The sequence below is a fragment of the Ensifer sp. ENS10 genome, assembly GCF_014852025.1.
GTDB lineage: Bacteria > Pseudomonadota > Alphaproteobacteria > Rhizobiales > Rhizobiaceae > Ensifer.
The window spans coordinates 225,814-283,294 of sequence record NZ_JACVAS010000010.1; the positions used below are offsets into that span (position 1 = coordinate 225,814).

52 protein-coding genes (2 of these 52 running past the window's edge) are annotated in these 57,481 nt (G+C 62.4%); 39 read left to right on the plus strand and 13 right to left on the minus strand.

From position 1 onward, the window contains the following. The 3 genes from IB265_RS28730 to IB265_RS28740 all read right to left on the minus strand — a co-directional run. Window positions 1-70: the 5' end (the start) of a cupredoxin family copper-binding protein gene (locus IB265_RS28730; RefSeq protein WP_057255377.1), read on the minus strand. Its footprint begins 245 nt before the window's first position; only the first 70 of its 315 coding nucleotides appear in the window; it begins with the start codon at window positions 68-70; its stop codon lies beyond the left edge, outside the window. 8 nt (window positions 71-78) lie between these two features. Next, window positions 79-600 (minus strand): DUF4142 domain-containing protein, encoded by a 522-nt coding sequence (locus IB265_RS28735; RefSeq protein WP_057255378.1) that lies wholly within the window; start codon window positions 598-600, stop codon window positions 79-81. Window positions 601-689: 89 nt separating this feature from the next. Beyond that, on the minus strand, window positions 690-1,391 hold the full coding sequence (locus IB265_RS28740; protein WP_112996437.1) for an RNA polymerase sigma factor: 702 nt from the start codon (window positions 1,389-1,391) through the stop codon (window positions 690-692). 340 nt (window positions 1,392-1,731) lie between these two features. Between IB265_RS28740 and IB265_RS28745 the strand changes: the two genes are divergently transcribed. The 11 genes from IB265_RS28745 (at window position 1,732) to IB265_RS28795 (ending at window position 14,068) form a co-directional block, all read left to right on the plus strand. After that, complete coding sequence (locus IB265_RS28745) at window positions 1,732-2,142, plus strand: hypothetical protein (RefSeq protein ID WP_057255380.1); 411 nt, start codon at window positions 1,732-1,734, stop codon at window positions 2,140-2,142. Between the two features lie 233 nt (window positions 2,143-2,375). Further along, on the plus strand, window positions 2,376-3,848 hold the full coding sequence (locus IB265_RS28750; protein WP_162728142.1) for a ComEC/Rec2 family competence protein: 1,473 nt from the start codon (window positions 2,376-2,378) through the stop codon (window positions 3,846-3,848). 118 nt (window positions 3,849-3,966) lie between these two features. Next, window positions 3,967-4,734 carry a DUF899 family protein gene (locus IB265_RS28755; RefSeq protein WP_057255382.1) on the plus strand — a complete coding sequence of 256 codons (768 nt, stop codon included), beginning with the start codon at window positions 3,967-3,969 and terminating at the stop codon, window positions 4,732-4,734. A 108-nt stretch (window positions 4,735-4,842) separates the two neighbouring features. Beyond that, entirely contained in the window at window positions 4,843-6,546 is a 1,704-nt protein-coding gene (locus IB265_RS28760; protein WP_112996435.1) for an amidohydrolase, read from the plus strand. A gap of 473 nt (window positions 6,547-7,019) precedes the next feature. Continuing rightward, a complete protein-coding gene (locus tag IB265_RS28765; RefSeq protein ID WP_058329973.1) occupies window positions 7,020-8,120 on the plus strand; it encodes an ABC transporter ATP-binding protein in 1,101 nt (366 codons plus the stop codon). 5 nt (window positions 8,121-8,125) lie between these two features. Then, complete coding sequence (locus tag IB265_RS28770) at window positions 8,126-9,046, plus strand: ABC transporter permease (protein WP_057255385.1); 921 nt, start codon at window positions 8,126-8,128, stop codon at window positions 9,044-9,046. Further along, the gene (locus tag IB265_RS28775; RefSeq protein ID WP_058330137.1) at window positions 9,039-9,839 is read left to right on the plus strand and encodes an ABC transporter permease; all 801 of its coding nucleotides are present in this window, start codon (window positions 9,039-9,041) and stop codon (window positions 9,837-9,839) included. Before IB265_RS28770 ends, IB265_RS28775 begins: the two co-directional genes overlap by 8 nt. A 19-nt stretch (window positions 9,840-9,858) precedes the next feature. Next, window positions 9,859-10,893, plus strand: coding sequence for an extracellular solute-binding protein (locus IB265_RS28780; protein WP_057255386.1), 1,035 nt, complete (start codon window positions 9,859-9,861; stop codon window positions 10,891-10,893). 139 nt (window positions 10,894-11,032) lie between these two features. Beyond that, a complete protein-coding gene (locus IB265_RS28785; protein ID WP_112996434.1) occupies window positions 11,033-12,205 on the plus strand; it encodes a serine hydrolase in 1,173 nt (390 codons plus the stop codon). A 107-nt stretch (window positions 12,206-12,312) separates the two neighbouring features. After that, window positions 12,313-13,029, plus strand: a complete 717-nt coding sequence (locus IB265_RS28790; protein WP_057255550.1) for a GntR family transcriptional regulator — start codon at window positions 12,313-12,315, stop codon at window positions 13,027-13,029. A 100-nt stretch (window positions 13,030-13,129) separates the two neighbouring features. Continuing rightward, entirely contained in the window at window positions 13,130-14,068 is a 939-nt protein-coding gene (locus tag IB265_RS28795; RefSeq protein ID WP_057255388.1) for a LysR family transcriptional regulator, read from the plus strand. A gap of 105 nt (window positions 14,069-14,173) precedes the next feature. On the opposite strand, the gene IB265_RS28800 is transcribed toward IB265_RS28795, so the two are convergent. After that, a complete protein-coding gene (locus IB265_RS28800) occupies window positions 14,174-15,568 on the minus strand; it encodes an FAD-binding oxidoreductase (RefSeq protein WP_057255389.1) in 1,395 nt (464 codons plus the stop codon). A 14-nt stretch (window positions 15,569-15,582) separates the two neighbouring features. After that, a complete protein-coding gene (locus IB265_RS28805; RefSeq protein WP_057255390.1) occupies window positions 15,583-15,960 on the minus strand; it encodes a cupin domain-containing protein in 378 nt (125 codons plus the stop codon). Window positions 15,961-16,345: 385 nt separating this feature from the next. Here IB265_RS28805 and IB265_RS28810 point away from each other — a divergent pair, with 385 nt between their 5' ends. Beyond that, window positions 16,346-17,230 (plus strand): helix-turn-helix transcriptional regulator, encoded by an 885-nt coding sequence (locus tag IB265_RS28810; RefSeq protein ID WP_057255391.1) that lies wholly within the window; start codon window positions 16,346-16,348, stop codon window positions 17,228-17,230. A gap of 60 nt (window positions 17,231-17,290) precedes the next feature. Here the strand turns inward: IB265_RS28810 and IB265_RS28815 are convergent, their stop codons facing one another. Genes IB265_RS28815 through IB265_RS28830 form a run of 4 tightly spaced genes read right to left on the minus strand, consistent with a single transcriptional unit; the run spans window position 17,291 to window position 21,212 of the window. Continuing rightward, window positions 17,291-18,085 carry an ABC transporter permease gene (locus IB265_RS28815; RefSeq protein WP_057255392.1) on the minus strand — a complete coding sequence of 265 codons (795 nt, stop codon included), beginning with the start codon at window positions 18,083-18,085 and terminating at the stop codon, window positions 17,291-17,293. A gap of 10 nt (window positions 18,086-18,095) precedes the next feature. Next, window positions 18,096-18,998: an ABC transporter permease subunit gene (locus IB265_RS28820; protein ID WP_057255393.1), complete on the minus strand. Its 903-nt coding sequence runs from the start codon at window positions 18,996-18,998 to the stop codon at window positions 18,096-18,098. A 9-nt stretch (window positions 18,999-19,007) separates the two neighbouring features. Beyond that, window positions 19,008-20,075, minus strand: a complete 1,068-nt coding sequence (locus IB265_RS28825; protein WP_057255394.1) for an ABC transporter ATP-binding protein — start codon at window positions 20,073-20,075, stop codon at window positions 19,008-19,010. Between the two features lie 30 nt (window positions 20,076-20,105). After that, complete coding sequence (locus tag IB265_RS28830; protein ID WP_192495519.1) at window positions 20,106-21,212, minus strand: extracellular solute-binding protein; 1,107 nt, start codon at window positions 21,210-21,212, stop codon at window positions 20,106-20,108. Window positions 21,213-21,453: 241 nt separating this feature from the next. On the opposite strand from IB265_RS28830, the gene speB reads away from it, so the two are divergent. After that, window positions 21,454-22,407, plus strand: coding sequence for an agmatinase (gene speB, locus IB265_RS28835; protein WP_192495520.1), 954 nt, complete (start codon window positions 21,454-21,456; stop codon window positions 22,405-22,407). 76 nt (window positions 22,408-22,483) lie between these two features. Here the strand turns inward: speB and IB265_RS28840 are convergent, their stop codons facing one another. Next, complete coding sequence (locus tag IB265_RS28840) at window positions 22,484-23,452, minus strand: DUF808 domain-containing protein (protein WP_192495521.1); 969 nt, start codon at window positions 23,450-23,452, stop codon at window positions 22,484-22,486. A 242-nt stretch (window positions 23,453-23,694) separates the two neighbouring features. On the opposite strand from IB265_RS28840, the gene IB265_RS28845 reads away from it, so the two are divergent. From IB265_RS28845 to IB265_RS28855, 3 genes are read left to right on the plus strand one after another with little or no spacing between them, the layout of a single operon-like run. Then, a complete protein-coding gene (locus IB265_RS28845) occupies window positions 23,695-24,303 on the plus strand; it encodes a TetR family transcriptional regulator (protein ID WP_057255397.1) in 609 nt (202 codons plus the stop codon). Between the two features lie 54 nt (window positions 24,304-24,357). Beyond that, window positions 24,358-25,503, plus strand: coding sequence for an efflux RND transporter periplasmic adaptor subunit (locus IB265_RS28850; RefSeq protein WP_375293090.1), 1,146 nt, complete (start codon window positions 24,358-24,360; stop codon window positions 25,501-25,503). 30 nt (window positions 25,504-25,533) lie between these two features. Beyond that, window positions 25,534-28,692, plus strand: a complete 3,159-nt coding sequence (locus tag IB265_RS28855) for an efflux RND transporter permease subunit (RefSeq protein ID WP_112996522.1) — start codon at window positions 25,534-25,536, stop codon at window positions 28,690-28,692. Between the two features lie 45 nt (window positions 28,693-28,737). Here the strand turns inward: IB265_RS28855 and IB265_RS28860 are convergent, their stop codons facing one another. Then, window positions 28,738-29,535, minus strand: a complete 798-nt coding sequence (locus IB265_RS28860) for a C1 family peptidase (RefSeq protein ID WP_112996432.1) — start codon at window positions 29,533-29,535, stop codon at window positions 28,738-28,740. A gap of 191 nt (window positions 29,536-29,726) precedes the next feature. On the opposite strand from IB265_RS28860, the gene IB265_RS37840 reads away from it, so the two are divergent. The 20 genes from IB265_RS37840 to IB265_RS28960 all read left to right on the plus strand — a co-directional run bounded on the left by IB265_RS37840 (window position 29,727) and on the right by IB265_RS28960 (window position 52,569). Continuing rightward, on the plus strand, window positions 29,727-29,951 hold the full coding sequence (locus tag IB265_RS37840) for a DMT family transporter (RefSeq protein ID WP_375293092.1): 225 nt from the start codon (window positions 29,727-29,729) through the stop codon (window positions 29,949-29,951). 289 nt (window positions 29,952-30,240) lie between these two features. Further along, window positions 30,241-31,854, plus strand: a complete 1,614-nt coding sequence (locus IB265_RS28870) for an ABC transporter substrate-binding protein (protein ID WP_112996521.1) — start codon at window positions 30,241-30,243, stop codon at window positions 31,852-31,854. A 19-nt stretch (window positions 31,855-31,873) separates the two neighbouring features. Continuing rightward, the gene (locus tag IB265_RS28875; RefSeq protein ID WP_192495522.1) at window positions 31,874-32,857 is read left to right on the plus strand and encodes an ABC transporter permease; all 984 of its coding nucleotides are present in this window, start codon (window positions 31,874-31,876) and stop codon (window positions 32,855-32,857) included. Beyond that, window positions 32,854-33,756: an ABC transporter permease gene (locus IB265_RS28880; protein WP_112996429.1), complete on the plus strand. Its 903-nt coding sequence runs from the start codon at window positions 32,854-32,856 to the stop codon at window positions 33,754-33,756. Before IB265_RS28875 ends, IB265_RS28880 begins: the two co-directional genes overlap by 4 nt. After that, the gene (locus tag IB265_RS28885; RefSeq protein ID WP_112996428.1) at window positions 33,753-34,568 is read left to right on the plus strand and encodes an ABC transporter ATP-binding protein; all 816 of its coding nucleotides are present in this window, start codon (window positions 33,753-33,755) and stop codon (window positions 34,566-34,568) included. The genes IB265_RS28880 and IB265_RS28885 overlap by 4 nt, the downstream gene beginning before the upstream one ends. Continuing rightward, on the plus strand, window positions 34,565-35,506 hold the full coding sequence (locus tag IB265_RS28890; protein ID WP_192495523.1) for an ABC transporter ATP-binding protein: 942 nt from the start codon (window positions 34,565-34,567) through the stop codon (window positions 35,504-35,506). Before IB265_RS28885 ends, IB265_RS28890 begins: the two co-directional genes overlap by 4 nt. 82 nt (window positions 35,507-35,588) lie before the next feature. Beyond that, window positions 35,589-37,613, plus strand: coding sequence for a beta-N-acetylhexosaminidase (locus IB265_RS28895; RefSeq protein WP_057255405.1), 2,025 nt, complete (start codon window positions 35,589-35,591; stop codon window positions 37,611-37,613). Window positions 37,614-37,878: 265 nt separating this feature from the next. Then, window positions 37,879-38,757 (plus strand): LysR substrate-binding domain-containing protein, encoded by an 879-nt coding sequence (locus tag IB265_RS28900; RefSeq protein ID WP_112996426.1) that lies wholly within the window; start codon window positions 37,879-37,881, stop codon window positions 38,755-38,757. A 194-nt stretch (window positions 38,758-38,951) separates the two neighbouring features. Then, the gene (gene aldA / locus IB265_RS28905; protein WP_192495524.1) at window positions 38,952-40,376 is read left to right on the plus strand and encodes an aldehyde dehydrogenase; all 1,425 of its coding nucleotides are present in this window, start codon (window positions 38,952-38,954) and stop codon (window positions 40,374-40,376) included. A 109-nt stretch (window positions 40,377-40,485) separates the two neighbouring features. Further along, complete coding sequence (locus tag IB265_RS28910; RefSeq protein ID WP_192495525.1) at window positions 40,486-41,763, plus strand: nitrate/nitrite transporter; 1,278 nt, start codon at window positions 40,486-40,488, stop codon at window positions 41,761-41,763. Window positions 41,764-41,768: 5 nt separating this feature from the next. Then, on the plus strand, window positions 41,769-42,986 hold the full coding sequence (locus IB265_RS28915) for a mandelate racemase/muconate lactonizing enzyme family protein (protein WP_113132595.1): 1,218 nt from the start codon (window positions 41,769-41,771) through the stop codon (window positions 42,984-42,986). Between the two features lie 22 nt (window positions 42,987-43,008). Beyond that, window positions 43,009-44,622, plus strand: a complete 1,614-nt coding sequence (locus IB265_RS28920; protein ID WP_112996520.1) for a GMC family oxidoreductase — start codon at window positions 43,009-43,011, stop codon at window positions 44,620-44,622. A 259-nt stretch (window positions 44,623-44,881) separates the two neighbouring features. Next, window positions 44,882-46,624, plus strand: a complete 1,743-nt coding sequence (gene ggt, locus IB265_RS28925) for a gamma-glutamyltransferase (protein WP_192495526.1) — start codon at window positions 44,882-44,884, stop codon at window positions 46,622-46,624. Window positions 46,625-46,934: 310 nt separating this feature from the next. Continuing rightward, window positions 46,935-47,291 carry an SPW repeat protein gene (locus tag IB265_RS28930; protein WP_058323092.1) on the plus strand — a complete coding sequence of 119 codons (357 nt, stop codon included), beginning with the start codon at window positions 46,935-46,937 and terminating at the stop codon, window positions 47,289-47,291. A gap of 235 nt (window positions 47,292-47,526) precedes the next feature. Then, window positions 47,527-48,498, plus strand: a complete 972-nt coding sequence (locus IB265_RS28935; RefSeq protein ID WP_112996519.1) for a HAMP domain-containing sensor histidine kinase — start codon at window positions 47,527-47,529, stop codon at window positions 48,496-48,498. A 384-nt stretch (window positions 48,499-48,882) separates the two neighbouring features. Further along, window positions 48,883-50,019 carry a YdcF family protein gene (locus IB265_RS28940; RefSeq protein ID WP_112996422.1) on the plus strand — a complete coding sequence of 379 codons (1,137 nt, stop codon included), beginning with the start codon at window positions 48,883-48,885 and terminating at the stop codon, window positions 50,017-50,019. Window positions 50,020-50,319: 300 nt separating this feature from the next. Beyond that, entirely contained in the window at window positions 50,320-51,030 is a 711-nt protein-coding gene (gene queC / locus IB265_RS28945; RefSeq protein WP_057255414.1) for a 7-cyano-7-deazaguanine synthase QueC, read from the plus strand. Next, window positions 51,030-51,386: a 6-carboxytetrahydropterin synthase QueD gene (gene queD / locus IB265_RS28950; protein ID WP_058329947.1), complete on the plus strand. Its 357-nt coding sequence runs from the start codon at window positions 51,030-51,032 to the stop codon at window positions 51,384-51,386. Before queC ends, queD begins: the two co-directional genes overlap by 1 nt. Then, on the plus strand, window positions 51,383-52,120 hold the full coding sequence (gene queE, locus IB265_RS28955) for a 7-carboxy-7-deazaguanine synthase QueE (protein ID WP_192495527.1): 738 nt from the start codon (window positions 51,383-51,385) through the stop codon (window positions 52,118-52,120). Before queD ends, queE begins: the two co-directional genes overlap by 4 nt. 98 nt (window positions 52,121-52,218) lie before the next feature. Then, window positions 52,219-52,569, plus strand: a complete 351-nt coding sequence (locus IB265_RS28960) for a DUF488 domain-containing protein (RefSeq protein WP_112996420.1) — start codon at window positions 52,219-52,221, stop codon at window positions 52,567-52,569. 20 nt (window positions 52,570-52,589) lie between these two features. On the opposite strand, the gene IB265_RS28965 is transcribed toward IB265_RS28960, so the two are convergent. Next, window positions 52,590-53,435 carry an arylamine N-acetyltransferase gene (locus IB265_RS28965; RefSeq protein WP_113132599.1) on the minus strand — a complete coding sequence of 282 codons (846 nt, stop codon included), beginning with the start codon at window positions 53,433-53,435 and terminating at the stop codon, window positions 52,590-52,592. A gap of 2 nt (window positions 53,436-53,437) precedes the next feature. Next, window positions 53,438-54,604 (minus strand): serine hydrolase, encoded by a 1,167-nt coding sequence (locus IB265_RS28970; RefSeq protein WP_192495528.1) that lies wholly within the window; start codon window positions 54,602-54,604, stop codon window positions 53,438-53,440. A 198-nt stretch (window positions 54,605-54,802) separates the two neighbouring features. Between IB265_RS28970 and IB265_RS28975 the strand changes: the two genes are divergently transcribed. The 3 genes from IB265_RS28975 to IB265_RS28985 form a co-directional block, all read left to right on the plus strand. After that, complete coding sequence (locus IB265_RS28975; RefSeq protein WP_192495529.1) at window positions 54,803-55,618, plus strand: SDR family NAD(P)-dependent oxidoreductase; 816 nt, start codon at window positions 54,803-54,805, stop codon at window positions 55,616-55,618. A gap of 7 nt (window positions 55,619-55,625) precedes the next feature. Then, window positions 55,626-56,513, plus strand: coding sequence for a LysR family transcriptional regulator (locus IB265_RS28980; protein WP_192495530.1), 888 nt, complete (start codon window positions 55,626-55,628; stop codon window positions 56,511-56,513). A 152-nt stretch (window positions 56,514-56,665) separates the two neighbouring features. After that, window positions 56,666-57,481: the 5' portion of an alpha/beta fold hydrolase gene (locus tag IB265_RS28985; protein WP_112996415.1), read on the plus strand. 48 nt of this gene lie beyond the right edge of the window; the window shows 816 of its 864 coding nt (coding positions 1-816); it begins with the start codon at window positions 56,666-56,668; its stop codon lies beyond the right edge, outside the window.

Below are 57,481 nucleotides of genomic sequence, written 5' to 3' on the forward strand. Positions count from 1 at the left end.
CCCGCACCGGCGGTCCGGCCAGAATCAGGACCAGACCGCAAAGAGCACCAAGGCTCAGTTTCGAGATCACGGCGCAACCTACTTCATCATGGCAGCGACATGCTCGGCATGTTGCTGGTGGCCCTGAAACAGCTTGAGGCCGGTCTCCAGCAGATCCTTGAGTTCGGCGTTCTTCGCTGACGGGATCAGCAGGGTTTCGAGCGCGCCGTTGACCTGCTTGTGGTAGGCAACCTCGTTGGCAACATAGGCCTTGTCGAAGTCGGTGCCGCTCAGTTTCGCCAGCTTTTCGCGCTCTTGCGTGGCGGCCTTCGTCAGCGCGCGGCTGGTGTCGTTGTCCTCGGGCTTCACGTTGAGCTTCTTGACGAGATCGAGGGCCTGTTTGTTCACAGCCTCGTGGTCACGCAGCATGTCGTTGGCGAAGGCGATGACGTCCTTGTCCTTGGAAATCTTGAGAGCCTGCTTGGCCGCCTCGATGTCGATGACGCCGGCGGTGTAGGCAATATGGGCGATCTGGGGATCGGTGATCCCGCTGCCCGCCGCAAGGCTGGCGCCACTGATGAGGCAGGCGAGGGCGAGGGCGGAGGTCAGACGGGCATACATCGGGAACTCCTCTCCGGCGGAGCGTTGCCGCCGGTCTCTGTGGATGACACCCATTGGATGCGCGCCACGGACGAAGGTTCCCGAAAATTTCACCCGACGAACCCGAGCCGGCTCATGACGGCCGCCGTCAGCCGTTCGCAGCGGCGACCGGCAAAGGGGAACGCATTCATCAGAACGGGTCCGATCTTGCGGTCGATATGCTGGCGCAGGAGCTGGCGGGCGCGGTGCAGGCGGCTTCTGACCGTCTCCGGCTTGATGCCAAGCAGGGCGGCGGTTTCCTCGACGCTCATGGCTTCAATGACGCGCGCGGTGAAGACCAGGCGAAACGCTTCCGGCAAAGCGTCCGTCGCCTCTTCCACCAGGCGCAGAATCTGCCGTTGGGCAAGGGCTCGCTCCGGATCCTCCGAGCTTGCCGCATTGGGAAAAGGCACGATGTCGGCGCTCGCCTGCTCGGTTGCCAGCGGAACTTCTCGTCGGGTGGACGACTTTCGCAGACGTCCGAGCGCCTCATTGAGCACCACGCGATGAAGCCAGGTGGCGAGGCTGGCGTCGCCGCGAAACGTTTCCAAGTGTTCGAAGGCGCGAAGATAGGCCTCCTGCACCACATCCTCGGCGACGCTGTCGTTGCGCACCACGGCGCGTGCGATGCGGAAGAGCCGCTGATTATACCGGCGCATGATGGTGCGGAACGCTTCGGGATCATTGGCGAGCGCACCCTGGGCGAGATCGTGGTCCGTCAAATGATCGGGGTCGAGCGCGAGCGGTGTTGTTTGCAAGAGAACATCCTTCATCATCCACCTCCAAACCACCGTTTGATGCGGATCCGGCAAAATCGTTCCCGATCGGTTGAAGGAAAGAATACCCGCTGCTGAGGGGGACGGATATTGAAAACGAGCGCCCGCTGTTTTCGGCACCTGCCGCGCGTAGTTTCGCCGGGTGAGGGCGAAGAATTCGGGCGCTTTTGCCAGCGAAAGTTGGGGGCAAAGCCGCGCTTCGCGCGGAGGTACGCGTCGACGATATTTTTTTTATTGGCAAGGGAACTGTGGTTCCCGCTGGCGAGTTGGTGAAGCGGCGACCTGCGTGTGGAGGGGCGCACACCGAGGTCGCATCTTCGGACCAGGAGAGACGACTATGAAGCATCAATCGATTGAACAATTGCAAGCGCTCGCCGAAATCCGTCCCGCTCCCGTCATGACGAGAACGGAACGGCTCCAACGTTGGGCCGAACTCTTGGAAAGCAATCCCGATCGCCGGCTGGGCACGCTTTCCGGTACCGAACGTGCGACCGCTGCCGTTCGGCAAGCCATGCAGGTCAACGGTTCCCCCATGACCGTCGCATTCGAGGATCCGCAATTGCGGCTCGTGGGCCTTGCCGATGACAGCTACGGCGAAGCAAAACGGTTCTTTGAAATATCGGACCACCAACTGCACGACATCGTCTGCGATTGCAATTTCGGCAGCTCGGTACGTGCTGCCTATGCCGCCCGGCGGGTTCGCTCGGCCATCGGCCTCTGGCCGCGACTGAAGGCGCTCTTTAGCTGAGCTAGATCGGCCTCACCCAGGGAAGCCAGGGCGCCAGCCGGAAGCTTCCCTCACCTCCCGTCTTTAATGCCGGCGACAGGACATGATCGTCGGAGGGGGTCGGTTGCGGTGAAATCGGGCAGCCAGTTATGGCGACCTTCGACCACCGGATTTGGCGCGAAACCGATCGAGTTGTCGATTGAATATGACAAAATGCTACCATAAGCTGTCCCTGTCCAATGACGGGGGCGCTCATGCGATATCTTGATGATGACGTCGTAAATCTCCGCCGTGCCGATGGCAGTCAAGGGCAGTATTACTGGGGCGACCGCTGCAACGTGCTCTCGACCGAAGGCAGTCGTATGCGTGTCGAAATCCTCGGCGCACGCGGAAAAATCGACGAAGGCTTCATCCGGGCCGAGACCAGGCTGCGCGACACGGGCTTGCTGCGGCTGTCGATGGTGGACGTGCAACAGGGCGATGGTCTCATTCTGGAGACCCCTGAAGGCAAGGTGATTTTCATCGATGGCGGTGACAACCAGCTCTTTGCCCGTCACGCCAACGCCCGCTTCCCGAATACGAGCGACACCGATCCACTGGTGGTCGATCTGATCCTGATCACCCATGGGGATGCCGACCATTTCGAGGGGTTGGTGGAACTGCGTAAGTCGGAGGCCGACAGCCGCCCGAGCAAGCGGATCTTCATCGCGCCGAGGCGGGTTTATCACAACGGTATCGTCAAACGGCCGAGCGAAGACGGCAATCAGAAACGGCGCAAGGATACTGAGCTGCTCGGGCAGACCGTAGCGGTGGACGAGCGTGTATTCATCGTCGGCCTCGTCGACGACCAGGCGGCCGTGCCGCGCGAAGAGAGGAATCGTCCCTTCAACAAATGGGTCGACACGCTTGCCGCCTGGGAGGGGCGGGTTCAGACGGTTACCGGCAACGGCATCGAGCGTCGACGGATCGACCACCTTTCCGCCGGCGCCTTCGACTTTCTTCAGGATGAGTCGATCGCCGTCGATATTCTCGGGCCAATCGTCGAGACTGTCGGCGGCCAGCCTGCGTTGCGCTTTCTGCGGTCGCCGCCCGACGACGCCAACTTGATGCTCGGCACTGTGGCGGCGAGCGGCCAGGGCGCCTATTCTGCGTCGCACACGATCAACGGCCACTCCATCAATTTTCGGCTGCGGTTCGGCAATGTGCGGTTCATGTTCACCGGGGACATGAACCAGGAAGCAAGCCAGCGCTTGCGCGAGGCCTTGCCGTCGGCCGCCCTGCGATCGGAAATCCTCAAGGCGCCTCATCATGGCTCTGCCGATTTCGACATGGAATTTCTCAAGGAAATCGGCGCCGTCGTTTCGCTGATTTCATCGGGAGATGAGAGTGAAGCCAAGGAATACATCCACCCTCGCGCAACGCTGATGGCGGCGCTTGGGAAAGCTGCGCGCACCACGCCGGCGATCATTTTCTGCACGGAGCTGGCCGCATTCTTCAAAACGCTGGGTTACGTGCAGGATCCGACTGACGCCAGCAAGAAAGTCTTCGCGTTCGAGCGCACGAATTTCGGGATTTCGCATGTGCGGACCGACGGCGAGCGGGTTCTCGCCTTTACCCATTCCGGCAAGAGGTTCATGAACGAGGCCTATCGCTTCAACGTATCGCCCACGGGCGATGTCGTTTTCGAAAAGAGCGTGGTCAAACGATCGGCGCCTGCAGCGCCGTAGGAGCGATCGTGTGCCTCTTCGCAAGGTGCGCTCGGAGTGGGTGACTCACGTCAGGTGCGACCCGGCGCGCAACGGACTATGTTATGATGCCTGCGCATCCGCTTTGATGGAGGTATCCATGAGCGTGACCTTTCCGAACGAAAGCCCCAGCTACCGCGATGCGCGCAACAGGTTGTTGCAACGGGAGGCAGCACTCAGGCGCGAAATGGAAAGCGTCGCCGCGGAAATCCGTGCACTCCCGCCGGGCGGGCATGTCCTTGAGGATTATGAATTCGACCATATTGATGAGACGGGCTCTGCGGCCAAGGTTCGGCTCTCCGAGCTGTTTCGACCGGGCACCAACACCCTGATCCTCTATCACTACATGTTTCCGCGCCATCGCTCCGATAGGCGCGCCGGACCGCGGAGCGGCCCGATCGCAGGTTGTGCTCTGGAGGATGGGCCGTGCCCCTCCTGTACCGCCCTGCTCGACAATTGGGAGGGCGCTGTGCGGCATGTCGAAGGCTTCGGCGTCAACATCGCCGCCGTCGCGAAGGCGCCGATCGAAAGGGTTTCCGCCTTCGCTGCCGACCGCGGCTGGCGGGATTTGAAGCTGCTTTCGGCCGCCAACAACAGCTTCAAGCGCGACTATCACGGTGAGAGCGAGGATGGGCAGCAGGTGCCGATCCTGACCATATTCCACAAGGATGACGACGGGCTGATCAGTCTGAGTTGGGCTTCCGAACTGTTGTTCGAGCCAGCCGATCCCGGGCAGGATCCGCGGCATCTCGGCACTGTCGAACCGATGTGGACCCTGCTCGACCTGACACCAGGCGGTCGGCCCGACGTCAACGAACAATTCGATGCCGAAACCTATCGGGCGGAGATGGACGAACGGCAAACCTAGCCCGAGGGAGTATATCGCTGCCTTCCCGACTTGCAGCATCATCCATTCAACGCCGGTGTCGCGCGGCTCGCCGGGGGTGGAGGGATGCAGTCGCGGGAGGAGAATTTCATGACATTGGCAGCAGTAACCCGGGCGCTGAGCGCGACCTCGGTCCTGGCGATCATGGTTTGCGCAGCGCAGCCGGTTTGGGCGGCGCCGGATCTGATCGTGCTGAACGGCGACGTGCGCACGGTCGATCAGAGTACGCCCAAGGCTCAGGCCTTCGCGGTCGAGAACGGCAAGTTCACTGCGATCGGCAGCAATGACGAGATCAAGGGGCTGGCCGACGCCGAAACAAAGGTGATTGACGCCGGCGGCAAGACCGTCACCCCGGGCTTCATCGACGGCCATACGCATCTCACGTCCGGCATGGACATGGTGACCGGTGTCGATCTCTCCTACATTCCGGACAAGAAGACCTGGCTCGAAAAGATCAAGGAAGCCGATGCGCGCCTGCCCAAGGGCGTCTGGCTGATGGGCGGCGGTTGGGATTACACGCTCGGCGAAGGCAAGCTACCGACCAAGGAGGATCTCGATGCCGTGGTGCCGGATCGCGTCGTCATCCTGCGCGACATCGATTTCCATTCCTACTGGGTCAATTCCAAGGCGCTCGAAGTGGGCGGCGTGACCGCGACGTCCAAGGTCGAGGAGGGCGGCGAAGTCGTGCTCAACGACAAGGGCGAGCCGAGCGGCATTCTGCTCGAGAGCGCTGGCGACCTCGTCGAGAAACATCGGCCGGCGGTCGCCGATGCGGAACGGCGCGGGGCCCTGCTGCAGACGATGAAATTTGCCAACAGCCTCGGCATCACCGGCGTCAACGACATGTCCGATCTCGCCGCCGTGCACGACTATGCCGCGATCCTCGCCGAAAAGAAGATGCCGCTTCGCGTCTGGTACGGCTTCTTCGAGGGTGACCCGAAGAAGATCGCCGCCGCCGTGAAGGATCGCGACGAGGTCGACAAGGTCGCCGCGGATTCCGGCGAGCAGGAGAAGAAGGGGCCGATGCTCAAGCTCGGTTACACCAAGTCGGTGATCGACGGCGTGCTCTCGACGCGTACCGCCTACATGCATGAGGACTATTCCGACCAGCACGGCTGGAAGGGCAAGCCGTTCGAAACCAAGGAGCAGCTTGCAGCCGCGATCAAGGCCTCCAACGAAAACGGCTTCCCGACGGCGGTGCATGCGATCGGCGACGGTGGCGTCAGCCTCGTGCTCGATGCCTTTGCCGAAGCCTCCGTGCCGCGACCGCAGCCGAACCGCATCGAACATATCGAGGTCGTCGAGACCAAGGACATCCAGCGCTTCAAGGAGCTGGGCGTCGTTGCCTCGATGCAGCCGAACCATGCGACCGGCACGATCGGCAAATACATCACCGAGCGCATCGGTACCGAACGCGAGCCGCGGGCCTATGTCTGGCATTCGATGCTCGACGCCGGTGTGCCGCTGGTGTTCGGCTCGGACTGGCCGACCTCGCCCTTGAGCCCTCTGACCCAGATCAACGACGCCGTCTTCCGCGAGAGCCCGTTCGGGCTCGGTGATGGTCCGTGGCACCCGGAACAGGCTGTCAGCTTCGACCAGGCGCTGCACGGCCTCACGCAAGCCGGTGCCGACATGACGCCCTGGGGCGCTCAGATCGGCTCGATCAGTGTCGGCAAATGGGCGGATTTCGTGGTGATCGACGGCACGCTACCGGATCCGCTCGATCGTTCCATCCGGGAGCGCAAGGTTGAGGCGACCTATCTCGCCGGAAGCGAGGTCTATCGCCAGCCGTAAGTCTCGAGCGGAGGAACCCATTGCCATTGTCGATCGCCTACGGGAAGCGACAACTGCCTGTCTTCCGGTAATCTAGATCACTATCGGCCGGTGCCTGTGGCGCCGGCCGATTTGGCATGAACGGTGCCGGTCCATGCCGTGTTTTGAGGGAGCCTGCCCTTCCTTCCGGCCACGCCGCCTCCCTTTTCTGATCCGATTACCGGCTCCCACGAAAACGAGTTTTCGGGGCCTTTCGGTGTCGATTACGGATCTTTTCACGCAGTCGCGTGCTTATGGCGTGTTGCTCCATAATATTGATTTTAAATCATAAATCGTCTCTTGTTTCGCTTCGCAACCAAAATTCAGCACTCGCAAATATAATTCCTATTGCGTGATCTGAGATCACACTATACGTTCCAAAAAAATGTCGGAGGACGGACGTGGTTGCGGCATCGCCATGCTGCGGCGAGCGCTCGACTTCGTCGGGAGGAAACATGAAAAACACCACGATATCCGATGACTGTGCGGTCGATATCCGCGCCGTACGCAAAGCCTACGGGGCGGGGGAGAGCGCCTTCGTCGCGCTCGACAACGCAACCGTCTCGGTTCGGGAAAACGAGTTCTTCACGCTTCTCGGTCCATCCGGCTGCGGCAAGACGACGCTGCTGCGCATGATCGCCGGTTTCGACTATCCGACGAGCGGCGAAATCCTGCTCAATGGTTCGGATATCACCAGCCTGCCGCCATTCCAGCGGCCGGTAAACACCGTCTTCCAGAACTATGCGCTGTTTCCGCATATGACGGTGGCCGAGAACGTGGCTTTCGGCCTGGAAGCGCTCGGCAAGCCCCGCACCGAGGTCAAGGCGCGGGTGGCGGAAATGCTGCGGCTCGTGCAACTGGAGCATCTGGCCGGGCGCCGCACAAACCAGATGTCGGGCGGCCAGCAGCAGCGTGTCGCGCTGGCAAGGGCGCTGGCGCCGCAGCCGAAGGTGCTGCTGCTCGACGAGCCGCTATCGGCGCTGGACTACAAGCTGCGCAAGGAGATGCAGTCCGAGTTGAAGCGGTTGCAGTACGAGACCGGCATCACCTTCATCTTTGTCACCCACGACCAGGAGGAGGCGCTGACCATGTCCGATCGCATCGCGGTGATGTCGGCCGGTCGCATCCTGCAGATCGGCACCCCGCGCGAGATCTACAACAGGCCGGCGGATCGCTTCGTCGCAAGCTTCATCGGCGAGACGAACTTCCTCACCGGAGCGCTTCACGGTGTCGCCAACGGTAAGGCAAAGGTTACGTTGAAATCCGGCCAATCGGTCGTCGTCAACGCTGCGTCGGACGCGCCGGCATCCGGCGACGTGACCTTCATCGTCCGGCCCGAGCACGCCAGCGTCGTCGAAGGCTCAGGTGATCTTAGGGGCATAGTCGAGAAGGTCGTTTATTTCGGCACCGATACGCATCTCCATCTGCGCCTGAGTGGTGGAGAAGCCTTTACGGTGCGGCAACAGAACGGTTCCGTTTCAGGCAGCGCTGTCGAGGCGGGCCAAGCGGTGGCCGTGGCGATTGCCGAGGGAGCAGCACAGGTCGTGAGGGCTTGAGACCCATGACCAGCGCCAACGATCTCACGACGAAACTGGAAGCCGTCGACGCGCGCAGACGCTGGCTTCTTGCCTCGCCCGCATTGCTGACGATCTTTCTCGCGGCCATCGGCCCGCTGTTCATCGTGCTCGCCTATTCGTTCCTGACGCCGGGCGATTACGGCGACGTCAAATGGCAGTTCTCACCCGACGCCTGGATCGGCGTGTTCTTCGAGCGCGACATCTTCGATGACACGTTGTCGCTCGCGACCGCCCATGTCGATATCTTCTGGCGCTCGGTGAAGCTCGCCTTGATCACGACGGTGGCAACGCTCTTCTTCGGCTTTCCGACCGCCTATTTCATGGCGACGCGCAACGAGCGAAGCCGCGATCTCTGGCAGTTCCTGATCACCATTCCGTTCTGGACCAACCTTCTGATCCGGACGCTCGCGATCCTGCAGATCATCCGCAACGAAGGCATCCTGAATACGGCTCTGATCAAGCTCGGCATGATCCAGGAACCCATCCAGATCCTCTTCACCGACACGGCCATCCTGATCGGCATGGTCTATGTCTACCTGCCGCTGATGGTGCTGCCGATCTATGCCAGCCTCGAGCGGCTCGATTTCCGCCTGGTCGAAGCGGGCTACGATCTCTACGCCACACGCTGGCGCGTGTTGCGCAAGATCATCCTGCCGCTCGCCAAGCCGGGCATCATCGCCGGCTCGATCCTCGTCTTCATCCCGGCGATCGGCGCCTTCGTTTCGCCGAGCGTTCTCGGCGGCGGCAAGAACATGATGTTCTCCAACCTGATCGAACTGCAGTTCGGCCAGGGGCGGAACTGGCCGCTCGGCTCGGCGCTTTCGATTACCGTGATGATCATCGTGATGGCGGCGCTGCTCGTCTACGTGCGCAATAACTCGGCGAAGGATGAACGCCATGCGTAAGGGCTTTTCCGTCCGCCATCAGCCCGGCTTCACGGCCATTGCAATCGCCTGCTTTGCGCTGCTCTACCTGCCGGTCGTCACCTTGGTGGTCTACGCCTTCAACAGCGCGCCTTCGGTGGCGGCCTGGGGTGGCTTCTCGCTGCACTGGTTTGAGGTCGCCCTGACGAACAGCGACGTCATCGACGCGTCGGTCCGCTCCTTCCAGATCGCGACTGTCGCGGCGACTTTGGCCACCGTCTTCGCCACCATGGCGGCGCTGGCGACGACGCGGACGCGGCGCTACCGGGGTCAGACCTTCATCTATGCCTTCATCAACCAGCCTCTGATGGTTCCGGAAATCGTCACGGCGGTTGCGTTGCTCATCATCGTCGCGCAACTGAAGGCCGTCACCGGCTATTCCGGGCTCGGCTACCTGATCGCCGCACATACGGCGTTCTGCATCCCCTTTGCCTATCTGCCGATCCGTGCCCGGCTCGAGAACATGGATCTGAGCCTCGAGCGGGCGGCGGCCGATCTCTACGCCAAGCCGCTCTACACGTTCCGCCGGGTGACGCTGCCCCTGCTCTGGCCGGGCATCCTCGGCGCCTTCATGCTCGCCTTCGTGCTCTCGCTCGACGACGTCGTCATCACCGAATTCGTGAAGTCCGGCGGCCAGGACACGCTGCCCACCTACATGCTCGGCCAGATCCGCCGCGGCATCACGCCTGAAATGAATGCGATTTCGACGGCCTTCCTGCTGCTGTCGGTCGTCATCGTCACGCTGTTTTTCGTCGTCAGCCGAAAACGCACCTGATCAAAATGGGAGGAACCAAATGATACGTGCAAACCGCATGACCCTTCTGCTTGCCGCACTCATCGCCTCGACGGGCATTGCGCATGCCGAAGGCGAACTGAACATCTACAACTGGGGCAACTACACCAGCCCGGAGATGGTCAAGAAGTTCGAGCAGGCGTTCGACGTCAAGGTCACCGTCACCGACTATGACTCGAGTGACACCGCGCTTGCCAAGGCAAGGCAGGGCGGCTCCGGCTATGACGTCGTCGTCGTCAACCAGGTCTATGTGCCGATCTGGGTGAAGGAAGGGCTCTTGATGGAGCTCGACCCAGGCCAGATGGAGAACTTCAAGAACGTTGCGCCCGAATGGGTGAATGCCGACTTCGACCCCGGCCGTAAATATACGGTTCCGTGGGCCGTCGGCACCACCGGCGTCGTGGTCAATGGTGACGCCTACAAGGGCGATGCCGACAGCTGGAGCATCGTCTTCAATCCGCCGGAAGAACTGAAGGGCAAGGTCAATGTCGTGCCGGAGCTGAACGACGTGATGGCTGCCGCCATCCAGTATGTCGGCGGCGAACAGTGCACGGCCGACAAGGCGGTGCTGAAGAAGGTCCGCGATGTGCTTGTCAATGCCAAGGCGGACTGGATCGCCATGGAATACAACACCATCGAGAAAATGGCGGCCGGCGACTTCAAGGCCACCCTTGCCTGGAACGGCGCCGGCTTCCGCGCGCGGATGAAAAACCCGGCGATCAGCTTCCACTACCCCAGGGAAGGCTACGGTGTCTGGAGTGACAACGCGGCGGTGCTGAAGGACGCCAAAAACGTCGACAACGCCAAGCTGTTCATCAACTTCGTCATGGATCCCGAGAACGCCGCGATGAACTCGGCCTTCCATGGCTATGCCAACGGCATCGCAGGCTCCGAAAAGTTCATGCCCGACACCATGAAGAACGCGCCGGAAATCGTGATCCCGGCGGAGCGCCGGGAAGGTGGGCAATTGCAGCGCCTCTGCTCGCCGGAGGCGCAAGACCTCTACAAGCGGATCTGGACCGATCTTCGCAAGTAGGCGCGCTTCAGCCTCTGATTTCAGTGCCGGCGGCCCTGTCGCCGGCGCTGCTCGCCAGCGCCGCCATCGCTCCCGCCTGACGGTTCGTCCGGTGCAGGTGCCGTGCGCTGCGTCGATCCATTCAAGAAAGGACATATCCATGACCGGCAAGACCGCGTTCAGCGAAAGATACGGCTTCCGCCGCGACCAGGTAACGCTCGCCAATTGGCGCACGGCGCCCTTCAGCCGTTGGGCGTTCCAGAACGTCGGCGAGCTGGTGCCGAGCGCCCCGGTCGTGGCCGCCTCTACCGCTCCCACGGAAGAGCTGCGTGATTTGTCGTGGCTGCTTTCGGAGACGGTGTCGCTGCCAAGTGGCGAGAAGCGGATCGGCGACTTTCTTGACGGCTCCTATGCGGACGCGCTGACGATCATGAAGCGCGGCAAATTCATCGGCGACTGGGTGGCGCCGACCATGAACTTCGGCGAGAAGCACATCGCCTTTTCCATCAGCAAGTCGATGGTCGCGATCGTCGCCGGCATCCTTGAGGACGAGGGCCTGCTGGACCCGAACGCACCCATTATCGACTACCTTCCGGAAACCGCGGGCTCGGCCTATGCGGATGCCACCGTCCGGCATGTGCTCGACATGACGGTCAGTCTCGACATCGAGGAAGCCTATCTCGATCCGGAAAGCGCTTTCGGCCGCTACAGGCGCGCGATGCTCTGGAACCCTGGTGGCGGCGACGAGGGGCTGTTCGAATTCCTCTGCACGCTGAAGCGGCTGCCGACGCCGCACGGCGAGGTTTTCCGCTATCGCTCGCCCAACACCGACCTGCTCGGCATCCTGCTCGAGCGCGTGTCCGGCAGGCGCATCGCCGATCTGATGCGGGAAAAGCTTTGGACGCCGCTTGGCACCACCGGCGAAATCGCGATCACGGTCGATCGCGAGGGAACCAGTCGCGCTTCGGCTGGAATATCCCTGACGCCACGGGATCTTGCGCGCGTCGGCGAGATGATGCGCAACGGCGGCATGGCGCGCGGTCGGCGCGTCGTTTCGGAAAGCTGGGTCGAAGACACGCTCACCAAGGGCAGCCATGAGGCGTGGCAACGCAGCGATTTTGCGCCGCTGTTCCCGAAGGGGCGCTACCGCAACAAATGGTATCAGACCGGCGAGGGCAGCTTCTGCGGCATCGGCATCCATGGCCAATGGCTCTTCGTTGATCCCAAAAACGAACTGGTCGTTGTCAGAATGTCGTGCCAGCCGGATCCGGTGATGGAGGCATTTGACTACGACAACATCGCGTTCATGAAGGCTTTGGGAAAGCTGCTCTGACGCGCCTCGAGCATCCGGAAGGTCTTGCGCTGATGTCGCGGAATCTCCTACCAAGATAAACTCTCTCTTTTAGCGCTGCGCTCCCAATGCAGCCCCAGGTTTCGAGCATGGCGACGAAGAAGACACCAAAAATCACCAGCATCGAAACACCGGTTCCGATGTATGAGCAGGTCTATCAGCAGATCGTGCAGGCGTTGATGGCCGGGCATTTCGAACCGGGCCAGAAGCTCACCTATCGCAAGGTTGCCGAGCAGTTCGGGACGAGCCCGATGCCGGTGCGCACCGCCTTTCAGCGGCTGCAGGCATTGAAGGGCCTCGAACTTCTGCCGAACGGCAGCGTCGAGGTGCCGCTCTTGACCGTCAAATCCTTCGTCAGCCTGACGGAGGCGCGCATCGCCATCGAAGGCACGGCAACGGAACTCGCGGCGAGCCGCCTCAACGGCAACAACCTGCGCACCGTGCGCCACCACTGCAATCAGCGTACTGCAGCGGCGAAGGCGGGTGACATCGACCGCTATCTGCAGGCGAACTTCGACTTCAAGTTCTCGATCTACCGCCACTGCGGCAACGAGCACCTGATCTACATCATCGAAATGCTCTGGCTCCAGGCGGGACCGTTTTTGCGCAAGCTCGTCGAGGGAACGCCGTTTACCGCGACCGAAGTGCTGGACGTCGATTTTCACGACAAGATCGTAGCGGCTCTCGAGGCGAAAGACCCGCAGCGGGCACGCGAGGCCGTTGCCCACGATATCCGCGATGCCGCAGACTACATGCTCAAATACGCGAGGTTCCTCTCGGACGAGGACGTACGGCCGGCCACATAAACGGACTGGATTTCGTTCACGCCTGCCCTAGCTTAGTGCATGAAAATGCATAATAATCGCGCTTCACTTGGATCTTTATCAAGGTAAGGGCGGACCTTGCATGGCTTTGGACTCGTTGGATGTGAGGCTGCTGCGCATCTACGTCACGATCGTGGAGGCGGGCGGTTTTGCGGCTGCGCAGGGAGAGCTCAATCTCTCGCTCTCGACGATTTCCAACCATATCTCCGCGCTGGAGAGCCGGCTCGGCCTAACGCTCTGCCAGCGCGGCCGGTCCGGCTTTCGCCTCACGGAAGAAGGGCGCGCCGTCTACGAGGAGGCCAAGCGCCTCTTCGGCTCGATCGACCAGTTCGACATCCGCATGAAGGGGTTGCAGCATCAGTTGAACGGTACGCTCTCCGTCGGCCTCATCGACAACACGCTGTCTGACCCGTCTTCCCGTCTCAACCGCGTCTTTGCCCGGATGACGGACGAGGCACCGGAAGTGGCGCTTTCGATCGTCACGCGGCCGCCGCATGAACTGCTGCGCGATGTGATAACAGGAGAGCTCCACATCGCGATCGCCAGTTTTCCGCGCACGACGCTGGGGCTGGAATATGTCGATCTCTACGAGGAGACGCAACGCTTCTATTGCGGCGCGGAGCACCCGTTGTTTTCCCGTGACGACAGCGAGATCGAGATCGACGATATCCGGTCCTACAATCTGATCGGCCGCTCCTACTGGAACGCCCGTGACCTCAAGATTTTCTCGATCGCCAATCCGCGCGCGACGGTCAGCGACATGGAAGCAGAGGCGCGGCTGATCCTCTCCGGTCGCTACCTCGGCTATCTGCCCGACCATTTCGCCAGCCGTTATGTGAACGAGGGTTTGCTGCGGCCGATCCGCCCGGATCTCTTCAGCTACAAGGCGCCGTTCCAGGCGGCCTTCGACAAGACGCGTGCAAAGTCGGGTCTGATCCCGTTTTTCGTGAAGCTGCTCGTTAGTGAATTCGGCGTTTCGCAGACCGGACGAGGCGCGTCTCGTTTGCGTGCAGGTCGATAAGCCCTTCAATCCTGACCGGCCCAGTGCCAGCTCGCGAAAACAAAGGCAGGGCCGGTATCTCGGCTCTGCCTTTGTCAAACGATAGGTGCCTTTTGGCGAGAGGCGTCAGCTTAGAGGGAAACCCATCGCCGAAACCATTTTCAGCCAGGGCTTGCGCCAGCCGCCGGACTTGTCCGCCGTATCGAGCGCATACATGGTGACCTGCGCACCGAGCCAGCGGAACGGTTCCGGCGGAATAGCGTTCGGCAGGCTGGTGGCGAAATCCAGCCGGCTCTCCGGCGTCTTCGAACCGTCGAGAATGTCGAGCGCGATACGCGCGCCGAAGCGGGAGGCCGAAACGCCGAAACCGGAATAGCCGCCTGCATAGACGACCTTCTCGCCGTAGTAGCGCTGGAAGTGCACCGCCATGCGGGTACTGAGATCGATCGGCCCGCTCCAGGCATGGGTGAAGCGCAGGCCTTCGAGCTGCGGGAACGTGTCGAAGAAGGCGGATGCCAGGGGCTTGTAGGTTTCGAGTTCCTTGTCGACCGAAGGGAAGGGGTTGCCGGCAAAGGCGTAAGCCAGACGACCGCCGAAGATGATCCGGTTGTCCTTGGTGAGCCGCATGTAGTTCATCTGCGTGCGGGTGTCGTAGACGCCCTGACGGTGGCTCCAGCCGATCGACGCCATACGCTCTGCTGACAGGGGCTCCGTTGCCAGCACCCGGTCGCGAACGGCGACGACCCGGTGCTTGATCTTTTTGTGGCCCGAGGCAAAGGCATTGGTGGCGAGAAGAACCTTGGGCGCGGTGACGCTGCCCGAAGGCGTCGTAGCCTTCATCCGGTCGCCAAGATCTTCAAGGCCGGTCAGTTCGGTGTTCTCGAAGATCTCAACGCCGAGGGTGAGCGCAACCCGCTTCAGCCCGAAGGCAAGCAGCGCCGGATGCACCGTGCCGCAGATGTGCTTCGACCAGACACCGGCCTTGTAGCGTGGCGAATTGATTTCGCTGCGGACGGCGCCCTGGTCGAGGAAGACGGCCTGGTGGCCATATTTGAGATGGAGTTCGTGCTCTTCGTGCAGCGCTTCGATATGGGCATCGTCGACGGCTACTGTCAGCTCTCCACCCCATTCGGCGTGACAGTCGACGGCGTGTTCCTCGAGGGTCTGCAGGAAGCCGTGCATGTTTTCCTGGCCAAGCCGCTCGAGCGCGGCGATGTCCTTGGGGAAGATGCGCACGGCATTCGAAAGTCCGTGCATGACCGACGTCGAGACGACGCCGCCCGGCCGGCCCGAAGCGCCGTTGGCGACCGAACCCTTTTCGATCAGCACGACGTCGATTTCGGGCTGGCGCTGTTTCGCCTGGATGGCTCCCCACAACCCGGTAAAGCCGCCGCCGACGACGAGCAGGTCAGCCTTCAGATGGCGCGTCAGTCGCTCTCGCGGCTCGGGCGCGTCCGGCCGGTCGAGCCAGAAGGGCGTCATCGTCACATCTGCAAGGGCTTTGCTTCTTACCTTGGTCATGGAGACGCCTCACATCACTTCGCGGCTGGTGCGGTGTAGAGGACGTAGACCTTGCGCATCGTCTCGAGCACTTCGAAACGCACCTCGACGCCGGCAGGCAGGACATAGCTTTCGCCGGCCTCGAAGGTCTCGATGGAACCGTCCGGGTTGGTGATTGCGACCTTGCCCGAGAGGATCACACTGTATTCGCTGCCATCGGGGTAGGAGAGCATTTCCGCGTAGGGCGTCGACTGCCAGGTGCCGATCACGACGGCTTTGTCGGGGCTTTCGAAATGAACATCGCCGAGTTCGTCTGCAAAACCGGACAGGATCGCCTCCGGCGGGACGACGCTGCATTTTTCAAGCTCGCGCAGGCCGACACCGTTGCGCCCGAGTTTGATGACCTTCGACATGTTCACTCCAGTTCAGAAAGACGAGCGGCAAGTACATCGGCCGCCCTTCAAGGTTTCGTTGCTTTATTTTCGCGCAAAGCAGCCTGGTGCCTGAGACCAATGTGTCGTCTCGACAGTCACATGCCGTCTTGCGTGCCGCCGATCTACTATGGGGCTTGCCCCATTTTTCTAGGCGCCCGGGTCAATGTCCGGAATACGCCTTAGGGCTAGGTTTGGAGGACGAGAGCCCGGCTCAGGGGCGGCGTCAGCCCTTGCGGAGCCTGGCTTTCGCTGCCGATGTCGTTGTTTTGGTTGCTCAAATGATAGTTTTGGATTTCCCGTAGTGAAAATCCGTTACTTGCGACGCACTAAACCTTCGCCTAATCTGCGCCTGGAGGAGAACAACATGAACAACGATACGATCGTCAAAGTCTGCGCGGCGACGCAGCGGGTGCCCGGTGTGGGTGATCTGGCGCTATCTCTGATGGAGGGGGTCGGCCGTTCGGATTTCCAGGATCGTCTGGCGCAGTCGCTCAAGCGACACATCGCAATCGATGCCGGTCTGATGCTCCTGTATCGGCGAAACGCAGCGCCGAAGATCCTGTTCAACGACTGGCGTACGGACAGGGGCCTGTCCGATATTCGAGCCTACCTGCAGGGCCCGTATCGGCTCGACCCGTTCTACCGGCTGGCGCTCGACAACGGCGACGATGGTCTTTATCGCCTGAGGCAGATCGATCCGTCCTTCGACCGGTCGCAATATTACCGCGACTACTACCGCCACTCGGGCCTGCACGACGAATTCAACGTCTTCATCGGAATCGATGCCGACACGAAGATCGCGATCTCGCTGGCGCGACGCCACTCCCACGCGGCCTTCAGCGGAGAAGACCAGGATTTCCTGCAGAGCGCGGCGCCGCTGCTCAGCATGGCCGTGCTCCGGCATTATCGCGACCTCAGGCCCGAGAGCCTCGGCGATGACGGCTCGCCGCTCCAGAGCGCATTGGCGCAGGCAATCCGGAACTTTGGCCGCAGCCTGCTCACCGATCGCGAATGCCAGGTCGCGCAGATGATCCTGCGCGGATATTCGGTCAAGGGGGCCGCTGAAAAGCTCGGCATCTCACCGGCGACCGTCAAGCTGCACCGCCGCAACCTCTATGCCAAGCTCGACATCAGCTCGCAAACCGCGCTGTTCTCGCTATTCATCGATGCGGTATCGTCGGCGAGCAATGCCTTCGAAGATCCGCTGGCGACCTATCTCGCGCCGGGTGGCGCGCTTCTGCCACACTGATCCAAGGCGTTGAAACGGCGCAATTCCAGGAGAGACGTTTCCTGGAATTGCCCTTTCTGGTCAGGCTGTGGTGGCTCGCTGTTCCGAGCGTCGCGAGACCAGTTGTGCGGCCACCAGTCCCAAAACCACGATGCCGAGAATGATCGTCGAGATCGCATTGATTTCCGGCGTCACGCCGAACTTGATTTGCGAATAGATCTTCATCGGCAGGGTCGATGCGCCCGGGCCGGTCGTGAAGCTTGAGATGACCAGATCATCCAGCGACAGGGTGAAGGACAGTAGCCAGGCGGAGACGATTGCCGGGACCATGTTCGGTAAGGCAACGCTGACGAATGCTTTGGCCGGCGGGCAGCCGAGATCGCGGGCCGCTTCTTCCAGCGACGGGTCGAGCTCGACCAGCCGCGATTGCAGCACGACGGTCGCAAAGCAGAGCGTGAAGGTCGTGTGCGCCAGCGTGATGGTGAGCGGCCCGCGATCAATCCCGAGCGTTACGAACATCAAGAGCATCGAGACGGCCATCACCACTTCCGGCATGACCATGGGCGCAAGCAGCATGCCGTTGAACAGTGCCCGGCCGCGGAAACGACGCAGCCGCACCATCACAACGGCCGCGAGCGTCCCGAGAATGGTTGCTGCCGTTGCCGAGACCGCAGCGACCAGGAAGCTGACTTTCGCACCTTCAATGATCGAGGGGTTGTTGAGAACGGTTGCATACCATTGAGTCGAGAAGCCGCCCCAGACCGTCACGAGCTTCGAGCCGTTGAAGCTGTAGATGACGAGAACGACGATCGGCAGATAGAGGAAGGCGAGGCCGAACAGGATCGAGAGCCGATTGAACCAGCTTGGTTTTGTCATGGCCAGCTCCTCAGGTTCGTTCGCGCGACTGGCGCGATTGGAAATAGACGATCGGCACGACCAGCAACGCGAGGAGCACGATCGTCACGGCGGCGGCCATCGGCCAGTCGCGATTGTTGAAGAATTCGAGCCAGATGGCGCGGCCGATCATCTGGGTATCGGCGCCACCTAAGAGATCCGGGATGACGAACTCGCCGACGACGGGGATGAAGACCAGCGCGCAGCCGGCCAAGACACCGGGCAGGCTCAAGGGGAAGGTGACCCGCCAGAAGGCCGAGATGCGGGAGCAGCCGAGATCGCGCGCCGCCTCGATCAGGGTGCGGTCCGCGCTGCTCAAAGTTGAGTAGATCGGAAGCACCATGAAGGGCAGGTAGGTGTAGATGATGCCGATATAGATCGCCGTCTCGGTGTTGAGGATGCGCAGCGGTTCGCTGATCAGGCCGACCTTCAAAAGCAACGCGTTCAGGAGACCGTCGTTCCTGAGGATGCTCATCCAGGAATAGACTCGGATCAGCATCGAGCTCCAGAACGGAACGATCACCAGGAAGACCAGGAGAGAGCGGGAGGATGGCGAACAGGACGCAATGCCATAGGCGAGCGGATAGGCGATGAAGAGCATGGCGGCGGTCGAAATCGCCGCAACCTTGAGGCTCGTCAGATAGGCCAGAAGATAGGTGTCGTCGGTGAGAACATAGAGGAAGTTCTCGAAGTTGAGGCGGAGGTTCAGGATCGAGCCGTCCCATGCCGTCAGCGGCTCGAAGGGCGGCATGCCGAGCCGCACGGTCGAGAGGCTGATGCCCGCAACCAGCGCGAAGGGTGCCAGGAAGAGCACCAGAAGCCAGGCATAGGGGATGGCGATCAGAAGACGCTTGCCCCAGTTCGTCTTTGTGGAAGGTGTCGCTGCCGTGAGCATGGGAACCTCCTATTCGGCCAAGAGCCGGCTTGCCTGCGGCGACCAGCTCGCAAACACCCGATCGCCGACGCCGAGATCGCTCTCGGCTCCGAGATTGACCCGGCGTGCGTCGAGCGTCGCACCAGACTTCAGCCGGACGCGGTAGTGCCGCTCGACACCGGTATAGGTGAGCTGTTCAACCGTGCCTTCGAGACCACTGCCCGAAGTCGCGAGTTCCACCCGCTCGGGGCGGACCGAGACCCAGAACGGCGCATCGAGCGCGACGCGGTCGGTAAAGGCCGCATGCAGTCGGCCGCCGGCTTCGTCGCTGTCGATCTGCAGCTCGCTGCCACTGCGATCCGCTCGGCTACCGGCAAACACGTTCGTTTCGCCAAGGAACTTGGCGACATAGCGGGACTGCGGCGTTTCGTAGACTTCCGAAGGCGAGCCGACCTGCAGCACCTGCCCCTGCTTCATGATGGCGATGCGGGTGGAGACCGTCATCGCCTCGTGCTGATCGTGGGTGACGATGATGAAGGTGAGGCCGAGCTCCCGTTGCAGGCGAACGAGTTCGAGTTGCGTTTCGGTGCGCAGGTTTTTGTCGAGCGCCCCGAGCGGCTCGTCGAGCAGCAGAACCTTCGGCCGTTTGACCAGCGCACGGGCGAGCGCCACGCGCTGACGCTGGCCGCCGGAAAGCTGCGCCGGCTTGCGGTCGAGCAGCGCCGTCAGCTGCAGCTTCTCCGCCACCTCGTCGATACGCTTCCTGATCTCGCTCTTGGCAAGACCATCCTGCTGCAATCCGAAGGCGATGTTTTTGCCGACCGTCAGATGCGGGAACAGCGCATAGGACTGGAACATCATGTTGGTCGGGCGTTTATGCGCCGGCACGTCGGTGACATCGGCCCCTTCCAGTTTGATGGCGCCGGATGTCGGCGTCTCGAAGCCGGCGATCATCCGGAGCAGCGTCGACTTTCCGCAGCCCGAGGGGCCAAGAAGCGAGAAGAACTCGCCCTTCTCGATGCCCAGGCTGATGTTGTTGACGGCCGTGACGACGCCATAGGACTTCGCCAGGTTCTCGATCGAAATATAGGATTGCACGGGGTCTGGTCCTGCTGTTGACGGTGCGCGCTATTGGCCGGCCCTGAAAGCCGACCAGACGCGGGTGCGCTCGCGCGTCTGGCGCGGTGGCAGCGACTTGTCGACGAAGAGCTTGGAGCGGACTTCGGCAGGAGGATAGATGTTCGGGTTGTCGCGGATCCCGGCATCGACCTCGGCGGTCGCCGCGGCATTGGCGTTAGCGTAGAAGACGTGGTTGCTGATCGCAGCAACCGTCTTCGGCTCGAGGATATAGTCGATGAAGGAGAGCGCCTGCTCCGGATCCGGCGCATCGGCCGGGATCGCCATCGTGTCGAAAGAGATGATCGTTCCTTCCTTCGGGATCGAATAGTCGACCTTGACGCCGGTCTCGGCTTCCTCGGCGCGGGCCGCGGCAATGCCGGCGTCGCCGCTCCACATCAGCGCCAGGCAGAGCTGGCCCGACGCCATGTCGGCCACAAGCTGGCCGCTCTGCATATGGCGAATGAATGGACGCAGCTTCAGCAGCAGCTCCTTCGCCTTGTCGAGGTCGTCCTGTTTGGTGGAGTATGGGTCGAGGCCGAGATAGTTGAGCGCGATCGGGATCACTTCGTTCGGCGCATCGACGATGCCGATGCCGCAATCCTGGAATTTCTGGGCGACCTCGGGTTTGAAGAACATGTCGAGGCTGTTCGTCGGCGCATCGGGAAGGCGCTCGCCGACGAGCTTGGCGTTGTAGGCGACGCCCGTCGTCAGCCACATGTAAGGAACCAGATACTTGTTCTCCGGGTCATGCTCGGTGACGAGCTTCAGCAGGTCCTTGTCGAGATTGCCGTAGTTCTTGAGCGCCGTGACGTCGATCGGCTTCAGCGCGCCGGATTGAATGAGGCGTTCACCGACCGTGGCGCTTGGAAAGGCGACGTCGAAGCCGCTGCCGCCGGCGAGCAGCCGGGTTTCGAGCACTTCGAGCGAATCGTAGAAGTCGACCCGCGTTTCGACACCGGTGCGGGCCTGGAAGTTCGAGACCGTGTCTTCGGCGAAGTAGTCGGAGAAGTTGTAGATGAACAGCTTGTCCTGCGCCTGGGCGGTCGTTGAGACCGCGATAGCGGCGAGCGATGCCGCAAACATGGAGCGCAGTGCGGTGCGGGTCAAGTTTTGCATGGTTCCTCCCAAGGACATCGTATTTTTGTTTTCACCAAAGTGATTGGCGGGTCCTAAGAGGGCAACACTCCCTTTGGCTAGGTGCGGGAGGCGGGGCACCGTCGTACATGGCAGTCGACGCCTGGATTTGCTCTGTCAGACATGTTGGTTTGATCGCGATCGAAGTAACATTCGATCAATCCCGCATTTCTCGGCCAGCAGCGCCTGATAGGTTCCGGCGACATCAAAAGGGAGAGCTTCCATGGAAGAGAAATTCAACCAGCCGCTCGGCGGCAACGACATGCCCCGCTTCGGCGGTCCGGGTACGATGATGCGCCTGCCGGCGGCAGCGTCGGCCGCGGGCCTCGACGCCTGTTTCGTCGGCATTCCCATGGATATCGGCGCATCCAACCGTTCCGGAACGCGCTACGGGCCGCGGCAGATCCGCGCTGAATCCGTGATGATCCGCCCCTACAACATGGCGACCGGTGCAGCGCCGTTTGAAAGCCTGCAGGTGGCGGACATCGGCGACATCGCCATCAACACCTTCAACCTGCCGGCCAACATGGAGATCATCACCCGCAACATCGGCGAGATCCTCAAGCACGACTGCATTCCGCTGACGCTCGGCGGCGATCACACGATCAGCTATCCGATCCTGAAGGCGATTGCCGAGAAGCACGGTCCGGTCGCTCTCATCCATGTCGACGCGCACGCGGATATCAACGACACGATGTTCGGCGAAAAGATCGCGCATGGCACGCCGTTCCGGCGCGCTTTCGAGGATGGCTGCCTCAATCCCAATCTCGTGTTCCAGATCGGTCTGCGCGGCACCGGCTATGCGTCCGATGACTTCGACTGGTCGCGCGACAAGGGCTTCACCGTCGTGCCGGCCGAGGAATGCTGGCACAAGTCGCTCGTGCCGCTGATCGAAGGCATTCGCGCCAAGATCGGCAACCACAAGACCTACCTGACCTTCGATATCGACAGCCTCGACCCGGCCTATGCGCCGGGCACCGGCACGCCCGAGATCGGCGGCCTGACGGTCATTCAGGCGATCGAAATCATCCGCGGCTGTCGCGGTCTCAATCTCGTCGGCGCCGATCTCGTCGAGGTCAGCCCGCCTTTCGATACGACCGGCACCACGGCGATCGCCGCGGCGAATCTGCTTTACGAAATGCTCTGCGTGCTGCCGGGCGTGAAGTACAAGCGGTAGGCCGCCGAAGAGATCGGAAATCAATTATCAGGAGGCCGCGGGCGGCCTCCTTCCCGATCCATGTTTGCGAAAGTATCTAGCTCTTTGCCGGCCGCAGGCGGCTCCAGATCGGCGCGACGACGTTGCCCATGACGACGATGGTTGCGGCGCCGACGGCGATGGCAAGCAGGGCCTGGAGCGCCGAGGTCGTGAACCAGCCGACGACCGCCGGGGCGACCGTCAGCGTGTGGGCAACGCTTTCGGAGACATCGTGGATGAAGTGTTCCGGCCCGGCCTGGCCCAGTTGCGCCATGCCATGCACGAGGATGCTGCCGCCGACCCAGAGCATGGCCGCAGTGCCGATCGCAGCAAGAACTTTCAGGAATGCGGGCATGCCGAGAACGAGGCCGCGGCCGAAAACGCGTACGGCGGACAGCGGGTTCTTCGCCAGCGCGACGCCGGCATCGTCGGCTTTGACGATGAGCGCGACGACCCCATAGACGGCGAGCGTAATCAGGATGCCGACGCCGGCGAGTACAGCGCCCTGCATGTAGATCTCGGCATCGGCGACGGTCGACAGGGTCAGCGCCATGATCTCGGCCGAGAGAATGAAGTCGGTACGGATGGCGCCGGCAACCCTCTCGTTTTCAAGCGCCAGCGGATCGCTCTTTTCCCCGAGAACCGCTTCCTCGTGCGCGTGGGCCGCATGCGGAAAGATTGCGCCGTAAAGCTTCTCGGCCCCCTCGTAGCAGAGATAGATGCCGCCGAGCATCAGCAGCGGCGTGATCGCCCAGGGCGCGAAATAGCCGAGCAGCAGTGCGCCGGGCAAAAGGAAGAGCAACTTGTTCTTCAGTGAACCAAGGGCGATCCGCGCAATGATCGGCAGTTCCCGTTCAGGCGTCAGCCCCACCACGTAGCGCGGCGTCACCGCAGCGTCGTCGATCACGACGCCGGCTGCCTTGGCGCTGGCCTTCGCGGTCTGGGCCGCGACGTCGTCCAGCGAAGCGGCCGCCATCTTGGCAATGGCCGCGATGTCGTCGAGGAGGGCGATGAGACCTGTGGCCATAAGTTGCTAACCCCTTGAGAAGAATCCGAGAAACGCGGCTCCAGAAGCGCCAGTAACCACCATAGCGTGTCGAGTCAACGACAGCCGGGTGACATTGGGAGGCGTTCGGCCGCGCGCGGCGAGCTCAATGTTGGTTATCAAATCGTGAACGTGCGAGCGTATTCTTTCATTGACGAGTGTCTCATTTCGATTTACGACTGACGAAATACAAAATTCGTCAGTCGTAAATCGAAAGGCAAGCGATGCAGGTGAGCAGCGATAACGTCGTGGATCAGACGCGTCAGGACAACATCACGCGGATCCTCGACGCAGCGGAGCGGTTGTTCCGGCATTTCGGCTACAGCAAGACCAATGTCGCCGACATTGCCAAGGAACTCGGCATGTCGCCGGCGAACATCTACCGCTTCTTCGCCTCGAAGACGGAGATCCATCAGGCGATCTGCGGCCGCATGCTGGCGGCCAGCTACCAGATGGCCCAGGAGATCTGCGCCTTGCCATTGAGTGCGAGCGAGCGGCTGCGGCGTTACGTCCACGCGCAGCATCAGATGACCGTTGAGCTCATGCTCGACGATACGAAGGTGCATGAAATGGTGGTCGTTGCCATCGAACGCGAGTGGCACGTCATCGACAAGCATATCGACAGGCTCGACGCGCTTCTCGCCGACGTAATTCGCGAAGGCATCGCCGCCGGCGAGTTCCCGGAACAGGACGCCGATGCGGCGTCGCGCTGTTTCGGTGCGGCGACCGTCACGCTCTGTCATCCGCAAATGGTTGCGCAGTGTCTCAGCAAGACAAACCGCGCGGCACCGGAAGAGCTGGTCGAATTCGCGATCAAGGGACTGAAGGTTTAGCCGGACTGCTTCCGGCGCCAATGCGGCGTCGGCCTATTTTTCAGGAGTGCGACTATGTTTATGCCGATTGAATTTCGCCGCCGTATTTCATTCATTGCCACCGTTGCGCTGATTTCGACCCTCTCGGCGGCGCTTGCCGGCTGCTCGGAAGAAAAGTCCGAAACCGCTGAAGTCGTGCGCCCGGTCAAGGTCGTCGAGATCGCCCAGGCCGACAATGTACGCCAGCTCAGCTATTCCGGCGCCGTGCGGGCACGGACCGAGATGAATCTCGGCTTCCGCGTCAGTGGCAAGATCGTCGAGCGCGTCGTCAATGTCGGTGACCGCGTCAAGGTTGGCGATCTTCTCGCCCGCATCGACCCGACCGACTACGAGCTCGCGGTGCGCAGCGCGTCCGCCAATCTGGATGCGGCCGAGCGTCAGGTCGAAACGGTCGAGCTGGTGCGCGACCGCGCCAAGCAGCTGCTTGCCAGGAAATTCGCCTCGCAGGCCCAGTTCGACCAGGCGGTGCTGAGTTACAACCAGGCCGTCGCCACGCGCGATGCAGCAAAGTCGGCACTGTCACAGGCGAAGAACCAGGTGGTCTATACCAGCCTCGTCGCCGACCGGCCGGGCATCGTGACCTCGATCAACGCCGATGTCGGCCAGGTCGTCGGTTCTGGCACGCCGGTCGCCACCGTTGCAGTCGAAGGCGAAAAGGAAGTCCAGGTCGCAGTACCCGAAACGGAAATCAGCAATTTCAAGGTTGGCTTGCCGGTCAAGGTCGGGATCTGGTCCGATGCGGGCCTGTCGCTCGATGGCACCGTGCGCGAGGTTGCCGGCAGCGCCGACCAGCAATCGCGCACCTTCTCGGTGCGTGTCAGCCTGCCGAACGACCAACGCGTCCTTCTCGGCATGACCGCGACCATCGAAGCTTCTGCCGGCAATGGCGTGTCGTTCGTCTCGGTACCCTTGAGCGCGCTGGCTGAGAAGGATGGCTATCCGATCGTCTGGGTCGTCGACCGCGGTACGGAAACCGTCCGCAGCCGCCCGGTCACGCTTGCAGACTTCACCACCAATGGTGTGCGGGTCACCGAAGGCCTCAAAGTCGGCGATCTCGTTGTTGCCGCCGGAACGCAGTTCATGACGGACGATCTCAAGGTGACGATCTCCAACGATACGACGCACCAGGCTGCTGCCGCAGCCGAAACCGTTGTGCGCTGACGTCACCAGGATAGCGGAACCGAGCCGATGATGACCTCCTCTTCCGAAGAAAAGCGGCCTTTCAACCTTTCGCGCTGGGCGATCGCGCATCCGAGCATGGCGCGGTTCCTGTTCGGCCTCATCATTCTCGCCGGTGCCTTCGGCCTGATGCGCATGGGGCAGAAGGAGGATCCGGACTTCACCTTCCGCGTCATGGTGGTGCAAGCCTTCTGGCCAGGCGCCTCGATCGAGGAAATGCAGGACCAGGTCGTCAACAAGATCGAGCGGAAGTTGCAGGAAACGCCGCACCTCGATTTCGTGCGCTCCTATACCCGCGCCGGCAGTGCGATCATCACGCTGCAGGTTGAAGGCGATACCAATGCCGAGCAAGTGGCGGACGCATTCTACCAGGTGCGCAAGAAGGTCGGCGACATCTCCAACGAACTGCCCGAAAGCTTGCTCGGCCCCTATTTCAACGATGAGTTCGGCGACACCTTCATCACGCTCAATTCACTAAGCGGCGAGGGCTACAGCTATCCGGAGCTGAAGAAATTCGCGATCCAGGCGCGCGATATGCTGCTGACGACGCCGGGCGTCGAGAAGGCTGTGATCATCGGCGACCAGCCGGAGAAGATCTATATCGACGTTTCCTCCAAGGTGCTCGCCGAACGCGGCCTGACGCTCAACGACCTACGCAGCACGATTGCCGGTCAGAACAATATCGACCCGGCCGGCTCCGTCGATACCGGTTCCCTCTCGGTGCGCATCTCGGTCGAAGGCAGCCTCGACAAGGTCGAGGACCTGAAGAACCTCAGGCTTCGCGCCGGCGGCCAGGTCACGCGCCTTGGCGATATCGCCACGGTAAGCTCCGGGCTCGAGGATCCCTATTCGCGCAAATTCCGCTTCAACGGCCAGGACAGCGTCCAGATCGGCGTCGTCATGGCCAAGGGCTTCAAGGTGACGGATGTCGGCAAGGCGGTCGAAGAGACCTATCAGCGCTTCGAGACGTCGCTGCCCTATGGGGTCAGTGTCGACCAGGTCTCCAACCAGCCTGAGGTCGTCAAGGAAGCAGTCGGCGAGTTCATGAAGGCGCTCGGCGAAGCGCTGGCGATCGTGCTCATCGTATCGTTCCTGTCGATCGGCTGGCGCTCGGGCCTGGTGATCGCGATCACCATCCCGCTGGTGCTCGCCGCGACCTTCGCCATCATGTACGAGCTTGGCATCGATCTGCAGCGCATCTCGCTCGGCGCCCTCATCATTGCGCTCGGCCTCCTGGTCGACGACGCCATGATCGTCGTCGAGATGATGGAAAGAAAACTGGAGGAGGGACTGGTCAAGGTCGAAGCCGCGAGCTTCGCCTATACCTCCACCGCCTTCCCGATGCTGACCGGCACGCTGATCACCACCGCCGGCTTCATTCCTGTTGGCTTTGCCGCCTCGACCGCCGGCGAATATGTACGTTCGCTGTTTTATGTGGTCGGCATCGCGCTGGTCGTCTCCTGGTTCGTTGCGGTCTATTTCACGCCCTGGCTCGGCAACATGCTCTTGAAGCAGCGCAGCCACGCCGGAAACCATCACGACGTCTTCGACACGCGCTTTTATCGTCATCTGCGTTCGACGGTTGCCTGGGCGGTGCGCCATCGCATCATCGTGCTTTCGACCACGCTCGCCATCTTCTTCGTCAGCCTCTGGGCCTTCCAGTTCATTCCGAAGAACTTCTTCCCGCAGTCGTCGCGGCCGGAAATCCTGGTCGATCTGTGGCTGCCCGAGGGCACGAGCATTAAGGAGGTCGAAAAGCAGGCCAAGGCGCTTGAAGCCCGGATGATGGATGATGAGGACAAGCGCTTCATCGCCACCTATATCGGCGAGGGAGCCCCGCGCTTCTTCCTGCCGCTCGACCAGCAACTGCGTAATCCGAACTTCGCCCAGCTTCTTGTCATGGCCAAGGACGAACCGGCGCGCGAGCGGCTGATTGCCAAGATGCGTGCGATCCTTGCCGCCGACTTCCCGTCGATCCGTTCCAAGGTCGACCGCCTGTTCCTGGGGCCGCCGACCGGCTGGCCGGTACAGATGCGCGTCATGGGTCCGGACCGCGAAGAGGTCAGGCGCATTGCCGACCGGGTAACGGCGAAGTTCCACGAGAACCCACTTCTGGGCGCCGTTCACGACGATTGGCTGGAGCCGGTAGCGGGCATGAAGCTGGTCATCGACCAGGATCGCGCCCGCGCGCTTGGCGTCACATCCCAGCGCATCCGCCAGATGCTGCAGGCGAGCGTCACCGGCGCGCCGCTCGACAACTTCCGCGACGGCGAGGAGACGGTGGCGATCGTCGCCCGCGAGCCGGCCGAAAGCCGCAAATTGCTGAGCTCGGTCGATTCCATCTACATCCCGACCGATTTCGGCGGCTTCGTGCCGCTCTCGCAGGTCGCCAAGGTCGTACCGGTACTCGAGCAGGGCATCGAATGGCGCCGTGACCGCCTGCCGACGATCACCGTGCGAGGAACCTTGCCGGACGGCGTGCAGCCGAACGACGTGGCGATGAAGATGTTCGGTGAGATGCAACCGCTGCGCGACAGCCTGCCTGCCGGCTATTCGATCGCCATTCAGGGTGGGGCCGAAGATTCAGCCGAAAGCCAGGCCTCGATCGCCGCCAAGGCGCCAATCATGCTCGGCGTCATCGTCGTGCTGTTGATGATCCAGCTCCAGCATTTCGGCAAGGCGATGCTGGTTCTCGCCACCGGACCGCTCGGCATCATCGGTGCGGCGGCGGCCCTGCTCATCAGCGGTGCCCCTTTCGGCTTCGTCGCGATCCTCGGCGTCATCGCGCTGCTCGGCATCATCATGCGCAACTCGATCATCCTGGTCGACCAGATCGACCAGGACATTGCCGCCGGCATGGACCGCGCCGAGGCGATCATCGGATCGGCCGTGCGACGCTTCCGCCCGATCACGCTGACGGCGCTAACTGCGGTGCTGGCCCTGATCCCGATCTCCCGCGGGGTCTTCTGGGGACCGCTCGCCTACGCCATGATGGGCGGCATCCTGGTCGCGACGGTGTTGACCATTCTGGTATTGCCCGCCGGCTACGCGCTCTTCTTCGGGCGCGAGCCCAAGAAGGACACGGTCGAGCCGGATAAGGCGGAAGAGGTCCATGCGGATGCCGAACTTAATGAGCCGCTTGCTTATCCGCCGGCCGTGGCGGCGGAATAACGCCACGGCCCTTTCAAAGCCAATTCGGGCTAGAACTGTCTGGGGTCAGGCCGTGACATACATGGCCTGGCCCTGAGCCAGATATTGGAACAGCTCATAGCTCATCCAGATGTAGCCGCGACGTCCGTTCCACTCGCAGCCCCAGTCCTGTCCGAAGCTGTTTTGGATGAGGATCGCCTGCTGATCGTCGTCGTAGCCGATAATTAGCATGCAATGGCCGACATTCGGGACCTTGTTGAGGGGGCCCGTCATCGGGCCGGGGCCTTCGTATTTCATGAAGCCTTCGTTGAGCGACGTGCCATAACAAAGCGCACCGCCGGCGGCGATGACCGCCTTGATCGCGTCGAGATCGCTGGTTTCGACGATGGCCCAGCCGGGAATCTGGAAGCTGCCATCGGCGGCGGCGTTGGGGTCGTAGCTCGACCAGAGCTCGGGGCAGTTCGGATAATAGGGGGCGGTCTGCCAATTCGGCGTTCCGCTCTGCTTGAGCAGGTTGAGGTAGGATGCAAGCCGCGATCCTGCACAGCCCTTTTGCCCATAGCTCTTCATGACCTCGATATAGATATGGGCTGGGCTTGCCTGCAGCGCGGTGCTCGATGGGGACTGGCTCGCCGCTGCGGCCGCCGTGTAGGTGGCGAGCCCATAGGTCGAAGCCCAGGCGGCGCAACTCCCGGGACTGCCGACATGGCGTGGCGTTCCCTGCGCCTTCGGAGGCGGGAGATATTGTGGGTCGACAGTGGCCGAGGTCGGCAGCGCCGCAGGCACCGGCGGCCGGACGAGCGGGCCATCCTCTCTGATGGTGGGATCATAGCCGAGATCGAGAATTGCTTCATGCACGGACATGTAGGCCTCCTGTCAGCAGCTCCAGCTGCGTAGGTTGAAGGAATGATGTCACTGGGCAGGTTCCGGCAGTCCGCCGGTATTTCGAGGCGTGCTCAGGCTAAACCACGCTCCGGCCAAGGATCGCAGTTCGCTATGTTTCGAATTGATACACGCAATGGTAGAGTTTATCATGATCTTGCACGTTAGATATCCTGAGTTTTAACGGGGCAACTCCGGAAGTTCTCCAGTTTCGCGGGCAGCAGATGATCTCGGCGGCGAGGGCGTCGGTCATCATGTGCTGCGAACCGGTCTGGGTGCTGCCTTTCACGGTGGCATTTCTCGGGACGCCATTGAGCCTTTCGCAGATCCTGGGCTGCGCCGTGATTCTCTTTGCGATGCTGAGACAGGTTGTTCTGCGATCAAAATCGGGCGGCTGAACCTATCCCCGAGGCTCGATTTCCGCAATTGGTATTGCAATGAGAAATACCACTCACCCTCTTTTCCCGAAACTTTAGGCGGGGCGAATTAGCCCGATTGACAGCGCCTCTTTGGCAGACTTATCGTTAAGTCAAATTACTTGACTTAATAGATCGATCAACGAAACCTGAGGGGGAATTCGTCATGACGGCAGTCGAGGAAATGCGGCTTTTGGGTAACGCTCCGGAGGCCAGGAGGAAGAGGGTGACAGCGGCGCGATGGCGTCTTGGACCGGTCGCCGCAGCGCTGATGATGGTCGCGGCCGCCGAGGCCCGGGCCGAAGCGGTGCTCACCATGCACATCGAGGAACAAACGAGCTGGGTGCAGAACTTCAACCCGTTCGACCTCGGCGGCCGGCGACAGAGCACCATGGATTTCGTCTACGAACCGCTGGTGATCTTCAACGACTATGACAGCGGCAAGCCGGTCTGGCGGCTGGCGACAGGTTACAAGTTCGCCGACGATCTGAAGTCGATCACCTATACCCTGCGTGACGGTGTGAAATGGTCGGACGGCAAGCCGCTGACCTCGGCCGACATGAAGTTTACCCTCGAGATGATGTTGAAGAACCCGGCCGTCGATACCGTCGGTGTCGGCGAAACGGTCGCCTCGGTGGAGGCGCCATCACCGACCGAAGTGAAGATCAATCTCAAGGGCGTCGACACGCATTTCCCGGAATCGCTCGCCGACTTTCCCGTGGTGCCCGAGCACATCTGGAAGGACGTGAAGGATCCGCTGGCCTTCAAGAACGAAACGCCTGTCGGCTCCGGCCCGATGACCGAGATCCGCCGCTTCACGCCGCAGGTCTACGAACAATGCCGCAACCCCAACTATTGGGACGCCGCCTCGCTCAAGGTCGATTGCCTGAAGTTGCCGCAGATCTCCGGCAACGACCAGATGCTGGCGCTTTTGCCGGAAGGCGCGATCGACTGGTTTGGGTCGTTCCTGCCGCAGATCGACAAGACCTATGTCGGCCTTGACGCCGAGCACAATGGTTACTGGCAGCCACCGGCGGAAACCGTTGCCTTCCAGATGAACTTCAAGTCGTCGAATCCCGGCAATGCCGAGGCCTTCAACGACATGACCTTCCGGCGCGCCTTCAGCCTCGCGATGGATCGCACCGCGATGGTCGATATTGCCGGCTTTGGCTATCCCGTCGTCAACACCCTTGCGAGCGGCCTGCCGCCGCGCTTCGACAGTTGGCGCAACAAGGCAGCCGAGGGTGCGCAGGACGAGTGGCTGGCCTATGACATCGACAAGGCCAACAAGCTGCTCGACGACGCCGGTTACAAGAAGGACGGCGACGGCTTCCGCACCACGCCGAGCGGCAAGCCGATCGCTTTCCCAATCATCGTTCCGAACGGCTGGACCGACTGGATCGACGCGGTGCAGATCGCAACTGAAGGCCTGCGCAAGATCGGCGTCAATGCGTCGGTTGCCACGCCCGAATACGAGCAGTGGCAGAAGCAGATCCTCGACGGCAGCTTCGAGGCGGTGATGAATTCCCGCGCCGATGGCCCGACGCCTTTCCGCGGCTACTTCCAGTCGCTGTCGACCGGCTTCGGCGGGCGCATCACCAGCGCGCCGTCGCGCTATTCCAACCCCGAGCTCGACAAGGTCTTCGATGAATACCGCCGCGCCGCGACGGACGAGGAGCGCAAGACGCTGTTCGACCAGGTGCAGGTGATCGTTGCCGACAACCTGCCTGTCGTTCCCGTCTTCAACGGCCCGACCTGGTACCAATTCTCGACCAAACGCTTTACCGGCTGGGTCACCAAGGACGAACCTGTCATGAACCCGGAGGACCACGACAACAACCGGATGCGGCTGGTGCACCTGCTCCGCCTCAAGCCCGTGCAATAAGCGACAACAGGCCCCAACGATGCGACTTTCCCGTCGACGGCTTGCCGTCTATTGCGTGGCGTTCCTATTCGCGATCGTCATGAACTTCGCGGTTCCCCGGCTGATGCCGGGGAGCCCCGTCGACAGCATGATCGCCCAGCTCGGACCGCGGGCGACGCCCGCGGCCATCGAGGCGATCAAGGCGCGCTTCGGCGCGATCGAGCAGCCGATCTGGCGGCAGTTCGTCGACTACGTCGTCGGGTTGGCCCATTTCGATCTCGGTGTTTCGGTCAAGTATTACCCGCAGACCGTCGTCGAGGTTCTCGGCCGCTCGGCCGGCTGGACCGCGTTCCTGGTCGTCACGGCGATTGCCTTTTCGCTCTCAATCGGCGTGCTCTTAGGCGCCATTGCCGCCTGGCGTCGTGGTGGCCGTTTCGACAGCTTCGTCTCGCCCTTCTCGGTCGTGCTGATCGCCGTGCCGCCGGTCATCATCGCGCTCGCGACGTTGTTCACCTTTGGCGTTACGCTGCGGCTGCTGCCGGTCGGCTACGCCTATGATCCGAGCCTTGATCCCGGGCTGAACTTTACCTTCTTCGGCAGCGTCTTCCTGCATGCGATCATGCCGGTGCTGACGCTTTCGCCCTATCTCATCGGCGAGTTCCAGACAACGATGCGCTCCAGCATGATTTCGGTGCTTGGCGAAGATTTTGTCACCATGGGACGCGCCAAGGGCCTGTCCGAAGCGGCCGTGATGTTCGGCTATGCGGCGCGCAATGCCATGCTGCCGGTTTTGACCAACCTGGCGCTGATGCTGGGGGCGGTCTTCGGCGGTTCGATCGTCACCGAGATCGTCTTCAACTATCCCGGCCTCGGCCTGACGCTTTATACCGCGAGTGTCGCCCGCGATTATCCGGTCATCCAGGGACAGCTGCTCTTGATGACGATCGCGACGCTCGGGGCCAATCTCCTGGTCGATATCATCTATGGCGTGGTCGATCCGCGCATAAGGGAGGGCAGGGCATGAATGCGGGCGTCTCCTTGTTCTGGCGGCAGAAAAAAGCCGTCGCCGGCCTTATCATCATTCTCACGCTCTGTCTGATGGCGCTGTTCGCACCGGTTCTGGCGCCCGGCGATCCGAGCGAGCGCGTCGGCCGCTCGCACCAGCCACCGACGGTCGAGCATTATTTCGGCACGACGAAGATGGGCCGCGACGTCTTTTCGCAATTCGTCTGGGGCGCGCGGCCATCGCTTGCCGTCGGCTTTGCCACCGGCCTTGCCATTACCGCGCTCGGCACCATCGTCGGCCTCGTCGCCGGCTATTTCGGCGGGCGCACTGACGCGACACTCGACCTCGCGACTAATGCCGTGCTGGTGATCCCCAACATTCCGCTATTGATCCTGCTCGCCTCCTTTGCCGGCACCGTTGGGCCGCTGGCGATCATGGCGATCATCGCTCTCACCTCCTGGCCCTGGGGCGCGCGCATGACCCGGTCGCAGACCATGGCGCTCAGGCAACGCGAATTCGTGGTGGCGGCGCGTATGGTCGGCGAGCCGCATTGGCGGGTGATCTTCGTGGAAATCCTGCCCAATCTGGTGCCGCTGATCGGCATCAACGTCGTCGGCAGCATCATCTACGCGATCGTCGCGCAGACGACGCTCGAATATCTCGGCTTCGGCGATCCGCTGCGGGTGACCTGGGGCACCATGCTCTACAATGCGCAGAACTCCTCGGCGATCATCGTCGGCGCCTGGTGGGACATCGCCGTACCGGCCGCAGGCATTGCCCTCGTCGGTCTTGGCCTGGCGCTCATCAATTTCACCTTCGACGAGATCGCCAATCCGCAGCTTCGCTCCGGTCCGGCGTTGAGCCGCTGGCTCCGTCTCACGCGGCTGCGCCGCCGCCAACTGGAGGCAGCCCGATGAGCGATGCGCTGCTTCAGATCCGCAATCTCAATGTCGACTACTTGCTCGACGACGGCGCCTTTCGCGCGGTCAACGACGTCTCTTTCGAGGTTCGGCGCGGTGAGCTATTCGGCCTTGCCGGTGAATCCGGCTGCGGCAAGAGCACGATTGCCTATGCGATCACCCGGCTTTCCAAGGCGCCGGCCTGGGTGGCTGGCGGCGAGATCCTGCTCGATGGGCAAGACCTTCTCAAGATGCCTGAATCCGCCTTGCAGAATGTCCGTTGGCGGCGGATCGGCATGGTGTTCCAGAGCGCCATGAACTCGCTCAACCCGCTGATGCGGGTCGAGGCGCAGTTCTTCGACGTGCTGCGCAAACACACCGGCGCGACGCGGCCCCAGGCCCGGGCGCGGGCCGAAGAAATGTTCCGGCTCGTCGGCATCCCGATCAATCGCCTCGACGACTATCCGCACCAGTTCAGTGGCGGCATGCGGCAGCGCATCGTCATTGCGATCTGCCTGGCGCTGAAGCCGGAACTGATCATCATGGACGAGCCGACGACGGCGCTCGATGTCGTGGTGCAGCGGGAAATCCTGGAGCAGCTTGTCGATCTGCAGCGCAGCCTCGGCTTCTCGGTGCTGTTTATCACCCATGATCTGCACCTGATGGCGCAGCTCTGCCATCGCATCGGTGTTATGCTGAAGGGGCAATTGGTCGAGGTCGGCGACACCCAACAGATCAGCAGTGCACCGCAACACGATTACACGCGCAAACTCTGGGGCGCGATCCCGCAACTGCCACCCACCGTCCGCAGCCTGGGGGTCGTCGAATGAATGTGATGCCGGTAGCGACGACAATACCGCAGCAGCAGAACGCGATCGTCCGGCTGAAGGACATCAGACGCAGCTTCGGCGCCGTCGAGGCGCTGCGAGGAATATCCCTGTCTTTGAAGCCTGGCCGGGCTCTGGCCCTCGTCGGCGAATCCGGTTGCGGCAAGACGACCTGCGCACGCATCGTCGCGCGGCTCGATACGCCGAGTGCCGGAACGATGCAGTTTCGCGGCGCCGATGTTACCGAGGCGGGTGACCGCGCCGCCGAGAAGCTGCGCCGCCGCGCGATCCAGATGGTTTTTCAGGACCCCTTCGCGTCACTCAACCCGGTGTTCTCCGTCTACCATCACCTCGCGCGGCCGCTGCTTTTGCATGGCCATGCAAAGAACGTCGGCGAAGCGAAGGCCGCGGTCGCGCGGCTGCTAGCCGATGTCGGCCTTGATCCAAACATCACGGCGCGGAAGTTTCCGCATGAGCTCTCCGGTGGCCAGCGCCAGCGCGTCAACATCGCCCGGGCGCTTGCTGTTGCGCCGGACGTGCTCGTCGCCGACGAGCCGACGTCGATGCTCGACGTTTCGATCAGGCTCGATATCCTGGAGCTTCTCGCGCGCATCAAACGCGAACGGAATCTCGCAATGCTCTACATCACCCATGATATCGCCACGGCCGCCCACATCGCCGAGGAGGTTGTGGTGATGTTTGCCGGCCAGATGGTCGAATGGGGAGAGACGGCCGACGTCATCGGCAACCCTCGCCATCCCTATACCCAGCTTCTTCTTTCGGCCGTGCCCGATCCGGATCGCCCGTTCGTGCCGGGGCAGAGTGCCCGCTTCCTTGCCCATGCCGAAGAGGTGCGGCGCCTCAGCCGGCCGGCATCGGACGTGATGGAGGAGGTCGCCGAAAACCATTTCGTCCGCGCCCTTGGCCAAGCCCCGACGTGAGCTATGTGAACCCAGGTCAAGCCCCCGAGTACTCCGCCGGCCTTCGGCCGGCTGCAGAAACTAACATTCATGGAGCCGTTTGATGACGTTTGCCGCTAAATCTGAATTCCTGCTGGAAACCCTCTGGGTGCCGGTCGGCACAGCTGACAGGTCGGTCTATGCACTGACCTTGACCAACAACTCGGATCGAGTGCTCAAGGGTTTTCGCCTCGGCGTTTCCGGCCCGGCTCGTATCGACCCAGCTGCCGAGATTGAAGGTGGCCGGCTCCTGATCCGCCTCTCCAACTATGCGGAGTTCGCACCGCCGGAAGGCCTCGAAGTGCCGCCGGGCGCCACCTGGACGCTGAAGGCACACGGGATGAGCTATGAGCCGCGCCATTGGACCGATGGCGCCAACGCTGCCTTCCTGGTGCTTTCCGATGGCGCAATGGCGCCGGTCGCGGTGCTTGCTTCGCGGGCGCACGGTGACAATTCCGAACTGAAGCGTGGTGCTGCCGTCTATCCGGTGCCGAAGGTGGCGCCGGTCCCGGTCTCGATTGTGCCGTGGCCGCAGGCCGTTTCCGTTTCCGGGCAACTGGTGGCGCCTCCGGGGCTCGACCTCAAACCCGAGGGCGAGGAAGCTCAGAGCGCTGCAAAGGCGTTTGCCGATCTCACCGCAAGTCTGTTCCCGGTCGAGGGTATCGTCCGCCCGGCATCGGAAGGCGGCTTTCCGGTTTCGCTGTCGCAGGCCGGCGACCTCGGCCCGGAAGCCTATGTCATCCGCTTCTCTCCCGCCGGCGTCGCCGTTTCCGGCAGCACGCAGACCGGCCTCCTCTATGGCCTGATCACGCTCGGGCAGATCCTGCGCGGCGCGCGGCTGCATCCGGGCACCTTCGTGTTTCCGACCGGCGGCGAGATCGGGGACGAGCCGGCGCTCGGATGGCGCGGCACCCATCTCGACGTCGCGCGACAGTTCTACAGCACCGCCGAAGTCGAGCGTTTCCTGCGGCTGATGGCCTGGAACAAGCTCAATCGCTTCCACTGGCACCTGACCGACGACGAGGCCTGGCGCGTCGAGATCGATGCCTATCCGGCCTTGACGGAAATCGGCGCCTGGCGTGGCCATGGCCGCAAGATCCCGCCGCTGCTCGGCTCCGGTCCGCAGCCGACCGGCGGCTACTACACGAAGGCCGCGATCCGGCAGATCGTGACACTTGCCGCAAGCCTTGGTGTCGAGGTGATGCCGGAAATCGACATTCCCGGGCATTCCTTCGCGATGCTGCAGGCAATCCCCGAACTGCGCGATCCCGAGGAACAAGGCAGCTACTTTTCGGTTCAGGGCTTCCCCAACAATTGCCTCAACCCGGCGCGCGAAGAGACCTACCGCGTCTTGGAGATCATCTTCGACGAACTGATCGAACTCTTCCCGATGCGGGCCATCCACGTCGGCGCCGATGAAGTGCCACTCGGCGCCTGGTCGGGCTCGCCTGAGGCGCTCGCACGGCTTCGGGCGCTTGCCGGAGACGAGGTTGCCGGAACCCATGCCAAGCGCCTGAACGTCGTCACCAACACCCACGGCGCCGACGAAATCGATGGATCGGGTGCTGCGGTACTGCAGGGTGAATTCCTGGCGCGCGTGCAGGCGTTCCTCGCCAGCCGCAACTGCGTGACCGGCGGCTGGCAGGAGGCCGCGCATGGCAACGTCATCGACAAGGCGAAGTCGCTACTTTTTGGCTGGCGCACGGTCGAGGCGTCGGCAGCCCTTGCCGAGGAGGGCTACGACATCGTCGTCTGCCCCGGTCAGGTCTACTATCTCGACATGGCCAACAGCCCGGCCTGGTCGGAGCCTGGCGCCAGCTGGGCCGGTTGGTCGGATCCGGAAAGGCTCTACACATTCGATCCGGTTGAGGGCTGGACCGACGCGCAGAAGAAACACCTGCTCGGCGTGCAATGCTGCATATGGTCGGAGCCGATGACCGACCGGGCTGTCTTCGATCGGCTGGTGTTCCCGCGGCTTTCCGCGCTCGCCGAAACCGGCTGGACGCGGCCGGAGCGCAAGTCCTTCAAGCGTTTTGAAGCGCTGGTCGGGCTGATGCCGGTGCTCTACGGCTTTTATGCTGCGGAGTAGGAGCGAGTGAGTTTCCAGTTTTCGTCTGGGCTTGGCCAGGCGATTGATTGGATAGGCAAGCGGCGGCGTAAGCCGCCGTTTGTCGTTCGGAGATAGCCGGGCGCGTGCTTGCGGTCAGCCTGGAGCGATTTGGATTTTCGTGCTTGTACGCTGGAGCGTGGCACGCAAAAGTGCGCATCGATCCCGCGACGACAGTCGCGGAGATGTGTGTGCAAAGCTTTCTGAGGCCAAAATATCGATGCGAAGACTTCCTGGATTGTCGGCGATGAAAGTCTTCGAGGTGGTCGGGCAGACCCGCAGTTTCACGCGGGCGGCCGAGCGGCTCAACCTGACGCAGAGTGCCGTCAGCCGGCAGGTCCGCAACCTCGAGGACGCGCTCGGCGAAGACCTTCTCATCCGCCGCCACCATCACCTTGAACTGACGCCCGCCGGCGCGGAACTGCTGGCGACGATCCAGGAGGCGTTTCACAGCATCGAGGTTTCGCTGCGCAGCATCACCGAGAAGAGCAACCAGAACCGGCTCAGGATCAACGTGCCGCCGACCTTTGCCAAGCGCTGGCTACTGCCGCGTCTTGCCCGGTTGCGCGAGGCTCTGCCCGACGTCGATATCAGCCTCAGCACGGAAGCCACGGATACGCTTGCCGAGCGCGGGCTTCTGGACTGCGCGATCCGCTTCGGCGACGGCGAGTGGCCGATGCTCGATGCCAGCATTCTCATGACGGAGCGACATGTCGTCGTCTGCGCGCCGTCCTTGCTTGAGGGGGCGAAAGTCGAAGGTCCGTCCGACCTGCAGCGCTTCACTTTCCTGCATGTGCTTGCCTCGCCCGACCGGCGTTATCTGACCTGGCGGCACTGGCTGGATGCGGCGGGTTTTCAGGACGTCGATACCCGCGGCGGACTGGAATTCGACCTGCTCGATCTGGCGATCGAGGCAGCCTGCGCCGGGCTCGGTGTCACCGTTGCCGACCGCTCGATGGTCCGCAACCAATTGCAGTCGGGTCAGTTGGTGCAGCTCTTCGACGTTGCAGTCGAGGGCCATGAATCCTACTGGTTCGTGACACGGCCGCAATCGGCAGGCAACCGCAAGGTCGATGCCTTCCGCGCCTGGTTGCTGGCGGAGGCCGCCGCCGACCGGGCCGAGTGAGCAAGCATTCCTTTTTGGAATGCTCTCACCGAAAATTACTCGCTTGTGCCCTTTTCCGCATCGTCGCATCAATTTTCCTGACGGTTGCGGTCAGGGAGAGAGGCCGGATCATCGCTCGTGAAGCTCTCTCCCGGCTAGTCCGCCTCCCGCACCGCCATCGGCGTGCGGATCGCGGCGAACAATTCCGAGATGCCATGAGCCCCTATCGCAACTTCTCCGGCGGCCGCTTCATCGAAAGCTCCTCTACGACTGTGATCGACGTGCGCAATCCGGCGACCGGCCAGGTGTTCACCTCCGTGCCGGCGGCAACGGATGACGAGGCGAAGGCAGCGGTCGATGCCGCGGTGAAGGCGCAGCGCGTCTGGGGTGCCTTGCCGGCAATCCAGCGCGGTGACGCGCTGCGCCGGCTGGCGGCGGTGTTGGAGAGCCGGGCCGAACGCATCGGTGCCGCGCTGGCGAAGGAGTCGGGCAAGAGCCTTGCCGATGCGACCGCCGAAGTGATCTACGGCGCCGAGCTGATGCGCTACCACGCTGAATGGGCCCGCCGCATCGAGGGCGAGGTGATCGAGAGCGACAATCCGGGCGAAACGCTGATCCTGAAGCGCGTGCCGATCGGCGTCGCCGCCTGCCTGATCCCGTTCAACTATCCGATCTACACGCTAGTGCGGAAGATCGCCCCGGCGTTGATTGCTGGCAACGCCGTCGTCGTCCGGCCGAGCAACAACACGCCGACCTCCGCGTTTGCCGTCGCCGAGGCAATCGTCGAAGCGGGTCTGCCCGACGGCCTCGTCAACATCCTCACCATGTCGCACGATGTCGCGAAGACGCTCTGCACCCATCCGGGCATCGGTATGATCACGCTGACAGGCAGCGTTTCGGCCGGCCGCGTCGTGCTCGAATATTGCAAGGAAAACATCGCCAAGCCGTCGCTCGAACTCGGTGGCAAGACGCCCGTCATCGTCGAACCGGACGCGGATCTCGATGCCGTGGCGCAGATGATCATCGCCGCCAAGACCACCCATTGCGGCCAGGTCTGTACCAGCGCCGAGCGGCTCTACGTTCATGAAAGCGTCCATGATCGGCTGTTTGCCAAGCTGCGCGAAGGCTTTACCGCCCGCGCATTCGGCGACCGCGCCGAGGATGCTGGTCGTATGGGGCCGCTCGCCAATGTCGCCGCCCAAAAGCGCGTGCACGAGATGGTCGAGCGGGCGAAGGCCGAAGGCGCCGTCGTTGAGACCGGCGGCTATCTGCCTGAGGGAGACGGCTATTTCTACCCGCCGACGCTGATTTCCGGCTGCCGGCAGGACATGGAGATCGTTCGCGAGGAAGTGTTCGGCCCGGTGCTCGCCGTTCTCCGCTACTCCACCTTCGAGGAAGCGTTGGCAAAGGCGAGCGACCATCAGTTCGGCCTGAGCTCGGTGCTCTTCACCGAGAATTACCGCACGGTGATGCGTGCCAGCGATGCGATCGAGGCCGGCGAACTCTACGTCAACCGCTTCCCGGCCGATCCCTATCAAGGCTTCCATGCCGGCTGGAAACGTTCGGGCCTCGGCGGCGACGACGGCAAGCACGGCATGCTGGAATTCACCCAGACGCGCCTCGTCGTCCTGAAACACTAGACCCTTTGAGATTCAGCAATTCCGGACCGAAGCCGGAATTGCTCTGACACCAACATCAATACCGGGCCGGTGGCAATGCTCTCGCTGTCGGCCAGGGAGGAGACTGCCCGTGAGCTCAATTGCCGAAACCGAAGTCGCGGCACCATCCGTGTCGGCCCGCAGCCGCTACCTTCAGCTGGCGCTGATCGTGATCGCCGCCGGCGCGATCTATCCGATCCTCTATCTTCGTCAGTCCTACCAGACGACGATGCTGGAGGTGCTGAAGCTGAGCAACACCGAGCTTGGCGTCCTCTATTCCATCCTCGGCACCAGCTTCCTCGTCGGCTACCTGCCGAGCGGGTGGCTTGCCGACCGCGTCCAACCGCGCATCCTGATCCTGCTGTCGATGGTGGGCACTGGCCTCCTTGGTCTCTGGTACGCGACGCTGCCCGGTTATTCGTCGCTCCTCGTCATCTATTGCGGCTTCGGCGTCACCACGGGTCTCACCTTCTGGGCAGCGACGCTCAAGCAGGTAAACCTGATCGCCGGTGCCAATGAGCAGGGACGCTTCTTCGGGATCCTCGACGGCGGACGTGGCCTGGTGGAAGCACTGCTCGCAAGCGTCGCCATCGCGCTCTTCGTCTTCACGACGGAAACGCGCGGCGCCGGACTTGCCACCGGCTTCCGCGACGTCGTGCTGCTCTACGCCATTTTCTGCATCGTCGTCGGCATCGCCTATTTCGCGGTGTCGCAACCGGTTGCCGCGGACAGGACCGCGCGCAAGCGCGAGGGCAGCCTTCTCGCCGACATCAGGACGCTGCTCAGCATTCCCGAGGTCTGGCTGGTCGCGGCCATCATCTTCTGCGGCTACCACGTCTTTCTCGCCACCTACAGCTTCTCGGCCTATCTGCAGGAGGGCGGCTTCGGCATTTCCGCCGCCATGGCCGGCCTGATCGTCACGGTCAAGCTGTGGCTGCGCCCGGTCGGCGGTATCGGCGGTGGCTTGCTCGGCGACCGCTACGGCAAGACCGGCATCCTGCTCCTGAGCTTCATAGTCGCGGCCGCCAGTCTCGTGGTAATGATCGCCCTGCCTGGCATCGGCTCGACCGTCCTCTTCGTCGGGCTGGTGCTGCTCGTTGGCCTCATCACCTATACGATCCGCGGGCTCTACTGGGCGATCCTCGACGATTGCCATGTGCCGGCGAACATCACCGGTCTCGCCATCGGCATCATTTCGCTGGTCGGCTACGCGCCCGACACCTACCTGCCGCTGGTCAACGGATACCTCTCGGACCGCTATCCGGGCATCACCGGCTACCAGCTCTATTTCGGCTATATCGCCGCCGTCTGCGTCCTCGGCGCCATCGCCACCCTGGCCCTGATGGCCCGCCTCAAGAAAAAGGGATGACACCCATGAAGATCGCGTCTCTCAAGACCTATGCCGTCGCCGTCCCGCCACCGCATGTTGGCGGCATGTACTGGATCTTCGTGCGTCTCACGACCGCCTGCGGCATCGAAGGCATCGGCGAGATCTATGCGACCTCGTTCCATCCGAGCGCCATGACGCCGCTGATCGAGGACGTGTTCGAGCGGCACCTGCTCGGCCATGATCCGCACCAGATCGAGCGCTTCTGGCGCTCGGCCTATTCGAGCGGCTTCACCCAGCGCCCCGATCCGACGATGATGGGCATCGTCTCGGGTCTCGAGATCGCCTGCTGGGACATCATCGGCAAGGCCGCCGGCCGGCCGGTCTCGGATCTCCTCGGCGGAACGGTGCACGAGAAGCTCCGCGCCTATACCTACCTCTACCCGAAGAACGCCGCCGGCGAGTTCGATTTCAACGATCCGGATCTCGCCGCCGAATGCGCGGTCGAGATGGTCGAGATGGGCTTCACCGCGGTCAAGTTCGATCCGGCCGGGCCCTACACCAACTATTCCGGCCACCAGCTTTCGCTCGGCGTCATGGACCGCTGCGAGGAATTCTGCCGCAAGATCCGCGACGCGGTCGGAAGCAGTGCGGATCTGCTCTTCGGCACCCACGGCCAGATGGTTCCGTCCTCGGCCATCCGCCTTGCCAAGCGCCTGGAAAAATACGATCCGCTCTGGTTCGAAGAGCCGGTGCCGCCGGGACAGGAAGCGGCGATGGCCGAGGTGGCGCGCGCAACCTCCATTCCGGTTTCGACCGGAGAGCGCCTGACGACCAAATACGAGTTCCAGCGCGTGCTCGAACTCAAGGCCGCGTCGATCCTGCAAATGAACGTGGCGCGCGTCGGCGGCTTGCTCGAGGCGAAGAAGATCGCCGGCATGGCCGAGGCCTATTACGCCCAGATCGCGCCGCATCTCTACAACGGTCCGGTGGGGGCTGCGGCCAGTATCCAGCTTTCGGCTGCCACGCCGAACTTCCTCATCCACGAGGCGATCCTCGATTTCTCCGGGTTCCACGCCGACGTACTGAAGACCAAGCTTACCGTCGAGGACGGCTACCTCATCCCCTCGCGCGAGCCCGGCCTCGGCATCGAGCTCAACATGGACGTCGTCGAAAAGCACACGCCCTACACCGGCGAGCGTCTGCACCTCCAGATGGACAGCCGGCCGGCGGACGTGAAGGCCTTTGCCCCCGCGCGCGGGTGAATTCGGATATCAGGGACACGAGATGATCTACGATTACATCATCGTCGGCGCCGGGTCGGCGGGTTGCATCCTTGCGAGCCGGCTCAGCGAGAACGGTCACCACAAGGTGCTCTTGATCGAGGCCGGCGGCAACGACAATTCCTTCTGGTTCAAGATCCCGGTCGGTTACGCCCGCAGCTACTATAACCCTCAGGTGAACTGGATGTATTCGAGCGAGCCGGAAGCCGAGCTTCAGGATCGCAGCATCTACGTGCCGCGCGGCAAGGTCCAGGGCGGCTCCGGATCGATCAACGCGATGATCTACGTGCGCGGCGCGCGCGACGATTTTGACGACTGGAAAGCCGCCGGCAATGCGGGCTGGGGCTATGACGACGTGCTTCCCTATTTCCGCCGGCTCGAAACCCATGCGCGCGGATCGTCGCAATGGCATGGCGGCGAAGGCCCGATCCACATCACCCCGATGCGCGGCATGACGCATCCGATCACCGACGCCTTTCTTGAAAGCTGCGGATCGCTGCAACTGCCGTTGAACGAGGATTTCAATGGAGCCTCGCTCGAAGGCGCTGGCGTCTACGACGTCAACACCAACAACGGCCGCCGCTCGCATTCGAGCGCCGAGTATTTGCGCCCTGCGCTCAAACGGCCCAACCTGACGATCGAGCGCTACGCCCAGGCCGAGCGGCTGGTCTTTGCGGATGACGGGCGCGTGACCGGCGTCGATGTCGTCCAGAACGGTGCCCGCCGGCGCTTTACCGCCGGCCGCGAAGTCATCCTTGCCGCCGGGGCCGTCGGCAGCCCGCAGCTGCTGCAGGTCTCGGGCATCGGCGACGGCAAGACGCTGTCTTCGCTCGGGGTTAAGACACAGCGGCATTTGCCGGCGGTTGGCCAGAACCTGCAGGATCACCTCTGCGCCAGCTTCTACTATCGTGCCACCATCCCGACGCTCAACGACGAGTTCGGCAGCCTGTTCGGCCAGATGCGGCTCGGCCTGCAATATCTGCTCACCGGCAAGGGTCCGTTCTCGATGAGCGTCAATCAGGCCGGTGGCTTCTTCCGCGGCAAACCTGACGAAGAGCGGCCGAACATCCAGCTTTACTTCAATCCCCTGTCTTATCGGATCCCGAATGATCCGAAGGCCGGGCTGAAACCGGAGCCCTATCCGGGCTACCTGATCTGCTTCAACTCCTGCCGGCCGACCAGCCGCGGCAGCATCCAGATCGCATCCGGCGACCCCGCGCAAAAGCCCCTGATCCGGCCGAACTACCTGACGACCGACCGCGACATCGACGAAGTGCTGCAGGGAAGCCGGCTGGTGCGGCGGATCGCGTCGGCCACGGCGCTCTCCTCACTGACCGCGGAAGAAATCTCGCCCGCGCCGCGCGTTCAGAGCGACGACGCGCTGATGGATTATTTTCGCGAAAACTCAGGCTCGATCTACCATCTCTGCGGCACCTGCGCGATGGGGCCGGACCAGGCGAGCTCCGTCGTCGACAGCAGCCTGCGGGTTCATGGCGTTCCGGGTCTGCGCGTCGTCGACGCCTCCATCTTCCCGAACATTACGGCTGGCAACATCAACGCTCCGACGATGATGGTTGCGGAAAAGGGCGCGGCTCTCATCCTGGCGGATGCCGCCTGAAGAGAGCCGTATGGTTCCCCACGTTGCCTGCGGGGGGAGCCCGCCCCAAGACAGCCCCTCGCGTTCAAACGCTGCCATCGGTCAGGTGTGAATTGCCATCGCCGACCGGGCGTGGCTATACTCCGCTGACTTCATAGCTGCCCACAATCAGTGCTTGCCTGGCCAAAAGATTGTTGCCGCCGCGTTGAACGCGGTGGCGGGCGTCCGCGTCGCGGCCGCCGGCAAGGCACTGCGAGCAACGCCTGCGAGGGAGAGACGCATGCTGAGTTTTCGCTTGAAGAGCCTGCCCGTCACCTTGTTTCTTGCGCTGAGCCTGGCTCCGCCGGAGGGCCGAGCCGCCTCGCCGGAACCGGTTAAGGCCGAGCATGGCATGGTGGTGACTGCCCAGCACCTGGCCTCGGATGTAGGTGTCGCGGTCCTGAAGAGCGGCGGCAACGCGGTGGATGCGGCGGTTGCAGTCGGCTATGCGCTCGCCGTCACCTATCCGACTGCCGGCAATATCGGCGGTGGCGGGTTCATGACCATCCGCTTCAAGGACGGCAGGACGACCTTCCTCGATTTCCGCGAGCGGGCGCCGCAGGCGGCAACCAAGACCATGTATCTCGACGGGAAGGGAGATGTCATCAAAGGGTTGAGCACCGATGGTTATCTCGCCGTCGGCGTGCCGGGGCCGGTCATGGGTTTCGAGGTTGCGCGGAGCCGCTATGGCACGAAGCCGCTTGCCGAACTGATCGCGCCGGCGATCGCGCTAGCCAAGGATGGCTTCGTGCTGGAGGAGGGCGATGTCAGTACCTTCGAGGGCAGGGCCGAAAGGCTGGCGAAAGATCCGGCCGCGGCCGCGATCTTCCTGAAGCCCGACGGCAAGGCCTTTGCGGCCGGCGAAAAACTCGTCCAGACGGACCTTGCCGCATCGCTTTCGAGCATTGCCGAAAAAGGCCCGGACGCCTTCTACAAGGGCGCGATCGCCGATCAGATCGTCAAGGCGAGCTCGGAGAAGGGCGGCGTGCTCGCCAAGGCGGACTTCGAGCGCTATGCGGTGCGCGAACTGGAGCCGGTCAAGTGCAATTATCGCGGCTATGACATCGTCTCCTCGCCGCCGCCGTCCTCCGGTGGCGTGATCATCTGTGAAATCCTCAACGTGCTCGAAGGCTATCCGCTTTCCTACATGGGCTATGGCGCCGCGGACACGGTTCACGCGATGATCGAGGCGATGCGCCATGCCTATGTCGACCGTAACACGTCGCTCGGCGATCCCGATTTCGTCGAAAACCCAGTCGCCAAGCTCACCGACAAGGCCTATGCGAAGGAAATCCGTGCCAAGATCGATCCCTTCCGCGCCGGTGTCTCCGCGACGCTGATCCCGAAGGGCTTCGGCGAAAGCAAGGAGACGACCCACTATTCGATCATCGACGACGAGGGCAACGCGGTCGCCGTCACCTATACGCTGAACGGCTCCTTCGGCGCCGGCGTGGTGGCGCCGGGAACCGGTATCCTGCTCAACAACGAGATGGACGATTTCACCTCGAAGCCGGGCGTTCCCAATCTCTATGGGCTGATCCAGGGCGAGGCCAATGCGATCGCGCCCGGCAAGACGCCGCTGTCGTCGATGAGCCCGACGATCATCTCCAAGGACGGCAAGCCGTTCATGGTGATCGGCAGCCCCGGTGGCGCACGCATCATTACGATTACGCTCGAGGCGATCCTCAACGTCATCGATCACGGCATGAACATCCAGGAAGCCGTCGATGCGCCGCGCATCCATCACCAGTGGCTGCCCGACAAGGTGTTCATGGAGCCCTATGCGCTCTCGCCCGACACCCGCAAGCTGCTGTCGGCGATGGGCCATAACGTTCAGATCGACGAAAGCTGGACGATCTGGGGGCAGGCGACCGGCATCCTCGTCGGCGGCGAGAGCCTCTCCGACATCGAGGCCGGCGGCGGCGCCCGCTACAATGGCGCCGTCGACAGCCGCATCGGCGCAGGTGCTGGGCGCGGTTACTAGAGCAATTCCAGGAAAAGTGCGAAACGGTTTTCCGTCCGGAATTGCGTAATTTCAAAGACTTAGATCACTTCAGTGTTTCGATGAAACAATGGAATGATCTAGAGCCCGAGATAACAGGTGGCCAGTCGGTGCTTTGACACCCTTTGAAAGCAGCGGATCGCCGGTTCGCTGCGCGCTTTCGCATGTGCGATCACCGGGTGCTCGCGCGAAAAAGATTTGAAAGCGTTTTCGATTGAATTTATTATGATTTCCAGAGCGTGCGCCGCACGCGGTCGTACGCTTTGGTCAAACTTCATTCGTGGAGGTTGTCATGGCACTGATGGAAGGAAAGAAAGCGCAGGACTGGATCAATCTGGTTCTCGCCGTCTGCCTGTTCATCTCCCCGTGGATCATGGGCTTCGTTGTCGAGAGCGTTCCGGCTTGGAACGCTTGGGCCGCCGCCGTCGTGCTCGGCGTTCTGGCGATCGCAACACTTGCCATGTTTGCGGAATGGGAGGAATGGGCAAGCCTCGTCGTCGGGCTCTGGCTGATCGCTTCCCCCTGGCTGCTCGGCTTCTCGACCAGCGCCAGCCCCATGTGGACGCATGTCGTCCTCGGGGCACTGGTGACTGCGCTCGCGATCTGGTCGGTCTGGGACGAACGGCAGCACCCGCATGCGCATGCATGATGACGAGCAGTGAAGGTCGCGGCCCGGCGCCGCAGCTCCGGGCCGCGAACAGCTGGCGTAATGTCGATGCAATCTCGAGTTTGCAGCTTCACCCGGATTGAGAGCAAATCCTGAAACCGTGTAGAACGATCTTCTTTCAGATTTGCGTGATTTCAAAAAGTTAGCTCCCTTCGAACGCGTCCGAGCGAGGCCCGACGATGCACCGCGCATTCAATCCTGCCCTATGGTGCCGCCGGTGAGGAAACTGTGGCCCCGATCTCTCAAACAGCGGCTGATCGCCCAGCTACTCGTTCTCCAGTTGGCGATACTGCTGGCTTTCGGACTTTCGTTTGTAAGCCTCCTGGTCCTTGCCGACGAAGGCGGTGTGCTGGTCAGCCCAGCGCCGGTGGAGAAGGCCTTCGACGCGATCCGGAGAGGTCCGGAGGGCAAACTCGTGCTGGCAAAAACCGAGGAAATGGGGCGCGTCCATGCCAGGCATCCAGACTTTTGGTTCATCGCGCGCAACGACCACGGAGAGATCGTGCGGGTCGGCAACATCCCCGCGATCTACCGGGGCATGAGCGAGAATCTCGGCAGGATGACCTATTCGGACATTCGCGACGCAGGTGAACCATCACCCTATCTTGCCGTTCTCCGGCGACGGTCGAATGCGAAAGGCGATTTCACGGTATTCGGGCAAGGCGAGTTGATGAGCCAGTCGGCTCTCATCCTGCAGTTTTCGCGCTTTTCCCTCGCGCCGATGCTGGTCTTGCTGGCCCTGGTGACGGTCGCCGGCGTGCCATGGATCGTCAACCGGGCGAGCCGGGACATTTCACCGCTGGCGATCGATGAAGGCTACGAGTTTTCATATGAGCCGGCGGTGCAGCGCTCGCTCGTTCAGGCGGGCTCGCCTTCTCTCAGGCGTACCATCATCAACCTGGCAAAAAATGCGATCGAGCATGCCGGAAACCGGGGAGCGATTGTCGTTCGGGTCGAGCGTAACGGCGTGATCGAGATCTGCGACGATGGTCCCGGCGTTCCCGAGGCAGAGCGCGAGCGAATATTCGAGCCATTTTACCGGCTGAAGCCGCGGCATCGAGGCGCGGGCCACGGTCTCAATCTCGTGCTGCAGATTACGCGAAGGCATGGTGCGCAAATGACCGTTCTGAATTCGCCAGGCGGCGGCGCATGCTTCCGCATGGACTTCGGTAGCGAGGCCGCCGAATAGGCTTTGCCTTCCCATAAGCCGCAGAACTCCCCGCAGGCAAAAGCTGATTGCCCATGACATTGGCGTTCACGGAACGACCGCGCACCGCCCGGTGCGCGCGTGCCGGTGCACAATTGGATAATACCAATATCATACCAACTAGCAACTGTCTCTGAATGCTGACGCAACTTGTGTGCGCTATCTGTAAGAAATGTAATATGAATTATTCCGAATCTGGTCGCAGTCGCGGTCCGTTTTGACATCGCGCACTAGACAGGTGGTCATGTTTTGGTATTGCTAATGCTGGCCGCATATAGATTGGGCCAGATCGGAAGTGATTACGGAACGCTTATCGGCCCGAGGGCGAGCAAGCCTGTGGGCAACCGGAAAACTGGGAGATATCAAATGAAGCCGAGTTCCATTCTTGCCCTTTTGACGGGCTCGATCGTGTTTGCGTCGGATGTTCCGCATCGGACGAAGGCGGGCGGCGCGAGACGCCGACTCCTGGCAGTGTTGACAGCAACAGCGTGTCTTATCTCGGTCGCTCCAGCCGTGGCCTTCGATCAGACCAACGCTGGCCGTATCAAGCAGCTGGTGGACACTGGCATGCAATATTACTGGTCGGGAGGCGACGTCAAAAAAGCGGAAGCCGAAGTCTTCAAGGGCATTACCTTGCACGGCAAGTACGATGTCGTGGAAGCGGCCTTCAAGGAAGCGTCGACGTTAGCACCAGAGCGGCTGGATTTTCAGTATGCCGTCGCCTCAACGCAGATCATCCAGAAGAAGCTCGACGAGGCGCAGACGACGTTCCAGGGTATCCTTGACAAGGAGCCGACCGCATTTGACGCTCAAAGCTGGTTGGAAGCGATTGCCCGCATCCGTGGCGATGAGACCGGCGCGGCACTCGCCCATCAAGCACTCGCAGGGCTCGATCGCGAGCGCGCGGAGGCGTATCGCAAGCGCTTTGTTCGCGCAGAACAGATCATGGCCGAAAAGCCCAACTTCGATGTCCCAACGGTGCCCGGCAAGGTCGTGGTCGTCGCCTTGGGCTACGCGCTGGCGGATGACGGCACGGCGCAGCAGACTTTGCTCGACCGCCTCGACGTGACGTTGAAGGCTGCAGAGGCGAACCCGACAGCACTGGTGATGGTGAGTGGCGGCGTGCCGAAGCATGGCGTTACTGAAGGCGACGTGATGTCCAAGTGGCTGGTCGACAAGGGTGTCAGCCGCGACCGCATCATCATTGAAGACAAGTCGAAAGACACGATCGGCAATGTGATCAATGCTGCCAATCTGTTGGTGCGGCATCAGGCCGACACTGTGATCCTGGTGACCAGCTCAAGCCACATGCGCCGAGCTCGCACAGTAATGGAAGACGCATTGAAACAGCGCGACCTGCTGACGGCAGTGGTGCCGCTGAATGCGCTGGACGCACCATCCCAAGATGAGGCGGCAAAGGTCGGGTCTGACGAGAGGTTGGTAATTTACCGCGATCTGATGCGTGTTTCGGGCGTATGGGCGTATCCGGGGCTTCAGCAGTAGCCACTGACGCATCTCAAGAATCATCGAAACCCCCGCGCCCAGTTCCGCCATTATGGGCGCGCGAGCTATTGACCAATGCATCGGCGACCTTCACGCCGCAACGCTTGCAGACGCTTCCCGTTCCCCTTGGTGATCGAAAATTTCTCTATGGCCTTGTGCCACAGCGCCGATGTTCGGTCGTCGAAACAGTATTTGTTCGCCACAATCTCCGACATTAAGCTTCCCATCGCCCCTGCTTTGTCCTAGAAGGCACCCCGTAATCCGGTCGCAGCCTACCCGGTCAAAACAAGGACACCTATCATGAAGACGATTGTCATCTGCTCCGGCGGATTGGACTCGGTATCGCTTGCCCACAAGGTCGCAGCCGAGCAGGAGCTTATAGGCCTGCTCTCCTTCGACTATGGACAACGACACCGCAAGGAACTGGACTTTGCCGCCGCCTGTGCGAGGCGGCTTGGCGTACCACATCAGATCATCGACATTCGCGCCATCGGCGCCCACCTCACCGGATCGGCGCTGACGGACGATGTCGACGTGCCCGACGGGCACTATGCCGAGGAAACCATGAAGGCGACGGTGGTTCCGAACCGCAACGCCATCATGCTCGCGATTGCCTTCGGGCTTGCGGCGGCGCAGAAGGCGGACGCGGTTGCGGTCGCCGTGCATGGCGGCGATCATTTCATCTATCCCGATTGCCGTCCCGGTTTCATCGATGCGTTTCAGGCGATGCAGAACCAGGCGCTCGACGGCTATGCCAACGTTGCACTCTACGCGCCCTACGTGACCGTATCGAAGGCGGATATCGTCACCGACGGCGCAAGCCATGCGACACCCTTCGAAGAGACCTGGTCCTGCTACAAGGGTGGCGCACGCCATTGCGGCCGCTGCGGCACCTGCGTCGAGCGGCGCGAGGCCTTTCATCTTGCCGGTGTTGCGGACCCGACCGATTATGAGGATCCGGATTTCTGGGTGGCGGCGACGTCTGCTTTTTCAGCCGAGGAGGTGAAGTGATGTTCCGGATCACCAAGGAGTTCCATTTCTCCGCCTCGCACCAGCTGAAGAGCCTGCCGGCGGACCACCAGTGCGCCCGGCTGCACGGGCATAACTACGTCGTTGAAGTCGAGCTTGCCGGTGCGGAACTCAACGAACACGGCTTCGTGCGCGACTATCACGAGCTGGCGCCACTGAAGCGCTACATCGACGAGAGCTTCGACCATCGTCACCTCAATGACGTCCTCGGCCATGACCAGGTGACGGCCGAATGTCTGGCAAAGCATTTCTACGATTGGTGCAAGGTGAGGCTCCCTGAAACCTCGGCGGTGCGCGTCAGCGAAACACCGAAGACCTGGGCGGAATACCGGCCATGACCGGGCCTGGCGAAACGCGCATCCGGATCAGCGAAATCTTCGGGCCGACGATCCAGGGCGAGGGCATCCTGATCGGCCTGCCGACCGTGTTCGTGCGCACGGGCGGCTGCGATTATCGCTGCAGCTGGTGTGACACGCTGCATGCGGTCGACAGCGAATATCGCGACCAATGGCTGCCGATGACGGTGGAGGAGATCTGGAGCGAAGTCAGCCGGCTATCCGGCAGCAAGCCGCTCACGGTCTCGCTATCCGGTGGCAATCCGGCGATCCAGCCGCTTGGACCTCTGATCGCGCGTGGGCGAGAGGAAGGCTACCGGTTTGCCCTGGAGACGCAGGGCAGCATCGCCAAGGACTGGTTTGCCGATCTCGACGTGCTGGTCTTGAGCCCGAAGCCGCAGTCGAGCGGCATGAAGACCGACTGGAACGCCTTCGACGACTGTCTTCGCATGGCGGCAGGCCGGCCCGAGGTGGCGCTGAAGATCGTCGTCTTCGACGAGCGCGATTATGCCTATGCCCGCGATGCGGCGGCCCGTTATCCGCATCTGCCGCTCTACCTGCAGCCCGGCAACCACACGCCGCCGCCCCCTGATGACGACGATGCCACCGTCGATATCGACGGCATCATCGACCGCATGCTCTGGCTGGTCGGCAAGGTGACGGAAGATCGCTGGTTCGAGGCTCGGGTGCTGCCGCAACTGCATGTTCTGCTCTGGGGCAACAGACGCGGGGTATAGCGGGCGCGCCCTTGTTGTCTGCCTGCAAATCCTCCGGGCTTGGTCGGACAGCGGCGGGCGGCTATGGTCCAAGCAACGAGACCGTGTGAGGGGCGTTCATGCATCTGAAGACGAAACGTGTCTATGAGCCGAAGGCGGATGGGGACGGCATGCGCGTCCTGGTCGATCGCCTGTGGCCGCGTGGACTGACCAAGGCGGAAGCGGCGGTCGACCTGTGGCTCAAGGAGATCGCGCCGACAACGGAACTGCGTCGCTGGTTTCACGGGGCTCAAGGCACCTGGGACGAGTTCAGCAAGCGCTACCTTGCCGAGCTCGACAACAATCCGGCGGCAGTTGACGTGTTGCGGCAGCACATTGGTGAGGCCCCCGTGACCTTGCTCTACAGCGTGAAGGATGAGGCTCGAACCCATGCAGAGATCCTCAAGGACTACATCCTGACACACCGATAGACGGGGGCGTCGGGCTCACGTCATGTCGTTGCGGTGGATACTTCGAACGTGCTGCCGATGCGCGCAGTGATCCGGCGCCAATCGTCCTGGAAGGGTAGGCCGAAGACGCCTGTCAGGGCAGTTTCTATTGCAGGCGCATCGAGATCACGGCGTGTGACGGTGCCGTTCCTGTCACGGATCGTCAGCCGGTTTCCGAACAGGATCTTGCGTGCCTCCTCGGTGGTCAACGCCACCAACAGGTTCCGCCGGAAAAGCGACTGCGGATGGGTCGATGTGACGATATTCGCGATCCGATACGCTTCCTCCCCGCAAATCGTTGGCGACACTTCGTAGACCGGTACCCAATCGCGACCGAGTTGGGCTTCGAGCAAGAAGCCCTCGATCGTCCGGCTGAGGCGGAATGGCTCATGTGGCGTCGGCTGTGGCGTGGTCCGGTCGAAACGCAGAGGCGCGGTCGGCACGCAACTGCCAAAACCGGTATCGACGAGATAGCCGACACCGTTCACGAAGACGCGAAGCGCCATATGCGACCATGCGGGCGGCGGCGCATCGGGTTCGCGAATCCACAGGACGCGGGCCATCAAGGGCTCTACCCGATAACCGAGCGCGCTGAGTACACGCTGCAAAAGGCTGTTCTGTTCGAAGCAGTAGCCGCCGCGTTTGCGGTCGATGAGCTTGCTGTCGATTGCCGCCGGCGACAACTCGACCGGATGGGCAAGCAGCACATCGATGGCCTCGAAGGGGATCGACGCCGCATGGCGAGCAATGATGCCGCCGAGCGTTGCCAGATCGGGCGATTGCGGCCCGGAGTAACCGATGCGGGCGAAGTAACGGCCGAGGTCGACGGGAAACGAGGCGTTCCGCATGGTTAGAGGCTCCGATAGATGGCGTCGCGGAGATCGACCGGGAAGCGTCCGTTCATGCCTTCAAAGGCGGTGTTGGTGAGCGCAACGACGGTCAGGCCGCGGGCCGGGTCGATGAACCACTTGTGCCCGTAGGCGCCGTCCCATTGCAGCGTGCCGCGCGACTGCGGTGTTCCCGCCATCTCGGGTTCGACAAGCACGGCGCCGCCGAAACCGAACTCCCACCCGGCGCCGGCGGCCAATCCGCCCGTCCTTGCCTGAATGTCGAACATCGAGCGGGTGCTGGCGGCGTCGAGCACCGGCGAGTGTCCGGTCCTGAGGCTTTCGAGAAGGCGGATCACGTCGCCGGCCGTGCCTGCCATGCCGGCGCCGCCGGAGGGAAAGGCCCGCGGGTTCAGGATCCGGCCGGGCGAGAGGCGCACGGGATTGCCAAAGAAGGGGACCGCGTCGTCGCCAACGAGCCGCCGTGGCCGCGGCGAGGCATCGCCATAGTGGACCACGAGCCTGCGTTTATCGGTCACGGAAAAGGCGGTGTTGTTCATCCCCATCGGGCGTGTGACGAGCGCAGCAATCGCCTCCGGCAGCTTTGATCCCGTCGCCTCTTCGATAACGGCGCCAAGGACGTCGAGGCTCATCGAATAGCCCCAGCCGTGTCCGGGCGGATAGGATAACGGAATGGCGGTGAGCTTGCCGATGAGGGCGGTGAGGTCATCGTCGGTGTCGTCGAGGCCGCTGCTGATGGCGTGCCGGCGATAAGGGCCGTCGCCTCGCTCCATGAACACGTAGCTCAAACCGGCACTGTGCGTCAGGAGTTGGCGGATGGTTATCCGAGGCTCGCTGCCGTCCGGCAGCTGCGGCCTGAACGCGGGCAGCCATTCCGACACGATATCGTCGAGACCGATGGTGCCCCTTTGCACCAAGTTGAGAGCGGCGACCGTGACGATCGGCTTTGCGACCGAGGAGAGCAGGAAGATGCTGTCCTCGGTCATCGGCTGGTCGGCCTCGCGGTCCCCAAGCCCGGCGGCATGTCGGTAGCCGGGCTCGCCGTCGATAAGGATCTCGACGACTGTGCCGACGATGCGCTGTTCATCCAGGGCTTCCGCAATCACTCGGTCGAGTTCGGCCTTCAGCCGCTCTCTGCGCTGCGATCTTCCTTGTCTTGTCGCATCCATGATCGTCTCCTGTGCTTCTCGAAACTGCGGCCCGGTCGACGCTTCAGGGCGAAATTCGGGCTCCCGGACAAAGGCAAAGCCCGTTCGCAGCGAAAGTCGATCGTCTGTTCCCGTATGGGAGGCATACGCGCCTGCACGAGGCAGCCGTCGTCGTCCGGCGCTAGAAACGGTGCGACAACGTCAGATGGAGTCGGGTTGATGAACACAAACAATCTGGGATTTGCAGGCAAAGTCGCCTTAGTCGCGGGCGCCAGCAAGGGTATCGGCGCGGCCACCGCCCGCGCCTTTGCGCAGGCCGGCGCATCCGTTGTCCTTCTTTCCCGCTCGCAGCCGGCGGTCGAGGCGTTGGCGGTTTCCATCCGCCAGGCGGGCGGCGACGCACTGGCGATCGCGGCCGATGTCGGCGACAAGAGTGCCATGAAGCAGGCGCTTGCAAGCGTGATGCAGCACTATGGCCGGCTCGACGCCGCCTTCAACAATGCGACGGATGGAACCATGCCGGCCCCGCTTGCCGATCTCGACATCGACGGGTTCGATCGCGGCATCCGCACCAACATTCGCGGCACCTTTCTCGGCATGCGTTACCAGATCGAGGCGATGGCGAGGGCTGGTGGCGGTGCGATCGTCAACATGGCGTCGGTTGCCGGCATCAACGGCACCTCCGGGCTTGCCGGCTATGTCAGTGCGAAGGCCGGGATCATCGGGCTGACCAAGGCCGCGGCGCTGGACTATGCCGACCAGGGCATCCGGATCAATGTCGTTGCGCCCGGGCCGATCCTCACCCACCATCTCGAGGCCGCCGGCGCGGAAATCCAGCGGCACGCAGCACTTTCGACGCCGATGCGCCGGCTTGGCCGGATGGAGGAGGTGGCCGCAAGTGTCCTCTGGCTCTGTTCCGATGCGGCGAGTTACATCACCGGCGTAGTGCTGCCGATCGACGGGGGCATGACGGCGGGCACGAAAGTGCCTATGAATTACCGTCGAGGCGAGCCGCCTCGGCCGGCTGAACCCTGAGGTGCTTGTGGACTGGGAAGAACTCCATCTTGTTCAGCACTTGGTCCGCCACGGCTCGCTGAGTGCAGCGGCCCGTGCGATGGGCACCAAGCAACCGACGCTCAGCCGTCGCCTCGAGGCGTTCGAGCAGAAGACGCAGCAGAAGCTGTTCGAGCGGCAAACAAGCGGCCTTGTGCCGACTGCGGCGTGCCTGTCCATTCTGTCGGCGCTCGAGCAGATGGAGGCGAATGCGCTTGCGGTCGAGCGACGCCTGGCGGCGCAGGACGATGCGCTGGCGGGTACCATCACCGTCACCAGCCTCGACTGGCTCGGAGATTATCTGCTGGCGCCGATCCTGACGAGATTTGCCGCTGCCCATCCCGGCGTCACCATTCACCTGTTGAACGACGCCCGGCGCTTCAATCTGTCCCGGCGGGACGCCGATATCGCCTTCCGCTTCGGCAGCTTCGATCAGAGCGACATCGTCGAGCGCAAGGTTGCCGATATCCGCTATGGCCTGTTTGCGATGCAGGCCTACCTCGATCGCTTCGGCCATCCAAACGCCACCGGTGACGGTCACGCCATTGTCGAACTGGCCGAGGTACCGGTGCGGGTGTCACTCTCGACTTGGCTGAAGGACCTCTTGCCGGATGCGAGGGTAATGTTGCGCGCGAACTCGATCCGCTCGCAACTGAGTGCTGTCGAAACCGGCGCGGCGCTCGCGACGCTTCCGCATTTCCTTGCGGCCGGCCGGGACGGCCTTGTATCTGTGGACCTCGGCGTTGCCGCACCAGTCCTGTCGTTGAAGCTCGGCGTGCACCAGGAGACGCGCAATCTCCCGCGGGTGCGAAAACTCATAGACTTCGCCGTCTCGCAGTTCGCGGGCCTGCGGCCGAAACTCAATCCGTCGAGCTGAACGCCGGTCGCGACGACTGCTGCGCGAGACCCTTTCGGCGCGCCGCAATGCAGGCCGAAATTTTCTTGATTGTCGACGTCGGGATGGGAAAGCGCCGCGCGTCTTAAGCTCGACGGCGGTTTTGGACCGCGCTGACAACAAGGAGAATATGCATGTTCCGCACCGCTTTCATTGCTGGCGCTCTGCTGATCTCCGGCACCACATTTGCCGACGCCGAGCCGGTGGGCAATCGCGTCGATGTCAACGGCATGAAGATGTATTACGAGGTCTTGGGCGAGGGCGAACCGCTGGTCGTGCTGCACGGCGCCTACATGAACATTCCGTCGATGGGCGCGATCATCCCGAAGCTTGCCGAGACCCATAAGGTCTACGCCGTCGAACTGCAGGGCCATGGCCGCACCAATGATATCGACCGGCCGATCACTTATCCGAACCTCGCCGATGACGTCGCTGCCTTCATGGATGCGGTTGATCTCAAGAAGGCTGACGTCCTTGGTTACTCCATGGGTGCGGCCGCCGGTCTGCAACTGGCGATTCGCCACCCGGAAAAGGTGAACAAGCTCGCTGCCGCATCCGTCGCCTATGACGCTGACGGCTGGCAGCCGGAGTTCAAGGCGGTCATCCCGCAGATGACCGTCGAGATGATTGTCGGCCTGCCGTTTGCCGAGGACTATCGCAAGCTTGCCGCGAACCCTGACGGCTTTCCGGAGCTGGCGAAGAAGCTCATTCAGCTCGAAAAGGAGCCGATGGCCTGGGAGGCTGACGTCAAGACGCTGAAGGCACCGGTCCTGATCATTGCCGGCGATGCGGACGTGGCGACGCTCGAACACAATGTCGCGCTCTTCCGTCTGCTTGGCGGCGGAGCGATGGGCGACATGGGCAAGCCCCTGGCTGTCTCGCGGCTCGCCATCCTGCCGGCGACGTCGCACACCGCAGTCATCAACCAGACGGACCTGCTCTACGCCTTC

Coding starts and splice junctions, on each gene's coding strand:
- IB265_RS28735 (WP_057255378.1), bottom strand. CDS start 600: ATGTATGCCCGTCTGACCTCCGCCCTCGCCCTCGCCTGCCTCATCAGT.
- IB265_RS28740 (WP_112996437.1), bottom strand. CDS start 1,391: ATGAAGGATGTTCTCTTGCAAACAACACCGCTCGCGCTCGACCCCGAT.
- IB265_RS28745 (WP_057255380.1), top strand. CDS start 1,732: ATGAAGCATCAATCGATTGAACAATTGCAAGCGCTCGCCGAAATCCGT.
- IB265_RS28750 (WP_162728142.1), top strand. CDS start 2,376: ATGCGATATCTTGATGATGACGTCGTAAATCTCCGCCGTGCCGATGGC.
- IB265_RS28755 (WP_057255382.1), top strand. CDS start 3,967: ATGAGCGTGACCTTTCCGAACGAAAGCCCCAGCTACCGCGATGCGCGC.
- IB265_RS28760 (WP_112996435.1), top strand. CDS start 4,843: ATGACATTGGCAGCAGTAACCCGGGCGCTGAGCGCGACCTCGGTCCTG.
- IB265_RS28765 (WP_058329973.1), top strand. CDS start 7,020: ATGAAAAACACCACGATATCCGATGACTGTGCGGTCGATATCCGCGCC.
- IB265_RS28770 (WP_057255385.1), top strand. CDS start 8,126: ATGACCAGCGCCAACGATCTCACGACGAAACTGGAAGCCGTCGACGCG.
- IB265_RS28775 (WP_058330137.1), top strand. CDS start 9,039: ATGCGTAAGGGCTTTTCCGTCCGCCATCAGCCCGGCTTCACGGCCATT.
- IB265_RS28780 (WP_057255386.1), top strand. CDS start 9,859: ATGATACGTGCAAACCGCATGACCCTTCTGCTTGCCGCACTCATCGCC.
- IB265_RS28785 (WP_112996434.1), top strand. CDS start 11,033: ATGACCGGCAAGACCGCGTTCAGCGAAAGATACGGCTTCCGCCGCGAC.
- IB265_RS28790 (WP_057255550.1), top strand. CDS start 12,313: ATGGCGACGAAGAAGACACCAAAAATCACCAGCATCGAAACACCGGTT.
- IB265_RS28795 (WP_057255388.1), top strand. CDS start 13,130: ATGGCTTTGGACTCGTTGGATGTGAGGCTGCTGCGCATCTACGTCACG.
- IB265_RS28800 (WP_057255389.1), bottom strand. CDS start 15,568: ATGACCAAGGTAAGAAGCAAAGCCCTTGCAGATGTGACGATGACGCCC.
- IB265_RS28805 (WP_057255390.1), bottom strand. CDS start 15,960: ATGTCGAAGGTCATCAAACTCGGGCGCAACGGTGTCGGCCTGCGCGAG.
- IB265_RS28810 (WP_057255391.1), top strand. CDS start 16,346: ATGAACAACGATACGATCGTCAAAGTCTGCGCGGCGACGCAGCGGGTG.
- IB265_RS28815 (WP_057255392.1), bottom strand. CDS start 18,085: ATGACAAAACCAAGCTGGTTCAATCGGCTCTCGATCCTGTTCGGCCTC.
- IB265_RS28820 (WP_057255393.1), bottom strand. CDS start 18,998: ATGCTCACGGCAGCGACACCTTCCACAAAGACGAACTGGGGCAAGCGT.
- IB265_RS28830 (WP_192495519.1), bottom strand. CDS start 21,212: ATGCAAAACTTGACCCGCACCGCACTGCGCTCCATGTTTGCGGCATCG.
- speB (WP_192495520.1), top strand. CDS start 21,454: ATGGAAGAGAAATTCAACCAGCCGCTCGGCGGCAACGACATGCCCCGC.
- IB265_RS28840 (WP_192495521.1), bottom strand. CDS start 23,452: ATGGCCACAGGTCTCATCGCCCTCCTCGACGACATCGCGGCCATTGCC.
- IB265_RS28845 (WP_057255397.1), top strand. CDS start 23,695: ATGCAGGTGAGCAGCGATAACGTCGTGGATCAGACGCGTCAGGACAAC.
- IB265_RS28850 (WP_375293090.1), top strand. CDS start 24,358: ATGTTTATGCCGATTGAATTTCGCCGCCGTATTTCATTCATTGCCACC.
- IB265_RS28855 (WP_112996522.1), top strand. CDS start 25,534: ATGACCTCCTCTTCCGAAGAAAAGCGGCCTTTCAACCTTTCGCGCTGG.
- IB265_RS28860 (WP_112996432.1), bottom strand. CDS start 29,535: ATGTCCGTGCATGAAGCAATTCTCGATCTCGGCTATGATCCCACCATC.
- IB265_RS28870 (WP_112996521.1), top strand. CDS start 30,241: ATGATGGTCGCGGCCGCCGAGGCCCGGGCCGAAGCGGTGCTCACCATG.
- IB265_RS28875 (WP_192495522.1), top strand. CDS start 31,874: ATGCGACTTTCCCGTCGACGGCTTGCCGTCTATTGCGTGGCGTTCCTA.
- IB265_RS28880 (WP_112996429.1), top strand. CDS start 32,854: ATGAATGCGGGCGTCTCCTTGTTCTGGCGGCAGAAAAAAGCCGTCGCC.
- IB265_RS28885 (WP_112996428.1), top strand. CDS start 33,753: ATGAGCGATGCGCTGCTTCAGATCCGCAATCTCAATGTCGACTACTTG.
- IB265_RS28890 (WP_192495523.1), top strand. CDS start 34,565: ATGAATGTGATGCCGGTAGCGACGACAATACCGCAGCAGCAGAACGCG.
- IB265_RS28895 (WP_057255405.1), top strand. CDS start 35,589: ATGACGTTTGCCGCTAAATCTGAATTCCTGCTGGAAACCCTCTGGGTG.
- IB265_RS28900 (WP_112996426.1), top strand. CDS start 37,879: ATGAAAGTCTTCGAGGTGGTCGGGCAGACCCGCAGTTTCACGCGGGCG.
- aldA (WP_192495524.1), top strand. CDS start 38,952: ATGAGCCCCTATCGCAACTTCTCCGGCGGCCGCTTCATCGAAAGCTCC.
- IB265_RS28915 (WP_113132595.1), top strand. CDS start 41,769: ATGAAGATCGCGTCTCTCAAGACCTATGCCGTCGCCGTCCCGCCACCG.
- IB265_RS28920 (WP_112996520.1), top strand. CDS start 43,009: ATGATCTACGATTACATCATCGTCGGCGCCGGGTCGGCGGGTTGCATC.
- ggt (WP_192495526.1), top strand. CDS start 44,882: ATGCTGAGTTTTCGCTTGAAGAGCCTGCCCGTCACCTTGTTTCTTGCG.
- IB265_RS28930 (WP_058323092.1), top strand. CDS start 46,935: ATGGCACTGATGGAAGGAAAGAAAGCGCAGGACTGGATCAATCTGGTT.
- IB265_RS28940 (WP_112996422.1), top strand. CDS start 48,883: ATGAAGCCGAGTTCCATTCTTGCCCTTTTGACGGGCTCGATCGTGTTT.
- queC (WP_057255414.1), top strand. CDS start 50,320: ATGAAGACGATTGTCATCTGCTCCGGCGGATTGGACTCGGTATCGCTT.
- queD (WP_058329947.1), top strand. CDS start 51,030: ATGTTCCGGATCACCAAGGAGTTCCATTTCTCCGCCTCGCACCAGCTG.
- queE (WP_192495527.1), top strand. CDS start 51,383: ATGACCGGGCCTGGCGAAACGCGCATCCGGATCAGCGAAATCTTCGGG.
- IB265_RS28960 (WP_112996420.1), top strand. CDS start 52,219: ATGCATCTGAAGACGAAACGTGTCTATGAGCCGAAGGCGGATGGGGAC.
- IB265_RS28965 (WP_113132599.1), bottom strand. CDS start 53,435: ATGCGGAACGCCTCGTTTCCCGTCGACCTCGGCCGTTACTTCGCCCGC.
- IB265_RS28970 (WP_192495528.1), bottom strand. CDS start 54,604: ATGGATGCGACAAGACAAGGAAGATCGCAGCGCAGAGAGCGGCTGAAG.
- IB265_RS28975 (WP_192495529.1), top strand. CDS start 54,803: ATGAACACAAACAATCTGGGATTTGCAGGCAAAGTCGCCTTAGTCGCG.